At 63.3% G+C, this 56,377-nt stretch carries 54 protein-coding genes (2 of these 54 only partly in view); 22 read left to right on the top strand and 32 right to left on the bottom strand.

The features are described 5' to 3' along the window. From L981_RS01650 to hmpA, 3 genes are all read right to left on the bottom strand, one after another. Window positions 1–1,064 carry the 5' portion of a CmpA/NrtA family ABC transporter substrate-binding protein gene (locus tag L981_RS01650; RefSeq protein ID WP_043611131.1) on the bottom strand. It extends 151 nt beyond the left edge of the window, so 1,064 of the gene's 1,215 nt are visible here — the first part of the coding sequence; its start codon is at window positions 1,062–1,064; the stop codon falls past the left edge of the window. Continuing rightward, the gene (locus L981_RS01645) at window positions 1,061–1,663 is read right to left on the bottom strand and encodes an ANTAR domain-containing response regulator (protein ID WP_043611128.1); all 603 of its coding nucleotides are present in this window, start codon (window positions 1,661–1,663) and stop codon (window positions 1,061–1,063) included. The genes L981_RS01650 and L981_RS01645 overlap by 4 nt, the downstream gene beginning before the upstream one ends. Before the next feature lie 224 nt (window positions 1,664–1,887). Next, window positions 1,888–3,102 carry an NO-inducible flavohemoprotein gene (gene hmpA / locus L981_RS01640; protein WP_043611125.1) on the bottom strand — a complete coding sequence of 405 codons (1,215 nt, stop codon included), beginning with the start codon at window positions 3,100–3,102 and terminating at the stop codon, window positions 1,888–1,890. Window positions 3,103–3,417: 315 nt separating this feature from the next. Between hmpA and L981_RS01635 the strand changes: the two genes are divergently transcribed. After that, a complete protein-coding gene (locus L981_RS01635; RefSeq protein WP_052201528.1) occupies window positions 3,418–3,867 on the top strand; it encodes an Rrf2 family transcriptional regulator in 450 nt (149 codons plus the stop codon). A gap of 49 nt (window positions 3,868–3,916) precedes the next feature. Here the strand turns inward: L981_RS01635 and L981_RS01630 are convergent, their stop codons facing one another. Beyond that, window positions 3,917–4,378: an Lrp/AsnC family transcriptional regulator gene (locus L981_RS01630; protein ID WP_052201531.1), complete on the bottom strand. Its 462-nt coding sequence runs from the start codon at window positions 4,376–4,378 to the stop codon at window positions 3,917–3,919. 152 nt (window positions 4,379–4,530) lie between these two features. Here L981_RS01630 and L981_RS01625 point away from each other — a divergent pair, with 152 nt between their 5' ends. Beyond that, the gene (locus tag L981_RS01625) at window positions 4,531–5,418 is read left to right on the top strand and encodes a DMT family transporter (RefSeq protein ID WP_156133941.1); all 888 of its coding nucleotides are present in this window, start codon (window positions 4,531–4,533) and stop codon (window positions 5,416–5,418) included. Window positions 5,419–5,436: 18 nt separating this feature from the next. On the opposite strand, the gene L981_RS01620 is transcribed toward L981_RS01625, so the two are convergent. Together L981_RS01620 and L981_RS01615 are read right to left on the bottom strand one after the other, a co-directional pair. Then, window positions 5,437–6,588 (bottom strand): efflux RND transporter periplasmic adaptor subunit, encoded by a 1,152-nt coding sequence (locus L981_RS01620; RefSeq protein ID WP_043611121.1) that lies wholly within the window; start codon window positions 6,586–6,588, stop codon window positions 5,437–5,439. A gap of 15 nt (window positions 6,589–6,603) precedes the next feature. Then, window positions 6,604–9,747 (bottom strand): efflux RND transporter permease subunit, encoded by a 3,144-nt coding sequence (locus L981_RS01615; protein ID WP_043611165.1) that lies wholly within the window; start codon window positions 9,745–9,747, stop codon window positions 6,604–6,606. Between the two features lie 458 nt (window positions 9,748–10,205). On the opposite strand from L981_RS01615, the gene L981_RS01610 reads away from it, so the two are divergent. Further along, window positions 10,206–10,808 carry a TetR/AcrR family transcriptional regulator gene (locus L981_RS01610; RefSeq protein WP_043611120.1) on the top strand — a complete coding sequence of 201 codons (603 nt, stop codon included), beginning with the start codon at window positions 10,206–10,208 and terminating at the stop codon, window positions 10,806–10,808. Between the two features lie 11 nt (window positions 10,809–10,819). On the opposite strand, the gene L981_RS01605 is transcribed toward L981_RS01610, so the two are convergent. The 4 genes from L981_RS01605 to L981_RS01590 all read right to left on the bottom strand — a co-directional run bounded on the left by L981_RS01605 (window position 10,820) and on the right by L981_RS01590 (window position 14,452). After that, window positions 10,820–12,142, bottom strand: coding sequence for an MFS transporter (locus tag L981_RS01605; protein WP_043611118.1), 1,323 nt, complete (start codon window positions 12,140–12,142; stop codon window positions 10,820–10,822). Window positions 12,143–12,190: 48 nt separating this feature from the next. Continuing rightward, complete coding sequence (locus L981_RS01600; RefSeq protein ID WP_043611116.1) at window positions 12,191–12,466, bottom strand: metal-sensing transcriptional repressor; 276 nt, start codon at window positions 12,464–12,466, stop codon at window positions 12,191–12,193. A 219-nt stretch (window positions 12,467–12,685) separates the two neighbouring features. Further along, the gene (locus tag L981_RS01595; protein WP_043611115.1) at window positions 12,686–13,684 is read right to left on the bottom strand and encodes an NADP-dependent oxidoreductase; all 999 of its coding nucleotides are present in this window, start codon (window positions 13,682–13,684) and stop codon (window positions 12,686–12,688) included. 132 nt (window positions 13,685–13,816) lie between these two features. Further along, a complete protein-coding gene (locus L981_RS01590; RefSeq protein WP_043611114.1) occupies window positions 13,817–14,452 on the bottom strand; it encodes an NAD(P)H-dependent oxidoreductase in 636 nt (211 codons plus the stop codon). Between the two features lie 100 nt (window positions 14,453–14,552). On the opposite strand from L981_RS01590, the gene L981_RS01585 reads away from it, so the two are divergent. After that, entirely contained in the window at window positions 14,553–15,446 is an 894-nt protein-coding gene (locus L981_RS01585) for a LysR family transcriptional regulator (RefSeq protein ID WP_043611110.1), read from the top strand. Between the two features lie 42 nt (window positions 15,447–15,488). On the opposite strand, the gene L981_RS01580 is transcribed toward L981_RS01585, so the two are convergent. Next, on the bottom strand, window positions 15,489–15,947 hold the full coding sequence (locus tag L981_RS01580; protein WP_043611109.1) for an SRPBCC family protein: 459 nt from the start codon (window positions 15,945–15,947) through the stop codon (window positions 15,489–15,491). 81 nt (window positions 15,948–16,028) lie between these two features. Beyond that, window positions 16,029–17,390 carry a dicarboxylate/amino acid:cation symporter gene (locus L981_RS01575; protein ID WP_043611108.1) on the bottom strand — a complete coding sequence of 454 codons (1,362 nt, stop codon included), beginning with the start codon at window positions 17,388–17,390 and terminating at the stop codon, window positions 16,029–16,031. A gap of 398 nt (window positions 17,391–17,788) precedes the next feature. On the opposite strand from L981_RS01575, the gene L981_RS01570 reads away from it, so the two are divergent. The 5 genes from L981_RS01570 (at window position 17,789) to L981_RS01550 (ending at window position 22,335) form a co-directional block, all read left to right on the top strand. Beyond that, entirely contained in the window at window positions 17,789–19,141 is a 1,353-nt protein-coding gene (locus L981_RS01570) for an LLM class flavin-dependent oxidoreductase (RefSeq protein ID WP_043611107.1), read from the top strand. A gap of 9 nt (window positions 19,142–19,150) precedes the next feature. Beyond that, a complete protein-coding gene (locus tag L981_RS01565) occupies window positions 19,151–20,035 on the top strand; it encodes an ABC transporter permease (protein ID WP_043611106.1) in 885 nt (294 codons plus the stop codon). A 36-nt stretch (window positions 20,036–20,071) separates the two neighbouring features. Further along, window positions 20,072–21,055, top strand: a complete 984-nt coding sequence (locus L981_RS01560; protein ID WP_043611105.1) for an ABC transporter substrate-binding protein — start codon at window positions 20,072–20,074, stop codon at window positions 21,053–21,055. Window positions 21,056–21,064: 9 nt separating this feature from the next. After that, window positions 21,065–21,835 (top strand): ABC transporter ATP-binding protein, encoded by a 771-nt coding sequence (locus tag L981_RS01555; protein WP_043611103.1) that lies wholly within the window; start codon window positions 21,065–21,067, stop codon window positions 21,833–21,835. Window positions 21,836–21,948: 113 nt separating this feature from the next. Beyond that, window positions 21,949–22,335, top strand: coding sequence for a hypothetical protein (locus L981_RS01550; protein WP_043611100.1), 387 nt, complete (start codon window positions 21,949–21,951; stop codon window positions 22,333–22,335). A gap of 98 nt (window positions 22,336–22,433) precedes the next feature. Here the strand turns inward: L981_RS01550 and L981_RS01545 are convergent, their stop codons facing one another. From L981_RS01545 to L981_RS01530, 4 genes are all read right to left on the bottom strand, one after another. After that, window positions 22,434–23,456 (bottom strand): LLM class flavin-dependent oxidoreductase, encoded by a 1,023-nt coding sequence (locus tag L981_RS01545; RefSeq protein WP_043611099.1) that lies wholly within the window; start codon window positions 23,454–23,456, stop codon window positions 22,434–22,436. A gap of 133 nt (window positions 23,457–23,589) precedes the next feature. Further along, window positions 23,590–23,904 (bottom strand): cupredoxin family copper-binding protein, encoded by a 315-nt coding sequence (locus L981_RS01540; protein ID WP_052201527.1) that lies wholly within the window; start codon window positions 23,902–23,904, stop codon window positions 23,590–23,592. A gap of 8 nt (window positions 23,905–23,912) precedes the next feature. Continuing rightward, a complete protein-coding gene (locus tag L981_RS01535; RefSeq protein ID WP_043611098.1) occupies window positions 23,913–24,434 on the bottom strand; it encodes a DUF4142 domain-containing protein in 522 nt (173 codons plus the stop codon). Between the two features lie 88 nt (window positions 24,435–24,522). Next, a complete protein-coding gene (locus L981_RS01530) occupies window positions 24,523–25,221 on the bottom strand; it encodes an RNA polymerase sigma factor (RefSeq protein ID WP_043611096.1) in 699 nt (232 codons plus the stop codon). Between the two features lie 308 nt (window positions 25,222–25,529). Between L981_RS01530 and L981_RS01525 the strand changes: the two genes are divergently transcribed. From L981_RS01525 to L981_RS01515, 3 genes are all read left to right on the top strand, one after another. Further along, window positions 25,530–25,940 (top strand): hypothetical protein, encoded by a 411-nt coding sequence (locus tag L981_RS01525; protein ID WP_043611094.1) that lies wholly within the window; start codon window positions 25,530–25,532, stop codon window positions 25,938–25,940. A gap of 321 nt (window positions 25,941–26,261) precedes the next feature. Further along, entirely contained in the window at window positions 26,262–27,965 is a 1,704-nt protein-coding gene (locus L981_RS01520) for an amidohydrolase (RefSeq protein WP_043611163.1), read from the top strand. A 217-nt stretch (window positions 27,966–28,182) separates the two neighbouring features. Further along, on the top strand, window positions 28,183–29,121 hold the full coding sequence (locus L981_RS01515; RefSeq protein ID WP_043611093.1) for a LysR family transcriptional regulator: 939 nt from the start codon (window positions 28,183–28,185) through the stop codon (window positions 29,119–29,121). A gap of 56 nt (window positions 29,122–29,177) precedes the next feature. Here the strand turns inward: L981_RS01515 and L981_RS01510 are convergent, their stop codons facing one another. From L981_RS01510 to L981_RS01505, 3 genes are read right to left on the bottom strand one after another with little or no spacing between them, the layout of a single operon-like run. Continuing rightward, window positions 29,178–31,010, bottom strand: a complete 1,833-nt coding sequence (locus tag L981_RS01510) for a carbamoyltransferase (protein WP_043611092.1) — start codon at window positions 31,008–31,010, stop codon at window positions 29,178–29,180. A 12-nt stretch (window positions 31,011–31,022) separates the two neighbouring features. Further along, the gene (locus L981_RS34940) at window positions 31,023–31,172 is read right to left on the bottom strand and encodes a DUF5989 family protein (RefSeq protein ID WP_089043047.1); all 150 of its coding nucleotides are present in this window, start codon (window positions 31,170–31,172) and stop codon (window positions 31,023–31,025) included. Between the two features lie 46 nt (window positions 31,173–31,218). After that, window positions 31,219–31,650, bottom strand: coding sequence for an SxtJ family membrane protein (locus tag L981_RS01505; protein WP_043611091.1), 432 nt, complete (start codon window positions 31,648–31,650; stop codon window positions 31,219–31,221). Window positions 31,651–32,131: 481 nt separating this feature from the next. Between L981_RS01505 and L981_RS01500 the strand changes: the two genes are divergently transcribed. The 5 genes from L981_RS01500 (at window position 32,132) to L981_RS01480 (ending at window position 37,802) form a co-directional block, all read left to right on the top strand. Further along, on the top strand, window positions 32,132–33,937 hold the full coding sequence (locus L981_RS01500) for a sensor histidine kinase (protein ID WP_082005850.1): 1,806 nt from the start codon (window positions 32,132–32,134) through the stop codon (window positions 33,935–33,937). Further along, a complete protein-coding gene (locus tag L981_RS01495; protein WP_043611089.1) occupies window positions 33,898–34,581 on the top strand; it encodes a response regulator transcription factor in 684 nt (227 codons plus the stop codon). The genes L981_RS01500 and L981_RS01495 overlap by 40 nt, the downstream gene beginning before the upstream one ends. A 385-nt stretch (window positions 34,582–34,966) precedes the next feature. Next, on the top strand, window positions 34,967–35,380 hold the full coding sequence (locus L981_RS33165; protein ID WP_052201526.1) for a hypothetical protein: 414 nt from the start codon (window positions 34,967–34,969) through the stop codon (window positions 35,378–35,380). Between the two features lie 66 nt (window positions 35,381–35,446). After that, on the top strand, window positions 35,447–36,694 hold the full coding sequence (locus L981_RS01485; RefSeq protein ID WP_043611087.1) for a hypothetical protein: 1,248 nt from the start codon (window positions 35,447–35,449) through the stop codon (window positions 36,692–36,694). 25 nt (window positions 36,695–36,719) lie between these two features. Then, on the top strand, window positions 36,720–37,802 hold the full coding sequence (locus tag L981_RS01480; protein WP_082005849.1) for an SGNH/GDSL hydrolase family protein: 1,083 nt from the start codon (window positions 36,720–36,722) through the stop codon (window positions 37,800–37,802). 43 nt (window positions 37,803–37,845) lie between these two features. Here L981_RS01480 and L981_RS01475 read toward each other — a convergent pair whose 3' ends face one another. From L981_RS01475 to L981_RS33160, 3 genes are all read right to left on the bottom strand, one after another. Further along, a complete protein-coding gene (locus L981_RS01475; RefSeq protein WP_043611084.1) occupies window positions 37,846–40,830 on the bottom strand; it encodes an autotransporter domain-containing protein in 2,985 nt (994 codons plus the stop codon). Window positions 40,831–41,005: 175 nt separating this feature from the next. Next, entirely contained in the window at window positions 41,006–42,400 is a 1,395-nt protein-coding gene (locus tag L981_RS01470; protein ID WP_043611082.1) for an FAD-binding oxidoreductase, read from the bottom strand. Between the two features lie 14 nt (window positions 42,401–42,414). Continuing rightward, window positions 42,415–42,792, bottom strand: a complete 378-nt coding sequence (locus tag L981_RS33160) for a cupin domain-containing protein (protein ID WP_052201525.1) — start codon at window positions 42,790–42,792, stop codon at window positions 42,415–42,417. Window positions 42,793–43,177: 385 nt separating this feature from the next. Here L981_RS33160 and L981_RS01460 point away from each other — a divergent pair, with 385 nt between their 5' ends. Then, on the top strand, window positions 43,178–44,062 hold the full coding sequence (locus L981_RS01460; RefSeq protein ID WP_052201524.1) for a LuxR C-terminal-related transcriptional regulator: 885 nt from the start codon (window positions 43,178–43,180) through the stop codon (window positions 44,060–44,062). A gap of 52 nt (window positions 44,063–44,114) precedes the next feature. On the opposite strand, the gene L981_RS01455 is transcribed toward L981_RS01460, so the two are convergent. The 4 genes from L981_RS01455 to L981_RS01440 are packed head-to-tail and all read right to left on the bottom strand — an operon-like array spanning window position 44,115 to window position 48,038. Continuing rightward, the gene (locus tag L981_RS01455) at window positions 44,115–44,912 is read right to left on the bottom strand and encodes an ABC transporter permease (protein ID WP_043611081.1); all 798 of its coding nucleotides are present in this window, start codon (window positions 44,910–44,912) and stop codon (window positions 44,115–44,117) included. 10 nt (window positions 44,913–44,922) lie between these two features. Continuing rightward, entirely contained in the window at window positions 44,923–45,825 is a 903-nt protein-coding gene (locus L981_RS01450; RefSeq protein WP_052201523.1) for an ABC transporter permease subunit, read from the bottom strand. A 9-nt stretch (window positions 45,826–45,834) separates the two neighbouring features. Beyond that, entirely contained in the window at window positions 45,835–46,902 is a 1,068-nt protein-coding gene (locus L981_RS01445; RefSeq protein ID WP_245281552.1) for an ABC transporter ATP-binding protein, read from the bottom strand. A gap of 29 nt (window positions 46,903–46,931) precedes the next feature. After that, entirely contained in the window at window positions 46,932–48,038 is a 1,107-nt protein-coding gene (locus L981_RS01440) for an extracellular solute-binding protein (RefSeq protein ID WP_043611077.1), read from the bottom strand. 239 nt (window positions 48,039–48,277) lie between these two features. Between L981_RS01440 and speB the strand changes: the two genes are divergently transcribed. Further along, complete coding sequence (gene speB, locus L981_RS01435; protein ID WP_043611074.1) at window positions 48,278–49,231, top strand: agmatinase; 954 nt, start codon at window positions 48,278–48,280, stop codon at window positions 49,229–49,231. A gap of 39 nt (window positions 49,232–49,270) precedes the next feature. Here speB and L981_RS01430 read toward each other — a convergent pair whose 3' ends face one another. The 6 genes from L981_RS01430 to L981_RS01405 form a co-directional block, all read right to left on the bottom strand. After that, complete coding sequence (locus L981_RS01430; RefSeq protein WP_043611072.1) at window positions 49,271–50,830, bottom strand: polyamine aminopropyltransferase; 1,560 nt, start codon at window positions 50,828–50,830, stop codon at window positions 49,271–49,273. Further along, the gene (locus L981_RS01425) at window positions 50,827–51,063 is read right to left on the bottom strand and encodes a hypothetical protein (RefSeq protein ID WP_043611070.1); all 237 of its coding nucleotides are present in this window, start codon (window positions 51,061–51,063) and stop codon (window positions 50,827–50,829) included. The genes L981_RS01430 and L981_RS01425 overlap by 4 nt, the downstream gene beginning before the upstream one ends. Beyond that, entirely contained in the window at window positions 51,060–51,722 is a 663-nt protein-coding gene (locus L981_RS01420; protein ID WP_043611068.1) for a hypothetical protein, read from the bottom strand. The genes L981_RS01425 and L981_RS01420 overlap by 4 nt, the downstream gene beginning before the upstream one ends. 12 nt (window positions 51,723–51,734) lie before the next feature. Continuing rightward, window positions 51,735–52,586, bottom strand: coding sequence for a DUF350 domain-containing protein (locus L981_RS01415; RefSeq protein WP_043611066.1), 852 nt, complete (start codon window positions 52,584–52,586; stop codon window positions 51,735–51,737). 66 nt (window positions 52,587–52,652) lie between these two features. After that, window positions 52,653–53,048 carry an adenosylmethionine decarboxylase gene (speD, locus tag L981_RS01410; RefSeq protein ID WP_052201522.1) on the bottom strand — a complete coding sequence of 132 codons (396 nt, stop codon included), beginning with the start codon at window positions 53,046–53,048 and terminating at the stop codon, window positions 52,653–52,655. 45 nt (window positions 53,049–53,093) lie between these two features. Further along, window positions 53,094–54,071 carry a DUF808 domain-containing protein gene (locus L981_RS01405; RefSeq protein ID WP_043611065.1) on the bottom strand — a complete coding sequence of 326 codons (978 nt, stop codon included), beginning with the start codon at window positions 54,069–54,071 and terminating at the stop codon, window positions 53,094–53,096. A 264-nt stretch (window positions 54,072–54,335) separates the two neighbouring features. Here L981_RS01405 and L981_RS01400 point away from each other — a divergent pair, with 264 nt between their 5' ends. The 3 genes in view from L981_RS01400 to L981_RS01390 are tightly spaced (at most 56 nt apart) and all read left to right on the top strand, a layout consistent with a single transcriptional unit that may run on beyond the window. Further along, window positions 54,336–54,938, top strand: a complete 603-nt coding sequence (locus tag L981_RS01400) for a TetR family transcriptional regulator (protein WP_043611063.1) — start codon at window positions 54,336–54,338, stop codon at window positions 54,936–54,938. A gap of 56 nt (window positions 54,939–54,994) precedes the next feature. Next, complete coding sequence (locus L981_RS01395; RefSeq protein ID WP_043611061.1) at window positions 54,995–56,146, top strand: efflux RND transporter periplasmic adaptor subunit; 1,152 nt, start codon at window positions 54,995–54,997, stop codon at window positions 56,144–56,146. 26 nt (window positions 56,147–56,172) lie between these two features. Continuing rightward, window positions 56,173–56,377: the start of an efflux RND transporter permease subunit gene (locus tag L981_RS01390; protein ID WP_043611059.1), read on the top strand. The gene runs 2,951 nt beyond the window's last position; only the first 205 of its 3,156 coding nucleotides appear in the window; its start codon is at window positions 56,173–56,175; its stop codon lies off the right edge, out of view.

Below are 56,377 nucleotides of genomic sequence, written 5' to 3'. Positions count from 1 at the left end.
GACGGCATGGCGATGCCAAGGTGTTTCAGGGCGGCGCGGTAGATGTCCGGGCGATAGGTTTCCGCGGCGATGCGCTGGCGCTCGGCCATATGCTCGATCTGCCGCCAGCGCACCATCTGGGTGTAGAACCAGAGGGCATGGCTCTTCCAGGGGAAGGTCGCAGCCTTGGCGTTCGGAACGAAGAAGTCCCTGACGGCCCGGACCTTACCACCGCCGACCGGCAGGGTGCCCTTGAGGGCGGGAAGAAGCAGTTCGGCGTCGCGCCCCACATAAGCAGGCCTTGCCAGAAGGGTCGCGAGCGTCTCGTGGTTTTCCGGGCGGGCGCACCAGAGCGAGGCCAGATGAAGCGCCACGAGCAAGGCGGCCATGGCCTCCGGGTTGGCTTGCCCCCACCGGGCGTTGACGCCAAGGACCTTTTCCGGGCTGGACCGCCAGATCGCTGCCTTGACGGTGGCGAGATGCGCGCCGCGGCGAAGCACGCCGAAGGTGTTCCAGGGCTCGCCGGCGCAATAGCCGTCGATCACGCCTTCGGCGAGCGCATCGCCCATATCGGGCGGCGGCAGCACGACGATCTCGATATCACGGTCCGGATCGATGCCGCTCGCCGCCAGCCAGTAGCGCAGTTCGTAATTGTGCCCGGAATAGGGGTGCACGACTGCAAAGCGCAACGGCGCGCCCATCTGCGCATCGATCGTCTTGCGCAGGGCTGCACCGTTCGCGCGCGCATCGAGATCCGTGGTCGCGCCGTTTTCCGCCATCCTTTGCCAGAGCGCCGGAGACACAGTCACCGCATTGCCGCCGAGACCCAGCGCCATCGGCACGATCATTTCAGGCGCCGGCACATTGAGACCGAGATTGCCGGCGATCGGCATCGGCCCGAGAATATGCGCGACATCGACATGGCGAACCGCAAGCCGGTCGCGGATGCTTGCCCAGGAACGTTCGCGCAAAAGGGTTAGGTCGATCCCCTGTTCCTCGGCAAAGCCCATCTCGCGGGCGACGACGAGCAGCGCACTGTCGAGCAGCGGCACGAAACCGGCGGTGATGGCGTGGCGCGTCGTCATTCCTTTCCTCCCGGATCGAGCAGGCTCGCCGCCGTGACGAGGCTTTGGGCGATCTCAACGATCTTGCGGTTCTGGTTCATCGCCGTCCGCCGCAGCAGCGCATAGGCCTCTTCTTCGGAAAGCCCGCGCGAGCGCATCAGCAGCCCCTTGGCGCGATCGATCACCTTGCGGTTTTCCAGTTCGCCGCGTGTCTCCTCGAGTTCGCGGTTGAGGCGGGAGAAGGCGTTGAAGCGGCTGATCGCCATTTTCAGGATGGGGCGCACCCGTTCCTGCTTCAGGCCGTCGACGATGTAGGCAGAGACCCCGGCTTCGACCGCCGCCTCGATGGAGGCCTCGTCGGACTTGTCGACGAACATGGCGATCGGGCGCCTGACCGCGCGCGAAAGCTGGAACATGCTCTCCAGCATGTCGCGGTTCGGGTTTTCGAGATCGATGACGATGACGTCGGGATTGAGATCGGCGATGCGTCGCGCAAGACCATGCATATTGTCGATGACGGTCACCTGGTCATAGCCCGCGTCGCGCAGCCCGTCCTCGATGATGGCGGCGCGGATGCGGTTCTCGTCGATAACCAGGACGTTTAGTCTGTTGTGCTGCATGCCACGACCGCATTCTGACCAAGCTTGACCTGCCGTGTCGGCTCTTTTTGCAATGCAGCATGGCCGGTCCGAAAGCAAGGACGATCTTTCGGATGGCGCTCACGCACAGCCGGGACTGCCAGATCCTCGGCGAAGATCGGCTTTGCCGCGGCGCGAAGGTCGCGCCGCGGCAATGAGGAGATCAAGCACTTCCACGGTCCGTGGAAGTGCAGACAGAGCGCATTTCAGGCTGCAATGAGTTCGTCGGCTGGGCCGAAGAATTCGTAGTGGACCCGCTCGCTGGAAACGCCTTCCCGGGCAAGAGCCGGGACAAGCGCCCGAAGGAACGGTTTGGGGCCACAGAGATAGAATTCGGCATTGGCGATGGGCGTGTGGTTGCGAAGCCATTCCGCCGTTATGAAGCCGTCGAAGTCGTGCGACAGCCCGACAGCATCCCCGTTCGCAGGCGCGCTGTAAAAGCTACTGATCGTGATCTTGCCATGGGCATCGGCGAGTTCGCGAACATGCCGATCCATGGCATGCGTGCCGCTGTTCAGCGCGCCGTGGACGAAGTGCGCCTCGAGGTTTGGATGTTCCTCGGCGATCGTCTCGAGAATGCTGACCATGGGCGTCAGGCCAACGCCACCCGACAGCAACACGACCGGTGCCGCCGGCGCTTCGGGGAGGAAGAAGTCGCCAGCCGGCGGGGTCGCGCTCAAGACGGTGCCGACGGTTGCCTGATCGTGGAGATATCGCGATCCGCCTTGTCCCTGTGCTTCGCGCTTCACGGAGATGCGGTAGAAGCTGTCGTTTGGGCCGCTGGAGATCGAGTAGTTGCGCTTGATCTCCAGGCCATTGTCCAGTTGGAAGCGAAACGTCAGGTATTGCCCGGGTCTGTGGCGCACAACGCGACCGCCGTCCTTGGGTTTCAGGATAAACGAGGTGACGACGTCGCTTTCGCGAATTTTTGAGGCGATGACGAAATCTCTCCAGCCGTTCCATCCGCCCGAGCGCGCCATCAGCTCGTCGCGGATGGTGGCTTCGCGCTCCTTGAGAATGTCGGCGAGGAACCAATAGGCTTCGCCCCATGCGTTCAGGAGCTCAGGGGTCGCCGCAGTTCCGAGCACATCCTCGACGGCGGCGAGAAGAGCCGTGGCAACAAAGGGATAGTGCTCGGGGAGGATGTGGTAGCCGATATGCTTTTGGGCGATCCGTTCGACGACCGGGCCGAGCACGCCGAGATTATCGATATTCTGCGCGTAGGCGAGAATGGCGGCCGCAAGCGCGTTCACCTGTGAACCGCCTTCGCCCTGATTGGCGTGGTTGAACAGCGCGCGGATGTGATCGTCTTGGAAGAGGCGGGCATACATGCTTTTCGTGATGTCCGCTCCATGGGCCGCGAGCGCCGGAGCGCTGGCCTTCACGATCTGGACAGTCTCGGGGGAGAGTGGTTTCGGCATGATCTTTCCTTTCGGTGGGACGTATCAGTGAGGGCAGGTTGGTGATCCTGGAAATGCATCCGGCATTTCGATGGGCCGGTGATCGGGGGCTGTGTCCCAGTCCCTCGCGGCAACGCATCCCGCGCTCGAAATCCTGTCGATGCGGGCTTCGCCGTAGAAGTCTTCGACGATCATTCTGATCTCAGTTCCGACTGCCGTTCGCGCGGTCATCGCAAAACCCTTAAAGATGTATCTAAAATGCATCTATTCGCTCGCGATCAAAGATGCTAATCAAATGCATGTTTTTTGAACGGACTTTTTGACGCAGATCCCGCGATGAGGCTCACGAAATACACCGACTATGCGATGCGCCTGATGATCTATCTGGGCTCACAGCCGGCGGGGCTCAGCTCCATCCGGGGGATATCCGATACCTTCTCGGTCTCGCAGAACCATATGATGAAAGTGGTTCAAGACCTCGCGAATGCGGGGTTTCTGGAGGCCGTGCGCGGCCGCAACGGCGGTATCAGGCTTGCAAGGGCTGCAAACGAAATCAATCTCGGCGCTCTCCTCCGCCACACGGAGGAACTGGCGGATCTGATCGACTGCCGGGGCTGCCGCATCGCACCCGCCTGCAGCCTGCCGTCCGTCCTTTCGGAAGCCACGGCCGCCTTCGTCGCGGTCTTCGACAAGTACACGCTTGCGGATCTCGTCGAAAAACGCTCGACGCTCGGCGCGCTCCTGGGTTTTAGGGCGGCCGTGCCGGGCGAAGACTGCACCCTGTGACGAAGGGGTTTGCGGCTTGCGCGCGCTAGCTCGCTAGTCGCTCAAGGCGTCAGATCGGCAGCAGCGCGTCCGGCTTGACGTCGCCGACCGAGGCGTAGGTGTGCGTCTCCCGGACGCCGGGGAGGGGCAGGATGACCCGTTCGAGAAAATCCTGGAACAGCGACATGTCGGCAATGCGCGCCTTCACCAGATAATCGAAGCCGCCGATCACCATGTGGCATTCCAGAACTTCCGGCGCCTTTGCAACCGCCTCGGAGAAGCGCTCGAAGATATGGGGGGCGGTATGGTCAAGGCGCACCTGGATGAAGACGACGGTGCCCCGGCCGATCTTCTTCGGATCGAGGATCGCGCGCACGGCCTTCACATAACCCTCGCGGAAGAGGCGCTTGACGCGCTGGCTGGCGCCGGTCGGCGACAGGCCCACCCGGCCTGCGAGCTCTAGCGTGGTGCGCCGGCCGTCTTCCTGAAGCAACCTCAGCAGGGTTCGGTCGATGGTGTCGAGACCCGGAATTTCATTCTTCACGCTGAATGATCCTCAGTAGAGTGAATATCACGCAAAGTATCTGCAATCAGCATATTCAGACGCACTGAATGCGGCAATAGCATGCGCATATCGCAGGCGGAGAATGAGGGGTAATCGCCATGGCTGCAAGCGCTGATGATATGACGTTCGATGACAGTGCCAGTCGCCGGCGGCTCGCTATCCTCGCAGGGTTGGCGGTCGTCACCATCACCACCGTTCAGTTTGTCGCCGCAAGGTTCAGTCTGCGCGCGCATCTGACGCCGGCCGACATCGTTAGCCTGCGGTTCTCGGGCGCTGCCTTTGCGTTCCTGCCGGTGCTCCTGGGGATCGGCATACCAAGGCTGAGCCGACTCGGCTGGCGGAAGGCCGCTGTGTTGGCGCTGTTGACGGGGCTGCCTTACCCGCTGATCATCAATCAGGGACTGGCGCTTGCGCCAGCGGCCCATGCGGCCGCGCTCTCTCCAGCCGTAATCGTCTTCTTCTCGTTCCTGTTCTCGCGCGTCGTCTTCAAGGACAAGGTCTCCGGCGTGCGCCTGGCCGGTATCGCCACGGTCATTGCCGGCCTTCTGGTGTTCGTCGTCCAGTCGGGCGTTGGGGACGGGGAAACGCTGCGCGGCGATCTGTTGTTTGCCGTGTCGGGGGTCATGTTCGCGGCCTATGCGGTGCTGGTGCGGCTATGGTCCGTCGATGCGGTCACGGCGACGATCGCTGTCGTCTTTTGCTCCTGCCTGCCATTGCCCTTGCTGTATATCCTGGCGCCGAGCGGATTTGCCACCGCCCCGTTCGCCGAAATCGCCACGCAGTTCGTCATCCAGGGCTTTCTCGCCGGCGCGCTCGCGAGCGTTCTCTACACCTATGTCATTCGTCAATTGGGCCCGCAGCCTGCGTCGCTGTTCATGCCATGCGTCCCGGTGACGACGACCGCGGCGGGCGTCGTCGTTCTCGGTGAAGTCCCGACGCTGCTTCAGGTCCTCGCCATCGCCGTTATCACGTTCGGAATGGTCTTCCCGATCCTGAAAAGGACGTAGCCCGGGCCGATACTTGGCCTACTTCTGCGCCTGTTCGGCCGGCATCGGTTTGACCGGTGCGCCCGGGAAAATCTTCTGCAGGTTTCCGGCGATCACCTGGTCGCCCTCCGAAACCCCTGACGTCAGGCCGATGAGATCGCCGCTCGTCGGCCCGAGAGTGACGAGCCGCTGCTCGACGGTTTCCCCCTTGCCGACGACATAGATGTACTTGCCGAGCTGGCTCGAGCCGAGCGCCGTTTCCGGCACCATCAGCACGTTCGTTTCGTCGCGGATCTTCAGCCGCACACGAACATATTGGCCGGGCAGCAAGGAGAGATCCGTGTTGTCGATGGTCACACGGGCGACGACCGTTCCGGTGTTGCCCTCGACGGTGTTGTTGATGAAGCTGAGCTCGCCGCGATAGCGCGGTTCCTTGTCGCCGGGCAGAAGCACTTCCGCCTCCACCTTGCCCTTTGCCCGTGCTTTCTGGATGTCGGCGAGTTCCGTTTCGCTCGGGTTGAAGGAGACATAGATCGGCGAAAGCTGAACGAGGTTGTTGAGCGGTGTTCCCGCGGTGTTGCTGACGAGCGTTCCTTCCGGCGCCTGGTCGCGGCCGAGACGGCCAGAAAAAGGCGCGCGGATTTCGGTGTAGTCGAAGTTGATCTCGGCGGTGCGCACGGCCGCGCGCGACATGGCAAGTGCGGCCTCGGCCTGATGCACCGCGCTCTGGCGCTGGTCGAAGCTGTCCTTGTCGAGATAGCCCGTCGTGGCGAGTTCGTTGCCGCGGTTGAGGTTGGAACGCAAATAGGCGAGCGATGCCTCGTCCCGCTCGACCTGGGCCTTCGCCTGATCGAGCGCTGCGCCATAGTCGCGCGGGTCGATCCGGTAGAGCAGGTCGCCTTCCTTCACATCCGAACCGTCGGGCACCGCCTGCGATTCGATGTAGCCCGTGATCTTGGCGCGCAGCGTCACGTTGCGGATCGCTTCGGTGCGCGCCGAATAATCGAGATAGATGGGAATGGTTTTCTTGACGACCGAGGCGACCGGAACAGGCATGGCCTGTTGCGGCGGACCCACCGCCGCGCCGGCGTCGCCGCCCTTCAGCTCGAAGCCGCCGTTCTTGTAGTGATAGGCCGCAGCAAGGGCAGCGACCACGACCACTGCGGCAAGGACCAGTCTCGAACCACGCATGTCAGGCTCCAATACCTATTCCGCCGCCTCCGGCTCTTGACGCTGGCCGATCGGTTGCGAGGACGTGCCCTCGCGCCATTTTTCGATGACCGCGTAGAAGACCGGGACGAAAATCAGTGTGAGAATGGTTGCCGCCAGCATGCCGCCGAAGACGGTGGTGCCAATCGACTGGCGGCTGGCAGCCCCCGCGCCTCTGGCATACATCAGCGGCAGCACGCCGAGGATGAAGGCAAAGGCCGTCATCAGGATCGGCCGCAGCCGGAGCCGCGCCGCTTCCGCGGCAGCTGCGACCACGTCGAGCCCTTCCTCGCGCCGCCGTCTTGCGAACTCGACGATTAGGATGGCGTTCTTGGCGGCAAGTCCGACCAGCATCACGAAACCGATCTGCGAATAGACGTCGATCTGCATACCGCGCAGCCACAGCGCCGAGAGCGCACCCAGAAGCGCGAGCGGCACCGAAAGCAGCACCATGAAAGGCATCGACCAGCTTTCATACTGGGCGGCCAGGATCAGGAAGCAGAAGACGAGGGCGAGCGCAAAGACGAGCGCGGCGATCGAGCCTGCCCGGATCTCCTGATAGGTAATGCCGGTCCATTCGAATGTGTAGTCCCTGGGCAGCGTCGTTTTTGCCACCCGCTCCATCGCCGCCACCGCCTGGCTCGAGCTGAAGCCGGGCGCTGCCGCGCCGTTGATCAGCGCTGAGGGGTAGTTGTTGTAGTGGGTGATGGTCTCTGGGCCGACCGTCGGCTTGAACGTCCCGAGCGTATTGAGCGGCACCATTTCGCCTTCCGTGTTGCGGACATACAGGCGCGACAGGTCCGTCGCCGAGGCCCGCGCACCCTGGTCTGCCTGCAGCGTCACGCGGAAGGTGCGGCCGAAGATGTTGAAGTCGTTGACATAGAGCGAGCCGAAATAGATCTGCAGCGTGCTGAAGATATCCGGCAGGCTCAGGCCCAGCAGCTTTGCCTTGTCGCGGTCGAGGTCATAGTCGAACTGCGGGCTCGAGGTGCTGAAGGTGGTGAACAGCTGGTAGGGATTGATTTCCGGCTGCTTGCGCGCCTCTGCGATCAACGCCTGCGTCGCTTCGTTCAGCGCCTCGGCGCTGCGGCCGGCAAGGTCCTCCACCTGGAATTCGAAGCCGCCGGTAGCACCCAGCCCCTGGATCGACGGCGGGTCGAAGGCAAGCACCAGCGCATCCGGGATCTGTAAGAGTTGTGGCATCACCGCTTCGCGCAGCGCCGAGGCGCCCTGTTCGGGCGGCCGCTCGTCCCATGGCTTCAGCACGGCGAACTGCACGGCCGAGTTCGACTGGGCGGCAAAGGACAGGAAGTTGAAGCCGACGACAGAGCCGACGAAATCGACGCCGGCGGTGCCGCGCAGGATCTCTTCCGATCGCCGTGCGACCGCCTCTGTGCGTTCAAGCGAGGCGCCGTCGGGCAGCTGGATGACGACGAAGAAATAGCCCTGGTCCTCGACCGGCAGGAAGGTCGAAGGGATGCGCTGCCATAACGCGTAGGTCGAGGCGATCGCAGCGAGGAACACGGCAAACAGCGCCCAGCGCCAGCGCACGAGCCCGGCGACGCTGCGCGCATAACCGTGCGACAGCGCATGAAAGCCGCTGTTGAACCAGCGGAAGACCGCAAAACGCGGTTCGCCGCGATAGCGCAGGAACGCGGCGCTCAGCGCCGGACTGAGGGTCAGAGAATTGAAGGCGGAGAAGGCGACGGAGATCGCGACCGTCAGCGCGAACTGGTTGTAGAGGCTGCCCGCGACGCCAGGGATGAAGGCGACAGGGATGAAGACGGCAAGCAGCACCGCGGTCGTCGCGATGATCGGGCCCGTCACCTCCTGCATCGCCTTTTTGGTGGCCTCGAGCGGCGGCAACCCGGCCTCGAGCTGGCGTTCGACATTTTCGACGACGACGATCGCGTCGTCGACCACAAGCCCGATGGCGAGCACCATGCCCAGCAGGCTCAGCATGTTGAGCGAGAAGCCGAAGAGATACATCACGACCAGCGTCGCGATGAGCGAAACCGGGATGGCGATCGTCGGGATGATCGTCGTGCGCAGGTTCTGCAGGAAGATGAAGACGACGAAGACGACGAGTGCCAGTGCCTCGAGCAGCGTGAACACCACATCCTTCATCGCTGCCGAAACGAAGCGCGTGGTGTCGTAGAACATGTGGTAGGCGATGCCCGCGGGGAAGCGCTGCGACAGCTCGTCCATCTTCGCCTGCACGCGCGCCTGCAGGTCGAGCGCGTTGGAGCCCGGCGCCTGGAAGACGGCAAGCACGACGCTTTCCTTGCCATTGAAAGTGACCGACGAGGAATAGAGCAGCGCGCCGAGTTCGATGCGCGCCACGTCGCGCAGCCGCGTCGTCGCTCCGGTCGTCTGGTCGGCGCGCAGCACGATGTCGCCGAACTGCGACGGGTCGCTCAAGCGTCCGAGCGCGTTGATCTGCATCTCGAAGGGCGTGCCGGCCGGCGCCGGCGATTGCCCGATCTTGCCGCCGGCGACCTGGATGTTCTGTTCGGCAATGACGTTCTGGACGTCGACGGCGGTGATGCCGAGATTGGCCATGCGGTCGGGATCGAGCCAGACGCGCATCGAATAGCGGCGTTCGCCGAACAGCTGGACGTCGCCGACGCCCGGCAGGCGTTTCAGCGGATCGAGGATCTGCAGATAGGCGTAGTTGCTGACCGCGGCGAAATCGACCGAATTGTCGGGCGAATCCAGGCTGACGAGCACGGTGAAATTGGGGATTTGCTTGGCGATGGTCACGCCCGTCTGATTGACGAGGGCCGGAAGCGAGGAAGCAGCCTGCGAGACACGGTTCTGCACGTCGAGCGCGGCGACGTCGATCGGATAGCCCACTTCGAAGGAAATGATGATGCGCGACGAGCCGTCGTTCGAGCTGGTCGAGGTCATGTAGAGCATGCCCGGCACGCCGTTGATCTGCTGTTCGAGCGGCGTCGTCACGGTGTCGGCGACCACCTGGGCGCTGGCGCCCGGATAGTTTGCGGCAACGACGATCTGCGGTGGCGTGACGTCCGGAAACTGCGAGATCGGCAGCAGGAAATAGCAGATGCCGCCGGCAAGCGTCATGATGATGGCGATCGCCGATGCGAAGATTGGCCGGTGGATGAAGAAGTCGATCATGGGGCCGATCCTTTGGGAGCGCCACCATCGCGGCAGGCAGCGGGGCAGAAACTCGGCATGCATGTGCGCGCCGCGCGGACCTTGCGGTCAGCGACGGTCTCCCCAGCCTTCAGCCCATCCAGCATGCGCATCGTAAGGCTCCAGCACGAGATCATGATGGGCCGGTCCGGCCCTAATCACGACGACCAAATCACGAGCGTTATCGAATTTTAAAAGTCTCTGCGGTGTGCGCTCTGGCTAAAAGACGCCTGACGACCGCGCCCACCGACACTGCGCATAAAAATTTTCTGCTAGTTACCGCCGCCGTTTCCGGAAGAGCTTTTCGCGGCAAGTGGCTGCGCCACGATATGCCGCGCTGGCGAAAATGTTACTGGTCGGTAACATCGTCGCATGTTATCGACCAATGACAGGGCGTCAAGGGGCAAGATTTTCCGCGCCGTTCACGCCGGGCCACTGCGATGACAACGGATTTGTGCAAACCATCCCGTCGTTCGCCGCGCGATCGCATCGTTGAGGCTGCGCGCGATCTCTTCCGCCGCCGCGGTATTCGCGGCACCGGCGTCGATGCGATCGCCGACGCTGCCGACAGCAACAAGATGACGCTCTACCGCCACTTCAGTTCGAAGGACGATCTGATCGTCGAATGCCTGCGCCATGCGGGCATGGAGATGGATGGCTTCTGGCGCGAACTGGAAGACCAGCACCCAGGTGACGGTCTCGGTCAGCTCAGGGCCTGGGTCCGGCGGATCGCCGAACATCTCGGCGAGGACAAGTGCCAATGTGAAATGATGAGTGCCGCCGTGCAGCTGACCGATGAGGGCCACCCCGGACGCGAGGTGATCCGGCTCTTCAAGGATGCGCAGCGCGACCGCGTCGTCGAACTCTGCCGCCGCGCCGGCATCGCCAATGCGGAACTGCTCGGCGACACATTGCTGCTGCTGATCGATGGCGCGCGCGCCGCGCAGCAGAGCAGCGGCGCCGAAGGGCCGAGCGCCCGTTTCGCCGAGATCGCCGATGCGGCGATCCTGACTTTTGCCGGCAACAGCACCGCTTCCAGGTAGCGGTCGTTTGCCTACTGCTGGGCCGGCCAGTCGGGGTGATGGCTGTCGATCACGAAGACATGGGTGTGGCGGTGGCCGCTGCCGACGCGCGTCGCGCCGGCGAGATGGGGATGATCGTCCGCCATCGCGTGATGCACGTGCTCGATTTCGTCCGGGTCGGGCGCCGGCCAGAGCCGGGCGGCCGCAGTGATGGCGCCGATGGCGATGAGGCCAAGCGCGACGAAGGTCACTTCGAGACCGGCGGTAGCGCCGAGCCAACCGGCCAGCGGATAGGTGATCAGCCAGCAGGCATGTGAAAGGGCGAACTGGGCGGCAAAGAGCGCCGGCCGGTCTTCGGGCTGGGCGGAGCGGCGGAGCAGCCGGCCGGACGGCGTCTGGGTCAGCGAGTAACCGAGACCGATGGCGAGCCAAAGCGGCAGCAGCGCAGCGAAACTTGGAACGAGCGGACCGATGAACAGGCCGGCGACGAGGATCGTCGCCCCGGAAAACATCGCGAAGCGGTCGGGTGTCCGGTCGAGCAGGCGTGGCAGCATCAGCGCGGCAATCATCGAGCCGCAGCCAAAGGCGGCAAGCGCGATCGCCGTGTCGGTCTGGGTGAGACCAAAGCCGGCCTGGACCAGCACCACCGTGTTGACGATGACCATCGACCCGGCCGCCGAGACTGCGAGGTTGAGCGCGAGCAGGCCCCTGAGCCGCGGTGTGGCGAGATAAATGCGCAGACCCCGCGTGGTGCGGTCGTAGATGCCGCGCCGTTCCGCCGCCTTCGGGCTTGGCAGCGCGACCGACACCACGAAGGCGGCCGAGGCGAGGAAGCCGAATACCGTGCCGGCGAACAGGTCGTGGAAACTGACGACGGTAAGAAGTGCCGCAGCGAGCATCGGGCTTGCGACGCTTTCGAGATCATAGGCAAGCCGCGAGAGCGACAGGGCGCGGGTGTATTCCTTTTCATCCGGCAGCACGTCGGGAATGGTCGCCTGGAAGGTGGGGGTAAAGGCGGCCGAGGCCGACTGCAGCACGAAGATCAGCACATAGACCTGCCAGATCTCGGTCACGAACGGCAGGAACAGCGCGACGGCGGCGCGCACCAGATCGAGGCTGACGAGCATGGCACGGCGTGGAAGCCGTTCGGCGAAGGCGGCGGCGATCGGCGCCACGCCGACATAGGCGATCATCTTGATCGCAAGCGCCGTCCCGAGCACCGCGCCCGCTTCGGCCCCGGCCAGATCATAGGCGAGAAGCCCGAGCGCGACGGTTGCGAGGCCGGTTCCGATCAGCGCGATCACCTGCGCCAGAAACAGGTGGCGATAGGTGCGGTTTGCGAGGATCTGCAGCATGACGATGGGGCCTCGCTCGGTAGCGGGTTGCGGCAGCGGGTTTGCTGCTCAGAGATATTTCGTGATCGTCTTGAACTCGTCGATGGAGTGGCGCTGCTCGCGTGGGAGCGCGCCGATCGTGTCTTCGAGGCAATGGTCCAGATGATCCTGGATCAGGGTTCGCTTCGCCTGGCTGATCGCCTTTTCGACCGCGTGGAGCTGCTGGGCGATGTCGAGGCAGGGGCGGCCACCTTCGATCATGGCGATGACGCTCTTCAGGTGTCCCTCGGCACGTTTCAGCCGCTTGACGATATCAGGATGGGTGTCGTGTCTGTGCTCGCTCATCCTAATATCCTATCCCCCTGGATAGGATATATCAAGGGCGCGATTTTCGATGGTTCTGCGACGGCGGGCAGTACCTTCGTCTGTCACCTCCACGCGCCCGCACATCCGAGACACGCGTCGCTACGTCCTGCACTTGACGCACCGATGCCCCGCGACAGGGCGGGGCATCGGTTTGGTCTGGGGCGGCGTGATCCGGTTCGCCGATGCGCCCGTTTTCAGCTAGAGGCGCACGAGCATCTTGCCGGTGTTGGCGCCCTTGAAGAGGCCGATGAAGGCGTCAGGCGCATTCTCCAGGCCGTCGACGATGGTCTCGCGCAGCTGGATCTTCCGTTCCTTGATCCAGGCGCTCATCTTGCGATCGAACTCCGGAATGAGATCGACATGATCGGAAACGATCAGCCCTTGAAGGCGGATGCGTTTCTCGATCGCCTGGAAGATGTTGCGCGGACCGGGCGCGCCGCCGGCGTTGTAGCCGGTGATCATGCCGCAAAGCACGAAGCGGGCATGGTCGTTGGCAAGTGCGAGCGCCGCTTCGAGATGGTCTCCGCCGACATTGTCGAAGTAGATGTCGATGCCGTCGGGTGCTGCCGTTGCGAGCGCTTTCGTCAGATCGGATGTTTCGCGATAGTTGATGACGGCATCGACACCGATCTCGTTTCTGAGCCAGTCGGCCTTGTCCGACGAGCCGACCGAGGCGATCACCCGCAGGCCGCTGAGCTTGGCGATCTGGGCGACGATGCTGCCGACGGCACCGCTGGCGGCCGAAACGAAGATCGTCTCGCCTGGCCTGGCATTGGCGATCCGCGTCAGCCCCACATAGGCGGTGAGGCCGGGAAAGCCGAGCGCGCCGAGATAGGCCTGGGCGGGAAGATCCGGATCGAGCTTGCGGGCTGTTGCCGCGTCGATGACCGCGTAGTCCCTCCAGCCGGCGAAATGCACGACGGCGTCGCCGACGGAGAAGGCCGGGTCGGTGGAGTGTTCGACCACGCCGACGGCCGCGCCATCCATGGCCCGGTCAAGCTGGAACGGCGGAATATAGCTTTTCCGCTCGTCCATGCGGCCCCGCATATAGGGATCGACGGATATCCAGGTGTTGCGGACCAGCAGTTGGCCCGGTTTCGCCTCGTCGAGGCGCTGGCTGGCGATCTCGAAATTTTCTGGGCCGGGAAGTCCGGTCGGGCGGGTCTTCAGGTGGATTTCGCGCGTGACGGTAGACATGGCTCTTTCCTTTGTCGTGTTGCGTTCGGTTGAGAGGGGCGCGTGGGTTCGTTCGCGCGCCGCCGGTGGCGGCGTTCGGTTCGGTGGTGATCGATCGAAGATGAGATCTTGGGGGTCGCCGACCCGTCGGCTTCAGGCCGTCGCCGGCATCAGGGGCGGTTGAGGCGAAGGCTTCCGCTGGCCTTCGGCATAGGCGCGGCCGAGATCGTGGGCGGTCGCGAGATTGCGCAGGCGCGCGGCGCGCTCGCTGCTCTCCGCGTCCAGGAACAGGTGCGTCTCGACATTGGCGACGCCGCTGAAGTTGAAGATGCCGTGGGCGACCTGGGCGGCCATCGCACTTTCATAGCCGTGCTTCTGGTAGAGCCGGTGGCTGCCGGCGCCGGTGGCGATCAGGCGAACGTGCTTTGCCGAAAGCGGACCGGCGAAACGATCGTCGCTGCCGAAGGCCCAGCCTTTGGTGAAGACGCGATCGATCCAGCCTTTCGTTACGGCCGGCAGCGACCACCAATAGATCGGAAAGGCCAGGAGCAGGAGGTCGGCGCGTTCGATGCGTTGCTGTTCGCGCCTGACGTCCTCCGGCAGCGGTCCGCGTTCGCGATAAAAAGCCAGGTCCTTGCGGGTCATGCGCGGGTCGAAACCTTCGGCGGCAAGATCGGCCAGTTCGATGGTTGCGGCCTTCGTTTCGCGGATGCCGGCGACATAGCGGTCGGCTAGGGACTTGGCGAAGGACGGGCCTCCCGGATCGGCTGTGACGAGAAGAATGTTCATGTCGGCCTCGTTTGTCTGTGTTCGTTGGACCTATACAAACATCTGTCAGGACGATAAAAAAGTTCGAATATTGGCGCCTATTTATCGAGTGGTTCGATCAATGCTACGCATATCCCTGGATCAGTGGCGGACCTTCATCGCGGTGGTCGACGCCGGCGGCTTCGCCCAGGCGGCACAGGCACTGAACAAGTCGCAATCGACCGTCAGCTATGCGGTGCGCCAGATCGAAGAGAGGCTTGGCGTCGCCGTCTTCGAGATCGAGGGCCGCAAGGCGCTGCTGACCACGGAGGGGCGCATTCTCTACCGGCGCGGCAGGTCACTGGTCGACGAAGCGACGCGGCTGGAGCGGGCGGCTGTAAACCTCGCCAAGGGTCAGGAGCAGATGCTGAGCCTGGCGGTGGAGGGGCTGTTTCCGACCTGGCTGCTGCTGAGCTGCATCGAACGCTTCGGTGAGGAGGCGCCGGAAACCCGCATCGAGCTGCATGAAAGCGTCATGGGTGGAACGGACGAGCTGCTGCTGTCGGGTGCTGTCGAACTGGCGATCTGCGCCGACAACCTGCCGGCAGGCCATACGGGCGAAGTGCTCCTGCGCTACCGCGCGGTTGCCGCCGCCGCCCCCTTCCACCCGCTGCATCAGCTGGGGCGGGAACTCGGCGTCGAGGATCTGAAAGGCCATCGCCATCTGGTGATCCGCGACAGCGGGCTGCAGCGGCAGCGCCCGAGCGTCTGGAACGTGACCGAAAGGCGGCTGACGGTCAGCCACAAGGCAACCTCCATTCGCGCCGCCTGCATGGGCATGGGTTTTGCGTGGTATCCGGAAGACTGGATCCGCGAAGAGCTTGCTGCCGGCCAGTTGAAGCCGCTGCCGCTGAAGGAAGGCTCGGAGCGATGGGGCGCCATGTACCTGGTCTACCCGGATCCGGATGCGGCGGGACCGGGCGCAAAGCGCCTGGGCGAAATCATAAGGCAAGAGGCGCGTGCCTTGGGGCAATAGCCGTCCGCCTCCGCGCCTTTCCGGAATCGGCCCGCCGTTGCTTTAGGCCAGCCTGTCTAAGAGACCTCGGCGTCCACGCTCCATCACCACCCCGTGGTTCCAGCGAAAAACGGGCCTGAGGATAAAGGAAAGACGGACCATCCAGGGCTTCGTGACCGTCACGTTCCAGTCATAGCGAACGCGGCAAGCGCTGCCTTCGCCTTGCAGCGTCCAGCGGCCGATGCCGTCGAGTTCGCCCAAGGCCCGGCCTTCGATCAAGAGGGGCGGTTCGACCTTGGTGGTTTCCATGTCGAAGACCAGTTCGTAGGGCAGCGCCGTCGACCAGCGCATGCGCCTGACGGCGCCGACACCGCGCTCGTCACCCGGTTGCAGCAACGTCACCTGTTTCACCGACGGCCACCAATCGGGCCAGCGCTCCGGCGTGCTCAGTTCACGCCACACGTCTTCGAGCGGGAAGGCGATCGTCCATTCGGTGACGAGGTGAAAATTGGTCGACGACATCGCCGATCCCTCAACAGGCGGAACGCCTGAAGTATAACACGGCATGCGGGCCTTGCGGCCCGCATGCGTCGTTTCATGCCGTCAGGCCGCGCGTGCAGCGACGCCAAGCGGTTCCAAGTCGTCGAGCACCTTGTCGCCGTTGTAGACGGTCTCGTCGAGAATGCCTTCGCGCTTGGCGACGATCGTCGGCACCAGCGCCTGGCCGGCGACGTTGACCGCTGTGCGGCCCATATCGAGGATCGGGTCGATGGCGAGCAGCAGGCCGACGCCTTCGAGCGGCAGGCCGAGCGTCGAAAGCGTCAGCGTCAGCATAACGGTCGCGCCGGTGAGGCCGGCGGTGGCGGCAGAGCCGAGTACCGAGACGAAGACGATCAGCACATATTCCTGGATGCCGAGCGGCAGGCCGAAGAACTGCGCGATGAAGATCGCCGAGATTGCCGGATAGATCGCGGCGCAGCCGTCCATCTTGGTGGTGGCGCCGAGCGGCACGGCGAAGGCGGCATATTCGCGCGGCACGCCGAGGCTCTTTTCGGTCACCGTTTCGGTGACGGGCAGGGTGCCGACCGAGGAGCGCGAAACGAAGGCGAGCTGGATCGCCGGCCAAGCGCCGGCAAAGAAGCGCGATGGCTTCAGGCCGTGGCCGACGAGCAGCGCCGGGTAGACGACGAAGAGCACGATCGCAAGGCCGATATAGACGGCAGCGGTGTACCAGCCGAGCTGCGCCAGCGTTTCCCAGCCGTATTGGGCGACGGCGCGGCCGAGCAGGCCGATCGTGCCGATCGGCGTAAGCCGGATGACCCACCAGAGGACCTTGCGCACGATCGCAAGCAGCGACTGGTTGAAGGCTAGGAACGGCTTGGCGGCGTCGCCCACCTTCAGTGCAGCGGCGCCGACGGCGATCGAAACGACGAGGATCTGCAGCACGTTGAAATTGAGCGAGGTGGTGGCACCCGTGTCAGTGACCTTGGTGCTGGCTTCAAGCCCGAGCATGTTTGCGGGCACGAGGCCCTTGAGGAAATCGAGCCACGAGCCGGAATAGGAGGGCGCCTTGGCAGCTTCCTGCGAAACGGCTGAACCCACGCCCGGCTGAATGATCAGGCCGAGGGCAATCGCGATGACCACGGCGATGAGCGAAGTGATCGCGAACCAGAGCAGCGTCTGCCATACCAGCTTGGCGGCATTCTGCAGCGTCGCCAGATTGGCGATCGACGCGACGATAGCGGTGAAGACGAGCGGCGGCACGAGCGCGCGCAGAAGCTGGACGAAGATCGAGCCGATCGTCTGCAGGGTGACCGTCAGCCAGTTGGCATTGCCGCTGGCATCGACGCCTATGTTGCGGGCGATGAGGCCGAGCAGCAGGCCGATGACCATGGCCGCCAGGACCTGGAAGCCGAAGGAGGCATAGATCGGCTTTGGTGAGGATTGGGTGGTTGCTTGGGACACGTCTTTCACTCTCATTGTATGGCGGCGGCCACATTTTTAGGCAATGGCCGCCGCAAGTGCCCGAAAAATAGTCGAGTATTCTGGTCGAGATAAGAAACCCTTTGGCTCGAAAACTATTCCAAGTGGAATATTTTCCCCGATCAACCGCGCACGCTCGCTCCGGCCGGTTTGCCTCCAGGGACGGCGAAGCGGTCATCGATCTCCAAACCGGGCGAACTGACGAAAAACATTTCAATCTCGCCGCGCCTCGTTGAAATCTCCTTTCTCTATAAAAATAGTGTATAATGTAGCCTGTCTGTCGTGGCCGGAGTTCGCCGCGTGTTGCGGAGCGCCTTGTGCGTTTCGCCCTCGGCAGGGCGATCTCCTCGAGTTTAAAGCGAGAACAGGAGAGGATTGAGATGACACGCAAGATCCGGCTTGGAGCCTTTCTTCCCGGCGGCGGGCAGCATATCGCGGCCTGGCGCCACCCCGACCAGCCCGCCGACGGGGCGACCAGTTTCGAGTTTCACAAGCAGCTGGCGCTGACCGCCGAACGCGGTCTGTTCGATGCCTACTTTCTTGCCGACGGGCTGGCGGTCGGCTTCGGTGGCGCGCGAGAGGGCGGCAATGCCCGCGTCGCCGGCTTCGAGCCGGTCACGCTGTTTTCCGCTTTGGCGCCGCTGACCACCCATCTCGGCTTCATCGCCACTTCCTCGACGACCTATGAGGAGCCCTATACGACGGCGCGCAAGTTCGCCTCGCTCGACCTCATCTCCGGCGGTCGCGCCGGCTGGAACGTGGTGACGACCACAGGCGATCCGACGGCGCAGAATTTCAACCGCGACACGCAGCTTCCGCATGCCGAGCGTTACCGGCGTGCCGCCGAGCATGTCGATGTCGTCAAGAAGCTCTGGGACAGTTTCGAGGACGATACCTTCATCCGCGACAAGCAAACGGGCGTCTTCTTCGATCCGGCGAAGCTGCACGACACGGATCACCGCGGCGAGCATTTCAAGGTCCGCGGCCCGCTCAACATCTCGCGCTCGCCGCAGGGACATCCCGTCATCGTCCAGGCCGGCCAGTCCGAGGATGGCCGTGGCCTTGCCGCCGCCACCGCGGAGGTGATCTTCACGGCGCACCAGCACATCGAAACGGCGCAGGAATTCTATCGGGACATCAAGGCCCGCGCCCGCGGCCTTGGCCGCAACCCGGACCATATCCTGGTCATGCCCGGCGTCTCGCCCTTCGTCGGCCGGACGGAGGCCGAGGCGCGGGAGAAATACGAACGGCTGACCTCGCTCATCGTCGAGGAGGACGGCATCGGTCTGCTCAACGGGCTCACCGGCGGAACGCTCGATCTTCGTGGCTACGACCTCGATGGGCCGTTGCCGCCGGCGCCGCCGACCGAGGGCATGAAGAGCCGCCAGGCGCTGATCCGCCAGATCGCCGACGAAAACAACTTCACCATTCGCCAGCTCTATCAGTGGATCGCGTCGGCGCGCGGCCACTACACGATCGTCGGAACGGCGGGACAAATCGCCGATACCCTGCAGGAATGGTTCGAGAACGAAGCCGCCGATGGCTTCAACATCCTGCCGCCATGGTTCCCGACGGCGCTCGACGACTTCGTCGAGCTGGTGATCCCGGAACTGCAGCGTCGCGGCCTGTTTCGCACCGCCTACGAGGGCAAGACGCTGCGCGAAAACCTCGGCCTGCCCGTACCCGTTAACCGCTGGACTGCCGCCCGGTCGGCCGTTCAAGCAGCGGAGTGAGGTGTTGCCATGTCCTATGAAACCATCAACCCCTCGCTTGCGGCAGGCTTTGCAACGGCGCGCCGCGAGACCCCTGCCAAGAACTCCACTCAGCCGGCCGTGCATTCCCGGCCGAACAGCGTGCCGCGCTGGCGCCGCCTGCTCGGCGCGATCGTCGCCCGCTACGGTCTCGTGGTTGCGTTTCTGGCCTTCTGGCAGCTTGCAAGCACCGTCGGCTGGGTCAACGCGGCAGTCTTTCCGCCGCTCGACGTGATCCTGGCTGCTCTTTGGGACGGCATCGCCGGCGGCGCGCTGCTCGACGATATCGCCATCAGCCTGCAGCGGTCGGGCATTGCCTTTGCCGCTGCCGTCGCCGTCGGTATTCCGCTCGGGCTGTTCATGGGCCAGGTCCGGCTCGTCGAGCAGGCGCTTGACCCCGTCCTGCAGCTTTTCCGCCAGACCTCGGCCCTGGCGCTCTACCCGGTCTTCATCCTGCTGCTCGGTCTCGGCGAAACGTCGAAGGTCTTCGTGATCTTCTGGGCGACGCTGTTTCCGATCCTGTTGTCGACGATCGGCGGGGTCAAGGAGGTCGACAGGAAGCTGATCGAGATGGCCCGCACCTACGGCGCCGGCTCGCTCGCGGTCTTCCGTCGCGTGGTTCTGCCGGCCTCGGTGCCTGCGATCTTCGTCGGCCTCAGGCTCTCGGCGACGACCGCGCTGCTGCTTCTGATCGCTGCCGAAATGATCGGAGCGAACAAGGGCATCGGCTTCCAGGTGATGAACGCGCAATACAACTTCCAGATCCCGCTGATGTTTGCGTCGATCCTGCTGCTTGCCCTGCTCGGTCTCGCCGCCAACGCGCTGCTTGTTCTCATCCAGCGCAATCTCTGCCGCTGGTCTCAGCCGAACGCCTGACCGCCTCTACCAGTTCTCCTTCGAAAGGATATCAAGATGACCTTCCATCCCCGCAATCTCCTTCTCTCGGCAGCCGTCACGCTTGGCCTTGCAGCACCGGCAGCCGCCGCCGACGCCGTCACGCTGCGTTATCTCGCCAGTCAGGGCGGCCTGTCGGCCCATGAACTCGCGCAGGAACTCGGCTATTTCGACGGCACCGGCATCACGGTCGAGAGTGTCGGCTACGCTACCGGCGGTCCGGCATCGCTGATCGCACTGGCATCCGGCGATGTCGAGATCGGCAGCGCAGCGACCTCGGCCGTGCTGAACTCGATCATCAGCGGCAACGACTTCGTTGCCGCCTATCCCTCCAACGGCATCAATGACGAGGTACAGTCGATCTTCTACGTGCTGGAAGACAGCCCGATCAAAAGCATCAAGGACATCGCCGGCAAGAGCATTGCGGTGAACACGCTCGGTGCTCACCTCGACTATACGATCCGCGAGGCGCTGCATTCCGTCGGCCTGCCGACAGATGCCGCCAACCAGGTCGTCGTTCCCGGCCCGCAGCTGGAGCAGGTCCTGCGCTCCGGCCAGGTGGATATCTCCGCCTTCGGCTATTGGCAGACGACCTTCGAGGGTGCAGCCCGCAAGAACGGCGGCCTGCGCGCCATCTTCGACGACACCGACGTGCTCGGCGAGATCGCCGGCGGCTTCGTCGTGCTGCGACGCGACTTCGTGAAGGAGCATCCGGAGGCGGCAAAGACCTTCGTGCTGCAGTCGGCCCGCGCGCTCGACTATGCCCGCGAACATCCGCAGGAAACGAAGGAGATCCTGGCGAAGGCCCTGAAAGCTCGCGGCGAAAATCCTGAGATCGCCCAGTACTTCCGCGGCTATGGGGTGCGGGCCGGTGGCCTGCCGGTCGAGCGTGACCTGCAATTCTGGATCGACGTGCTGGTGCGCGAAGGCAAGCTCAAGCAGGGCCAGCTGGCGCCAAAGGACGTGCTCTTTGCCGTCGACGGCGCCACGGCCAGCAACTGAGGACGTTCCATGAGTGTTGCCCAGAACCTTCGCCGCGGAGAGGTGACGATCCGTCACCTCTCCAAGTCCTACCGCCTGAACGGCGCGCCATTGCCCGTGCTTCGGGATATCAACCTCCATATCCGCTCCGGCGAGACGCTTGCCATCGTCGGCGCCAGCGGCTCGGGCAAGACGACCCTGCTTCGGGTGCTGGCGGGTCTCGAGGATCCGGATGCCGGCGAGGTGCTGATCGACGGCAAGCTGACCAGAGGCGTGGGCACCGACCGTGCGGTGATCTTCCAGGAGCCGCGGCTTTTGCCCTGGCTGACCGTGCTCGACAATGTCGGCTTCGGGTTGGAGACGCGTGGGCTTTCCCGGGGACAGGCGCGGGAGCGGGCGCGGCGCTACGTCCAGCTGGTCGGCCTGCAACAGTTCGAAGGCGCCTTTCCGCGGCAATTGTCGGGCGGCATGGCGCAGCGCGTCGGCATTGCCCGGGCGCTCGCCGTCCAGCCGGAAATCCTGCTGCTCGACGAGCCGCTGGGCGCGCTCGACGCCATGACCAAGATCAGCATGCAGCAGGAGCTGGCGCGGATCTGGCGCGACGAGGACGTGACGACGGTGCTCGTCACCCACGATCTCGAAGAGGCGATCTATCTCGCCGACCGTATCCTCATCCTGCCGCGCGAAAAGGGCGGCGAACCGCGGCTGATCGAGATCGACCTGCCGCGGCCGCGCGACCGCAGCGCCAGCGCCTTCGTGCGCCAGCGCGAGGAACTGCTCGGCATCTTCGGACTGCATTGAGGTCGCTTGCGGAACGGTTGCAGCGGCTAGGCGTTATCTTGGGGAAGCGGCATTCACCGGGGGCGACGCTGCCCGGTGAATGCCGGATGCCAAGCCGAGACAGGAGCAACGCCATGAAGTTTTCGAAGGGAATGTCATTCGCCGCAATCGTCTTCGCCCTTGGCGCGGCAGCACCGGCGATGGCCAACGGTTTCTATACCGGTATCGATCCGCACAATCCGCCGGGCACCCAGAACAGGGTTCTCTACGGGCAACCCTATTATGTCGAGCCCGCGCCCGGCCCGGTCTATGTCGAGCCTGTGCAGCCTCAGGTCTATGTCGATCCGATGCCGACCGGCAGCATCTATGTCGATCCGTATGTCGACCCGGCGCCGGGTTATGTCTATCGCCCGCCGGCACGAACGCTGGGTGATGCGCGCCAGCGCTACACGGGCGAGTATCAGAGCGGCGGAGAGGGCGACTATTACCTCGGCGTCGCGCATCCGCCGCAGGTTCCCTGAAGAAGCAGCTAGGTGAAGGGGCGCGGCCACAGAGTTGCGCCCCTGATTCGGCCCGGTGCGTGAATTCAGATGCCTGGAGTTTGAGGCGTCGCCCGTCGTCAGCGCCAGCCAAGCGCTGGCGCGACGTGCTTCAGGATCGCTTCGATTACATGGGCGTTGTACTCGACGCCAAGCTGGTTCGGGACCGTCAGGAGCAGCGTGTCGGCCTCGGCAATCGCCTCGTCCTTCGCCAGTTGCTCGACCAGCACGTCGGGTGCTGCAGCGTAGCTGCGCCCGAAGATCGCCCGCGTCTTGTCGTCGATGAAGCCGATCTGGTCTTCCTGCTTGTTTCCGCCGCCGAAATACATCCGGTCGCGATCGTCCACCAACGCAAAGATGCTGCGGCTGACCGAGACGCGCGGCGCCCGCGTGTGGCCCGCCGCCTTCCAGGCTTCCCGGTAGGCGCGGATCTGGTCGGCCTGCTGGACGTGGAATGGCAGGCCTGTTTCGTCGTCCTTCAGCGTCGAGCTTTGCAGGTTCATGCCGAGCTTTGCGGCCCAGACGGCCGTGGCGTTGGAGCTTGCGCCCCACCAGATGCGCTCTCTCAAGCCATCCGAATGCGGCTCGAGGCGCAGCAGGCCGGGAGGGTTGGGAAACATCGGTCGCGGATTGGGTTCGGCGAAACCTTCTCCGCGCAGGACGTCGAGCAGCACTTCCGCGTGCCGTCTTGCCATGTCGCTCTCAGTCTCGCTTTCGCCCGGCTGGTAGCCGAAGTGGCGCCAACCATCGATCACTTGCTCCGGCGAGCCGCGGCTGATGCCGAGCTGCAGCCGTCCGCCGGCGATGAGATCGGCGGCACCCGCATCCTCGGCCATATAGAGCGGGTTCTCGTAGCGCATGTCGATGACGGCCGTGCCGATCTCGATCCGGCTGGTCTTTGCGCCGACCGCCGCCAGAAGCGGGAACGGCGAGGCGAGCTGGCGGGCGAAGTGATGGACGCGGAAATAGGCGCCGTCTGCGCCGAGTTCTTCGGCCGCAACGGCGAGATCGATCGATTGCAGCAGGGCGTCGCCGGCCGATCGCGTCTGCGACTGGGGCGAGGGCGTCCAGTGTCCGAAGGAAAGAAAACCGATCTTCTTCATGGCCGTGCCGCCTCCTCGATGGAACCAGCCGCTTCCATGGCACAATTCGGGTTCCGGATACAGACGGCGTCCGGTGACTTCGCCGTGAACGGCAGCGCGCGAGGATGACCACGCGCTGCCGTCCTCAAGTCGTTCATTGCACCTTGAGTCGTGCTTTCATGTTCGGGTGAAAGCGGCAGATGTAATCGAAGGTTCCGGCCTTGGTGACGGTGAGCGTCGCGGTCATTTTCGGTGGTATCACGATGTCGAAATCACCCTTGGCCGTTGCCGTGTGCGCCATGACGTCCCTGTTGTCCCACTCGATCACGTCGCCGACGGCGGCGCTGATTTCGGCGGGTGAAAAGACGAGCTTTTCGATGGTCACCCGGATGGTCTCCGCCCACGCCGATGGCGCAGTCAGCATGAGGGTCAGGCCGCACAGCGCGCCAAGGCTTCGCTTTCGGATCATGGCGCTGCCTACTTCATCATCTCGGCGACATGCTCGGCATGTTGCTGATGACCCTGGAACAGCTTGAGGCCGGTTTCCAACAGGTCCTTGAGCTCGGCATTCTTCGCGGAGGGAATGAGCAGGGTTTCAAGGGCGCCATTGACCTGCTTGTGGTAGGCTACCTCGTTGGTGACATAGGCCTTGTCGAAGTCGGCGCCGCTGAGCTTCGCCAGCTTTTCGCGCTCTTGCGTCGCCGCTTTCGTCAGCGCGCGGCTGGTTTCGTTGTCCTCGGGCGTCACCTTGAGTTTCTTGACGAGATCGAGGGCCTGCTTGTTGACGGCCTCATGGTCGCGCAGCATGTCGTTGGCGAAGCTGATGACTTCCTTGTCCTTGGAGATTTTCAGGGCCTGCTTGGCGGCCTCGATATCGATGACGCCTGCGGTATAGGCGATATGGGCGATCTGGGGGTCGGTGACCTTCGTCCCGGCTGCAAGGGTCGCGCCACTGATGAGGCAGGCGACGGCGAGGGCTGAGGTGAGGCGGGCATACATCGGGAACTCCTCTCCGGCGGCGATCGCCGCCGGTCTTGATGGATCACGCCCATTGGATGCGCGCCGCCTTCAAAGGTTCCCGGAAATGTCAGCCTGAAAGTCCGAGCCGGTTCATGACCGCCTCCGTCAAACGGGCGCAACGGCGTCCGGCAAAGGGGAAGGCATTCAAGAGTACGGGGCCGACCTGGCGGTGGATCTGCTGGCGCAGAAGCTGGCGGGCACGGTGCAGGCGGCTCCTGACCGTCTTCGGGTTGATGCCGAGCAGGGCTGCGGTCTCTTCGACGCTCATCGCCTCGATCACCCGGGCGGTGAACACCAGGCGGAAGGGTTCCGGCAGAGCGTCGGCCGCCTCTTCCACCAGCCGCAGGATCTGCCGCTGCGCAAGGCTGCGTTCCGGATCGTCGGCGTTCACAGCATTGGGAAAGGGTACGATCTCGGCGCCTGCACTGTCCGTCGCAAGCGGAACCTCCCGGCGCGTCGCCGACCGGCGGAGGCGTCCGAGCGCCTCGTTCAGCACGACGCGATGTAGCCAGGTGGCGAGGCTGGCATCGCCACGAAACGTTTCGAGGTGCTCGAACGCGCGCAGATAGGCTTCCTGCACCACATCCTCCGCGATGCTGTCGTTGCGCACGACGGCGCGGGCGATGCGAAAAAGCCGCTGGTTGTGCCTCGTCATGACGATCCGGAAGGCTTCGGGGTCCCTCGCAAGCGCACGCTCGACGAGAGCTTCATCTGTCAAATGGTCCGCTTCCGCCGTGGTGCGTCTTGTCAGCAGTGCATCGTTCATCATCCACCTCCAAACCACCGTTTGATGCGGATCGGGCAACAACGTTCCCGAGAAAGCATACGCCGCGTGAGCGGCAACCGAAATAGGGTGTGACTGGAGCGGTGAAGGCAGATGTTCGAGGCGGCATTTTGCGCATTTCCGCCAGCGGAAGTTGGGTCTCCTGGCGCCGTTCGCGCGGCGGTAATCGCAGGTCCTCTTTTTTTCTCACGACAGGGAACCGGGGTTCCCTCCGGCGAGTTTGAGGAACGGCGACCCCGGTATGGAGGGGCGCGTATCGCGGTCGCATCTTCGCACTAGGAGAGACGACGATGAAGCATCAAACCATCGAACAGTTGCAAGCGCTCGCCGAAATTCGTTCCGATCCCGCGATGACGAGAACGGAACGGCTTCAGCGTTGGGCCGAACTCTTGGAAAGCAATCCCGATCGCCGGCTGGGCACGCTTTCCGGTACTGAACGCGCGACCGCTGCCGCGCGCCAGGCCATGCAGGTCAACGGTTCGCCCATGACCGTCGCCTTCGAGGATACGCAATTGCGCCTCGCGGGGCTCGCAGACGACAGCTACGGTGAAGCAAAACGCTTCTTCGAAATATCGGACCACCAACTGCACGATATCGTCTGCGACTGCAATTTCGGCAGCTCCGTTCGGGCCGCCTATGCCGCCCGGCGGGTTCGCGCGGCCATTGGCCTCTGGCCGCGCCTGAAGGCGCTCTTCAGCTGAGGCTGCGCCGATTGGCCAGCCTCCGGGGAAGCCAGGGCGCCAGCCGGAAGCTTCCCTAAACTCTTGTTTTTATGAGCGGCGCAGGCCCCCGCCTTCGCGCCGGGTGACGATTTTGTGCGTCGCCGGATCGCGAGCCTTATCCGCTGGGGCTTCATTGGCGCGCGTTTTCACCTCAGATCCGCGCCGTTGTAGCGCGGCATCGCTCGAACCTAGCCCGAGGGAGTATATCGTTATCCTCCCCACTTGCAGCATCATCCCTTCAACGCCGGTGCCGCGCGGCTCGCCGGGGGTGGAGGGATGCAGCCGCGGGAGGAGGATTTCATGACATTGGCAGCAGTAACCCGCGCCTTGGGTGCAACGTCCGCTCTGGCGATCCTGGTCGGCACGGCGCAGCCGGTTTGGGCCGCACCCGATCTGATCGTGCTCAACGGTGACGTGCGCACGGTCGACCAGGGCAAGCCGAAGGCGCAGGCCTTCGCGATCGAGAACGGCAAGTTCACCGCAATCGGCAGCAACGACGAGATCAAGGCGCTGGCCGACGCTAAGACCAAGATGATCGACGCCGGCGGCAAGACCGTGACTCCGGGCTTCATCGACGGCCATACACATCTTACGTCCGGCATGGACATGGTGACCGGCGTCGACCTCTCCTACATCCCGGACAAGAAGACTTGGCTCGAAAAGATCAAGGAAGCCGATCAGCGCTTGCCGAAGGGCGTCTGGCTGATGGGCGGCGGCTGGGACTACACGCTCGGCGAGGGCAAGCTGCCGACGAAGGAAGACCTCGACGCCGTGGTGCCGGACCGGGTGGTGGTCCTGCGCGATATCGATTTCCATTCCGTCTGGGTCAATTCCAAGGCGCTGGAAGTGGGCGGCGTTACCGCGAAGTCGGAAGTCGAAGAGGGCGGGCAGGTGCTCTTGAACGACAAGGGCGAGCCGAGCGGCATCCTGCTCGAAAAGGCCGGCGATCTCGTCGAGAAGCATCGTCCGGTGGCGACCGACACGGAACGGCGCGCAGCGCTGCTTGAGACGATGAAGTTTGCCAACAGCCTCGGGATCACCGGCGTCAACGACATGTCGGATCTCGCCGCCGTGCACGACTATGCCGCGATCCTCTCTGAAAAGAAGATGCCGCTTCGCGTCTGGTACGGCTTCTTCGAGGGTGATCCGAAGAAGATCGCCGCCGCGGTCAAGGACCGCGACGAGGTCGACAAGGTAGCCGCCGATTCCGGCGAGCAGGAGGTAAAGGGGCCGATGCTGAAGCTCGGCTACACCAAGTCGGTGATCGACGGGGTGCTCTCGACCCGCACCGCTTACATGCACGAGGACTATTCCGACCAGCACGGCTGGAAGGGCAAGCCTTTCGAGACCAAGGAGCAGCTGGCGGCGGCAATCAAGGCCTCGAACGAAAACGGCTTCCCGACCGCGGTGCACGCGATCGGCGACGGCGGCGTCAGCCTCGTTCTCGACGCCTTTGCCGAAGCTTCGGTGCCGCGGCCGCAGCCTAACCGCATCGAGCATATCGAGGTGGTCGAGACCAAGGACATCCAGCGCTTCAAGGATCTCGGCGTCGTCGCCTCGATGCAGCCGAACCATGCGACCGGCACGATCGGCAAGTACATCACCGAACGCATCGGTACCGATCGCGAGCCGCGGGCCTATGTCTGGCATTCGATGCTCGATGCCGGCGTGCCGCTGGTGTTCGGTTCGGATTGGCCGACATCGCCGCTGAGCCCGCTCACCCAGATCAACGACGCCGTCTTCCGCGAAAGCCCATTTGGCTTGGGTGACGGTCCCTGGCATCCCGAGCAGGCCGTCACCTTCGACCAGGCCTTGCACGGTCTCACCCAGGCGGGTGCCGACATGACGCCCTGGGGGGCTCAGATCGGCTCGATCAGCGTCGGCAAGTGGGCGGATTTCGTCGTGATCGACGGCACCCTCGCAGATCCGCTCGACCGCTCCATCCGCGAACGCAAGGTGGAGGCGACCTATCTCGCCGGAAACGAGGTCTATCGCCGGCCCTGATCGGGAGCGAAAGCGTCGGTCGCCTACCGGTCGCCGTGCGAGGACACGTCGATCGGCAGCCTTTTGTGGCGACGTCCCATCGATCCAGATCACGCACGGCCGGCGCTACCTGCGCCGGCCGATTTTTTGCTGGGTCCATGATGCACTAGCTTAGTGCCTGAAAATTCATAATAATTGCGCTTCACTTTGGAGTTTCGCAAGCTAAGGGCGCGATCGAATGGCATTGGACTCGTTGGATGTGCGGCTGCTGCGGATCTTCGTGACGATCGTGGAGGCGGGTGGTTTTGCCGCCGCCCAGGGAGAGCTCAACCTATCGCTCTCGACGATCTCAAATCATATCTCGGCGCTGGAAAGCCGCCTCGGCCTGATCCTCTGCCAGCGTGGCCGGTCTGGCTTCCGCCTCACCGAGGAAGGGCGTGCCGTCTACGAGGAGGCCAAGCGCCTGTTCGGCACGATCGACCAGTTCGATACTCGCATGAAGGGCCTGCAGCACCGGCTGAACGGCACGCTTTCCGTCGGCCTCATCGACAACACCCTGTCGGACCCGGCCTCCCGCCTGACCCGCGTCTTTGCCCGGATGACGGACGAGGCGCCGGAGGTGGCGCTTTCGATCGTCACCCGGCCGCCGCATGAGTTGCTGCGCGACGTGATAACGGGCGAGCTTCACATCGCGATCGCCAGCTTCCCGCGCACGACGCTGGGGCTCGAATATGTCGATCTCTACGAGGAGACGCAGCGCTTCTATTGCGGGGCCGAGCATCCGCTGTTTTCCCGCGACGACAGCACGATCGAAATCGACGACATCCGGTCCCACAATCTGATCGGCCGCTCCTATTGGAATGCCCGCGACCTCAAGATCTTCTCGATCGCCAACCCGCGCGCGACGGTCAGCGACATGGAGGCGGAAGCGCGGCTGATCCTTTCCGGGCGCTATCTCGGCTATCTGCCCGATCACTTTGCCAACCGCTATGTTAGCAAAGGGCTGCTGCGGCCGATCCGCCCGGATCTCTTCAGCTACAGGGCGCCGTTCCAGGCGGCTTTCGACAAGGCCCGCGCGAAGTCGGGACTGGTGCCGTTTTTCGTCAAGCTGCTGACGAGCGAGTTCGGCGTCGCGCCCTCCGGCCGGAGCGCCTCGCGCCTGCGTGCCGGACGCTAGAACGCCGGGTCGCTGCTGCGGCCCGGCGCGCTGAAGGAACACACTGCCCGGCCGTTCTAGTCGAGCTCGAAGTTCTCTTTGTAGTCCTGCTTCAGGTGCGCGGGCTGGTCCTCTTTCTTCAGCATGCAATTGCCAACGACGAGGCGCTCGATCTCCGTTCCCATGAAGCAGCGATAGGCGTCTTCCGGATTGCAGACGATCGGTTCGCCACGCACGTTGAAGCTGGTGTTGACGAGCACCGGGCAGCCGGTGCGCGCCTTGAAGCGGGTCAACAGCTCCCAGTAACGCGGGTTGGTCTCGCGGTGCACCGTCTGGATGCGGGCGGAGTAGTCGACATGGGTCACCGCCGGTATTTCCGAGCGCGGCACGTTGAGCAGATCGATGCCGAACAGGTTTTCCTGCGGATGATTGGCGTGCAGGCGGCGGCTTTCCAGGACGTCGCCGACAAGGAGCATGTAGGGGCTGTCGGTGTCGATGTCGAACCAGTCCGACACGTCTTCGCGTCGGATCGACGGAGCGAAGGGGCGGAAGCTCTCGCGGTACTTGACCTTGAGATTGAGCATCTTCTGCATCGTCGGCGAACGGGCGTCGCCGAGGATCGACCGACCGCCAAGCGCCCGTGGGCCGAATTCCATCCGCCCCTGCATCCAGCCGACCGCCTTTTCCTCGGTCAGTGCCGAGACGGTGGAGGAGGTGATCTCCTCGTCCGAAAGGACCTCGAAGTTCGCCCCGGCATTGGCAAGTCGCTGCTCGACTTCGCCTTGCGCGAAGGCTGGCCCGAGATAGCCGCCCGACATGGCATCGCCGTCCTTCACGACGCGCGTGCTTCCGAGGTATTCGTGCCAGACCGAGAGAGCCGCCCCGAGCGCGCCGCCCGCATCGCCGGCGGCAGGCTGGATCCAGATGTCGTCGAAGATCCCGGCCTTCAGCAGCTTGCCGTTCGCCACGCAGTTGAGCGCGACGCCGCCGGCAAGGCAGAGGTTCTTTTCGCCTGTCTGGCGCCGGGCATAGCGGGCGAGCCGCATGACCGCCTCTTCCGTCACGACCTGAACGGAAGCCGCCAGGTCCATCTCACGCTGGGTCAGCGGCGATTCCGGCTTGCGGGGTTCGCCTCCGAAGAGGTCGTTGAAGGCCGGCGAGGTCATCCTCAGGCCCGTGCAATAGCCGAAATAGTGCTGATCCAGACGGAACGAGCCGTCGTCCTTGAGATCGATCAGGTTGTCGAGGATCGTCTGCGCGAAACGCGGCCGCCCGTAGGGCGCAAGCCCCATCACCTTGTACTCGCCCGAATTGACCTTGAAGCCCGTATAATACGTGAAGGCCGAATAGAGCAGGCCGAGGGAGTGCGGGAAATGCAGCTCCTTCAGGAAGTCGAGGCGATTGTCATGGCCATGGGCAAGCGACGTGGTGCACCACTCGCCGACGCCGTCCATGGTGAGGACCGCAGCGGAGGCGAAGGGCGAAGGAAAGAAGGCGCTCGCCGCATGGGACTGGTGGTGCTCGGTGAAAAGCAGCGAGCCTTCCCACTCCTTCGTGCCGACAAGCTTGCCGAGATCCTTGCGCAGCATCTTCTTCTGGAAGAGCTTTTCCTTGATCCAGACCGGCATCGCCACGCGAAACGAGCTGAAGCCGTGCGGCACTGTCGCAAGATAGGTCTCGACAAGCCGCTCGAACTTCAGGAACGGCTTCTCGTAAAAGACGACATGGTCGATGTCGTTCATGGTGCAGCCTGCTTCCGACAAGCAGTACTCTATTGACCGCGCCGGAAAGTCGGGGTCGTGTTTCCGGCGCGTGAAGCGCTCTTCCTGTGCGGCGGCTACGATGCGCCCGTCTTCGACGAGCGCGGCCGCGCTATCGTGGTAAAAGGCCGAGATACCGAGGATACGCACGATGGTGCCGCCCTAGAACAGCGTATAGATGAAGGGGGCGACGGCCGTTCCCTGCGTCAGTACCACCAGGGTTCCGAAGATGGTCGTCATGACCAGGATCGGCAGCAACCAGTACTTCTTCCGGTTGCCCATGTAAGACAGGAGTTCCCTAGCAAGGTCCATTTTCGTGTCCTCTGTCCGATACAATAAGGGATAGGTTCTTCAAAATTCAGAACTGGTTCTTCATCGTTGCCTGGGCTGCTTCGGCTTGCGGCTTGTCGATCCAGTAGGTCTTGGCGTTCTTGTCGAACTGTTCGGTCAACGCGTCATTGCCGCGCAGCCTGAGATAAAAGCCGATCGGCACGAAGGTCGTGACGTAAATCAGGAACATCACGACCGGATTGACGATCTTGAACAGTACAAGGCCGAGCCGCATCCAGAGATGGTTGGCGCGTGTCAGGGTGGAAGGCGCGATCAGGGCCAGGACGACCAGAACCACGCCGATCAGGGCGAGCACAGCCGTAACGGTCGTAATCTCGGAAGCCCGCCACCATTTTACGAGCGCAATCAGGGTAAGGATGCCACCGACGGTATAGCCGAAACTTCTGTTCGACGGTCCTTCCGGGGGCCTCTCGTGCAGTGGTCCGTGAGAAATGCTCATTGCTATCCACCTCAAAGCGGTTAGCTAAAAAACGCACAATTTTCATTGTGCCGACGAATGAAAAACTTTTTAGTCATTTATATTGGGAGAATATGAGCGGCAAATACTGGGGTAGGTCAATATGCCAATGGATATAGAGTCTCATATCCGGCTTTCGATTCTTGGCGCGATCTTCTGATACTCGGGTTGATGCCCGCTGGTCGGCCCTGTTCCAGGGCATGCCTGCAGCAGTGCAAGGTTCGTGTGGTTCGGGTGCGCGTGCGTAACCTTGGCTATACTGGTGGCAAATGCATTTGAGCGCTGGAAGAGACGAGCGTATGCTGGCGACACTTGAATATGCAGATTGCAGCGGCTGCCAGGGCCGTGCCGTCCTTGTCGTCGAAGATGGGGACGGTGTGGGTCGGTGGCCGCGATTTGATTTATTCTCGCTCGTCACGCGCAGGGTTGTTTTCCAAGGGGCGGCGCAGAGCGGAGACTTGGCATGAGGCTAGAGCCGTCAAACCGTTTCAGCGCCCGCCGCGTGAGCCCGGCGACGGCCGCGCCGCCGCATACCGGCGCGCCGATGGATCTGGACCAGGCCTCCGGCCGTAAGGTCTGGACGAACACTTTCCGGGCCCGCTCCGACAAGGTGATCGCCGTCGGGCGCATCCTGCTGGCGCTCGGCAGCGTCTGGATCGCATGGCTCGATTCCGTCCACGTGCCGCTGCCGCCGGAGCCGATCTACTTCCTGCTGATCGGCTATCTCTTTTATGCGGTCGCCGCCGCCTTCCTCGTCTGGCGCACGGAGATTTCGCGGGTGCGGGGCACGCTGGTGCGTCACATCATCGATGTCGCCGCCTTTGCAATCTTCATGTCGATGACCGACGGTCCGGCGAGCCCGTTCTTCATGCTGATGCCGTTCACCTTGCTGTCCGCGACGCTGCACTGGCGCTGGCGCGGGGCGCTCTACACCGGTCTCGTCTGCCTGGCGGCGCTGCTCTATCTCGGCTACTTCGATGCCGGCGATATGCTCGATCCGGATGCCGATACGACGACGAACGCCTCTCGCATTCTCTTCATCTTCGTTGCGGCCACGCTGCTCGTCTGGCTGGGCGCCCACCAGGAGGCGGTCCGGGCCGAGCTGCTTCGGCTGGTACAGCGAACACCGAGCCAGCCGCGTGGCCGCGAGTGGCCGGCGCGCGCGGCGCTCGATTATGCCGCCCATGTCATGCTGGTGCCGCGGGCTCTCCTGTTGTGGACCGATGCGGAGGAGCCCTGGACCTATGCCGCCCTGTGGAGCGAAGGCGAGCTTGAGGTCATGCAGATGCCGCCCGATGCCTTCGGCACCTGGACGGATGAAAAATTGCTGCAAAGCAGCCTGCTGATCACCGAGGCCGCCCGTGGCCGGCTTCTCGTGCACGTGGGCGAGGGGCGGTTTCATCAATGGTCGGCTCCAGACCCGCCGATCTCGCCGGCGCTTGTGGAGGCTTTCAACATCAACGCCGCGGTCTCGACCTATTTTCAGGTCGACGACCTGCAGGCGCGTCTCTTCGTTCTGGAGCCGCCTGCGCTCACGCTCGACGACGTGGCGATCGCCGAAATCATCGCCGACAGGATCAAGGCGCTGTTCGAACAGGCGATCCTGGTCAGGCGCCTGAGCGACGAGGCGGCCGTCGACGAGCGCATCCGCATCGGCCGCGACCTGCACGACGGCGTGCTTCAGGCACTTGCGGGCACTGCACTGCAGCTTCAGTCGCTGCGCAAGCTCAAGGATGCGGGGCCGGAGGTGATTGCCGAACGCCTCGAGGCCATCCAGGCGATGCTGCTCGAAGAACAGCGGGAGCTTCGCGGCTTTATTCGCGCGCTCGAGCCGGGCGGCAATCTCCAGGCTACCGGCGAAATGCAGCTCGAGCGACAACTGGAAGCGGTTGCCGCGCGGCTGCGGCAGCAATGGCAGATCGATGTCTCGATCGCCTTCGACCCGGCGTCCGGCATCGACCTGCCGCTGGCGCTAACCTACGAGCTTGCGCGCATGACCTCCGAGGCGACAGCCAACGCGGTCAGGCACGGCGGCGCGCAGAAGGTCAGGATCATGGTCAGGATCGACAACGGATCGATCGTGCTGACGATCGACGACGACGGGGTCGGCTTTGGTTATGGTGAGCGCCTCGACCATGCCGAGCTGGAACGGGAAAAAATTGGACCGCGGAGCCTGCGCGAACGGGCGGCAGCGCGTGGCGGAAAGCTTGCGATCGAAAGGATAGCGGAATGGACTCGAGTGGTCGTCATGCTGCCAATGCCGCAATAGCGTTGCGCGCGGTCGTCGTCGACGATCATCTGATCGTGCTCGACGGGCTGCGCCGGCTGATCGAAACCGTGCCCGGCTGGGAGGTGGTGGCGACCTGCGAGCGTGCAACCGATGCGCTGCAGGTCCTGTCCGAGCGGGGCGCCGATATCGTCGTCGCCGACCTTCGCATGCCGCATATGGACGGACTCGAGTTCATACGCCAGGTGCGCAGCACTCACGGACAGCAGATCGCGATCGTCATCCTGACGGCTGATATCGGCGACGACCAGGTTGCCGAAGCGATCCGGCTCGGGGTGAACGGCATCGTCCTCAAGGAACAGGCTCCGGACACGCTGATCGACTGCATGAATGTCGTGGCCAGCGGCAAGACCTATTTCCAGGACCAGGCGCTGAAGTCCGCGATCGAGCGGATACGCGCGCAGGAAGCCGTTGAGACCAGGGGCGTCGACCTGTTGACGCAGCGCGAGATCGAGGTCTCGCGGCTGGCGGCCTCGGGGATCCGAAGCAAGGAGATCGGCGCCCGGCTCGGCATATCGCCGGGCACGGTCAAGCTGCATCTCCACAGCATCTACAGCAAGCTCGGCATCTCGACACGCGTCGAGCTGGCCAATCTGGCGAACCGGCTCCCGAAAAGCCCTTCGTGACGGCGCCGGCCGCGCTTGCGGGCCGCCTGCCTTTGCGCTGACCCTCCTCCTTCAAAAACGATCGAACCACGGCGACGACACATCGCGATCGGCGTTTTTTGCCGCAAGCGAACTGTAAGAAACAGGGCCGGAGTATATCCATCTGGATATATTCAGAACGAAAATCCTGGGATAGAGTTCGGAATTGTAAGGCGTCTCCGGCAGCGAAGTGAAACCTCCGAAGCTAATGTCGCTATATAACGAATAGATTCATGTTCTCGTATTCTGAAAATATTGACGGTGTTCTTCTCTGTTCCGGAGAGCCACTATGCATGTTCAAAGTGTTATTGAAATAGCTGAAACAGACGGTCGGCTTCCGGTCGAGATAATCATAAAGGGTTATCGTTTGAGCCAGAAGCGGCTTACCGTCTTCGTTTTAAACGAGGTGACGCCGGCCGCGGTCAACCGGATCCTGGATCCCGTGGTACCGACGTTGCCTCTTTTCATTCCCGGCGTGCTTTACGTCAAGATTTCGGATGATGTTCGCGTGCGGGAAGCGGTCGAGACGGCGGATGTCGTCTATGCCGCGACCAGCCTGTTTCGCGACCAGTTGACGGGGTACGGGACTTTGCCCGGATTGCTTCGACCGATCGAGCTGCTGCGGCCGGATGCATCCAAGCGCATCCGGCTCGCAAAATCGGGCGAACACGCAAGCTCCGGCGAACCGAAGCGTCCCTCCGTCGCAAAGACGGCGAGGCGTACGACCACCTATCTCGCCAGCCTGGCAAGGTCCTATTGGCGCGAGGCCGGAAGCGCCTGAAGCGGGCGATGCGGCAACCATCCGAAATGTTTCAACACAGATCGCACAATCAAGGTGTCAGCTGACATGTCCCGAAAAGCCGAACGTCAGGATGCGCTCAACAACAACAATCCGACGGCGACGCCTGCGGATTTCATCGATCAGAACAAGCCCTCATCGGGCGGCACCCTGAAGCGCATGCGCCGTTCGCGCAATTTCGGCGGCATCATGGATGGGCTGATCATTCTCGTTTCGGGCCTTGTCGCCATCCTGCTGTGCGAGATGCTGCTGCGTATGGTGCCGAGCCTGCAGCTTCCGGTCGGCGAGGGCGAATATGTCTATTGCGGCGTGCCACGGGCGCGACATCAGTCGCATGCGCTCTATGGCTATACCGAAATACCGGGCAACAGCTATTTCGAGCGCTTCAGCCCGCTCGACCCCTGGAACCGCGTCCAGATCAACAGCGACGGTTTCCGCGACAATGCGACGGGAACGGGGTCTCCGGTGTTCGTGCTTGGGGATTCCATGGTGCGCGGCTCGCTCGTCAAGGAAAGCGAAACCTTCAGCTCGCTGCTGAACGCATGGCACCCGCAGCTGCTTCTCAAGAACTACGGCACCGGCGGCTACGGCCAGCCGAACGAGATCCGGGTGTACGAGGACAAGGGCCACAGCATCCCTCATAAACTCGTCGTCGTCGGCCTCTCGCTCAGCACCGACCTCGAGGACAATGCCGAGCGCGCGGTGCTGACGCCGTCGTCCGTCGACATCACCGTCGAGCCGGCCGGCAGCGGAACGAAGAAGCCCAGCCTCGCTTTGCAGGCGCATCTGTACCTGTGGCAGAACAGCAAGCTCTACAACTGGTTCTATTCAACGCTGCTCAGACCCTATGTCGGCGACCGGGCGTCTCGCCGCGACATCGGCCAAGCGATCGAGCTGACGCGGCGCCTGTTCGTCCGGCTTGCCGACGACGCCCGCGCCAACGGCGCCGAGCTGCTCGTCGTCATCCTGCCGGGTTGGGCGGAACTGGCTGGCCGCGACGACGGCCTGCAGCCGGAAAAACAACGTGAAATGATCAAGGCGTTCGCCGCTGCGACGCCCGGCGTGTACGTGGTCGATCCGACCGAAAAGCTCTCTGCCAACGATCCGATGAAAACCTACGGCATCGGCGACAAGCACCTTTCTCCGCTCGGACATTTCCTTGTCGCGGAAGCGATCGACCAGTGGCTGGTCAATGATTGGAGCGGCGGCAAGGGCCTGACGGTCGGCGAGCACCCCTTCGTAAAAACCGCTCCTGTGGAGCCTGATTGCCTGAAGTTTTCTCAGGTCGGACAGTAATCGGCGGACCTGAAAGGAAGATCCGATGAATTCCAATGCAACACGTGTCGTTCAAATGGAACAAAACAGCGTCCGGAAGTCCTCCATTCTCAAACGTGCCCTGCTTGCTGTTCTCGCGACGGCTTTCAGCTTGGCGCTCTGCGGTCTCATGATCGAAGGCATGGCGCGCACCGTCTTTGACAACGGCATGGATTTCGACCTCGAGATGTGGAAATACGCCCGCGACCTGAAACGGGTCAGCGCCGAGCCGGCGATCGGCCACGAGCACATTCCCAATTCGAGCGGCGTGTTCATGGGTGTGCCGGTCAGCATCAACTCCGTCGGTCTGCGCAACCGCGAAATCGGCCCGGTGACCGCCGGGACGACACGCGTGATGATGCTCGGGGATTCGCTGACCTTCGGTTGGGGCGTCAAAGAGGAAGACACGCCGTCCAGGCTGCTGGAAACGGTCCTCAACGGCGGCAGCCAGGGGGCGCCGAAATACGAGGTGATCAACACCGGTGTCGGCAACTACAACACCCAGATGGAAGTTGCCTACTTCATGACCAAGGGCATCGAGCTCAAGCCGGATGTGGTCGTGCTCAACTATTTCATCAACGATGCCGAGCCGACGCCGCGTCGTCACCAGGTCGGCTGGGGCGAATATTCGCAGGCCTATGTCGTGCTCGCCTCGGCGGTCGACAAGATCTCGCGCATCTTCCTCGGCCGGGCGGACTGGAAGGCCTATTACCGGGGCCTCTATGAAGCCGACCAGCCCGGCTGGACCGAAGGGCAGGATGCGATGCGGCGGCTGATCAGCTTCTGCCGCGAGCACGGCATCAAGCTCGTGATCGTCAACTATCCCGAACTGCACGAAGTCAAGCAGTATCCGTTCCCGGAAGTCACCGGCGCGGTCGAAAAGATCGCCGAAAGCGAGAAGGTTCCCTTCCTCGATCTTCGCCCGTCGGTCGAGGATCTCGTTCCCGAAACGCTGTGGGTGTCGCCGTCGGATGCACACCCGAACCGGATCGCCAACGAGCGCTTCGCCGCTGCGATCGCCGGAACGCTGGAACGCTCCTACCCGGACCTCTTTGCTGGAGCCGGGTCGGTCGCCAAGGTCCAGCCGTGAAGCGGCCGCGATCGGTCGTTGCCGGCCTTGGTAGACATGCGATTTAGAAATCGACGATCAGGTTTGCGCGGCCGGCGCTCGACCGCGCGCCGTCGCCGAATTCGCCGAGATAGGTGATTGCCAACCGGGCTGATTGGGAGAGCCGGGCGGAAATGCCCGCTTCCACCACCAGCGCATCGCGCGCGATGGGAACGCCCGCGATGGTAAACGGGCTGCCACCGGCAAAGGCGAGGCGTGCGGACGGTGAAAGGTCGCCTTCCGCATGGCGCCATCCGAGCATGCCGGAGGCGGAAACTGGCATCTGGTCTACCGGCAGAACCGCCCACCAGCGCAGGCCGATGGTCGTGAGCATGGCGTCGTCCGTGGCGCCCTCTGCCGATAGCGCTGCCGAACCACCGTTTTCCTGGAACGCATCCGTATCCAGATAGACATAGGCCAGGTTTGCGAACGGCTGCAGCCTGATGTCGTCCGCACTCAGCGTGAAGGAAAGGTCGGCGAAAACCTGTGCAACGGTGTTGTCGTAGTCGGCGGTCAGGTGATCGGCGAACGAGCCGAAGGCGAGGTCGCGCTTGGACGAGACTTCGTTGTGGCTATAGATCGCGCCGCCTGCAAGGTTCAGCGCCCCGATGTTCCCATATCCGTAGAGGCCGGCATGGTAGGCGTCGACGCGCGCCTGTGGTTGAACGGTGAGATGGCTATAGCCGAGGATCCCGCCGAGGCGCCAATCGTCGGAAACCGCCATATCGGCGCCGACGAGAACACCTGCCGTACGGCTATCGATAGCGGCGGCGTTGCCGTCACCGGACAAATGGCCCGTGCCTGCAAAACCCGACGTCCAGAAGATGGCGTCCTCGGTTTCCTGAAGGGTCGAGACGGCGGAGCTCGCGCGCTCCAGAATGGCGTCCCGCGGAAAGCGGCTGTCCCACATCAGCGCGCTCTTGACCGAGGCGTGGACCTCTCCGCTCAGCTGGGAAAAGGCGCTTGCGGCCGTTGCATCGTCCAGCGAGAGCACGGCCAGCGTGAGCGGGTTCGTGACGCCCAACGCTTCGACGGCGCTTGCCGTTGCGCGCCCGTTGGCGGTTTCTGCAAGGTCGGCGAAGGCAACGTCGTTGCGGTCGAGCGTCAGATCGATGCCGGTGGCGCCATAGGTCAGCGTCGGCGACAGGAAGGCAAGATTACTGGTCACCGCGTCGAATCGGCCGCTGACCGTGCCGGCGGAAACGATGGTGTAACTCGTCGACGGGTCATAGACGCCGCTGCCTGCGAGGACCGCGAGCCTGCCGCCCTCAAGCGAAAGCGCGCCTGAAACGGCCAGGCGGTCGGATTGCCCCGCCGCATCCACATCCACCTGATAGATCGAGCCCGAACGGAACGTCAGGTCGCCGTTGACGGTGGCAACCGCGATGCCCGGGCCTGGCGAGACCACGCCGCCGGCATTGACCGTGAGGCCGCCGACGATGCCGCTGCCGGACAAGAGACCGCCGTCGAAGATTTGGACCGTCCCGGCGATGGTGCCCTGATTGACGAGCGTGCCACCGGTGATGCTTGCCGCGCCGCTGATGGTGCCGGTGTTTTGGAACAGGCCGCCGCTGTTTGCGAGCGAGGCAATGGTTCCGTCATTCGACCCGGTGCCGGCGTTGGAGACGACCCCGGCTGTCGCGCCGCTGTTGTTGGTGAACGTGCCGTTGGCGCCGATCTCGACGTCTGCGAGCGCTGCATTGTTGACGACGCTGCCGCCGGCAACGGTTGTCTTTCCGGTCACCGTGCCGTTGCCGTTGTTGGTGAAGGATCCGCCATCGTTGCGCACGGACGCGATGGTGCCCGCATTCGACAGGGTGCCGGCGTTGGTAACGTTGCCGGCGACGGCGCCGCTATTGTTGACGAAGGCGGCGGCGGCCGCGACGTCGGCGTCGGTGACGACGAAATTGTTCGTCACCGTGCCGCCTGCAACCGTGGTCTTCCCGGTGATGGTGCCGCCGGCATTGTTGGCGAAGTTTCCGGCCGTGTTGGTCAGTCCGGCGATCGTGCCGGCATTCGACGCGGACCCGCTGTTGGTGACGGCTCCGGCGTTCGCCCCCGAGGTATTTGTGAAGGTGCCGTTCGCACCGACGGTCACCGTACCGAGTGTCGCATTGTTGGTAACGGCGCCGCCAGAGACCGTCGTCTCGCCGGTTACTTTGCCGCCGAAATTGTTGGTGAAGCTTCCGGCGTCGTTGCGCACCGACGCGATGGTGCCGGCGTTCGAGACCGTGCCGGCGTTGGTAATCGCGCCCGCCGTTGCGCCATTGTTGTTGACGAAGGCTGCGGCGGCCGCAACATCCGCATCGGTGACGACGAAGTTGTTGGTGACGGTTCCGCCCGACACCGTCGTTTTCCCGGTGATGCTGCCGCCGGTGTTGTTGGTGAAATTCCCTTGGGTGTTGGTGAGCGAGCCCATGGTTCCGGCGTTGGAGGCGGTACCGGCATTCACCGTCGCCCCGGCGACGGCGCCGGTGTTGTTCACGAAAGTACCCCCGGCCGAGACGTTGACGTCACCGACCTGGCCGTTGTTGGAGAGCGACGTGGCGCTGCCGACGCTGGCGCTGTCCAGGGTTCCGTTCACCGACACGTTGCCGTTGTTCAGCGTCAGTCGTCCGTTGAGGTCCCCGTCGATCGACAGGCTGCCGCCGTTCAGTTCGACATCGGAGGTGAGTGCGCCGCCTGCGTTGATGCTGACGCTTCCCGAATTGATCGTGCTGCCGTTCTTGACGGTCAGCGCGCCGGTATTGGAGATGGTGACATTGCCGCCGTCGACGCCGAGCTGGCGGATCGTGCGGCTGTCGTTGACCTGCGGAGAACCGGTGTTGACCTCCGCTGCGTCGTTTGCACCGGGCAGCGCCGGCGCCCAGTTCGCACCGTTGCCGAATTCATTGTCGGCTCCCCCGGTCCAAACGGACTGGGCAAGCGCAGGCATCGAGAGGGCAAGGGAAGCTAGTGCCGTGAAAAGGCCGAGGCGTTTGGAAAGAACCGCGAGCGGTGTTTGTCGCATGGGTGCCGCCGGTGCTACGAACGCTCGCGAATCAGCCAGCGGAATGGGTAGCTTTGGCTATCTAATCATGGTTAACGATTTACTACCACCTTTGCGCCCGGGCCGGATGCGACGCCGCCGCGGAGCCGAAGGTTTCGGCTCCGCTTGCCCGCCGAAAGCGCCGGAAAACACATGCTCAACTGAGCGGGAAGCCCATGGCCGAGACCATTTTCAGCCACGGCCTGCGCCAGCCGCCGGACTTGTCGGCGGTGTCGAGCGCATACATGGTGATCTGTGCGCCGAGCCAGCGGAACGGCTCGGGCGGGATCGTATTAGGAAGGCTGGTGGCGAAATCCAGCCGGCTCTCCGGGGTCTTCGAGCCGTCGAGAATGTCGAGCGCGATGCGTGCGCCGAAACGCGAGGCCGAAACGCCGAAGCCGGAATAGCCGCCGGCGTAGACGACCTTTTCGTCATGGTAGCGCTGGAAATGCACGGCCATGCGGGTGCTGAGATCGATCGGACCGCTCCAGGCATGGGTGAAGCGCAGGCCTTCGAGCTGCGGGAAGGTATCGAAGAACGCTGCAGCCAGCGGCTCATAGGTATCGAGTTCCCGGTCGACCGATGGAAACGGATCGCCGGCAAAGGCATAGGCGAGGCGCCCGCCGAAGATGATGCGGTTGTCTTTGGTGAGCCGCATGTAGTTCATCTGGGTGCGCGTGTCGTAGACGCCCTGGCGATGGCTCCAGCCGACGGATGCCATCTGGTCTGCCGACAGGGGATCCGTCGCAAGCACCCGGTCGCGCACGGCGACGACCCTGTTTTTGATCTTCCTGTGGCCCGAGGCAAAGGCATTGGTGGCGAGCAGCACTTTCGGCGCGGTTACGCTGCCCGAAGGCGTGTGCGCCTTCATCCGGTCCCCGAGGTCTTCGAGACCGGTCAGTTCGGTGTTTTCGAACATCCGGACACCGAGCGTGAGCGCGACCCGCTTCAGCCCGAAGGCGAGCAGGGCAGGGTGGACCGTGCCGCAGATATGCTTCGACCAGACGCCGGCCTTGTAGCGCGGTGAATTGATTTCGGCGCGGACGGCGCTCTGATCGAGGAAGGCCGCCTGATGACCGTATTTGAGGTGAAGTTCGTGCTCCTCGTGCAGCGCCTCGATATGAGCATCGTCGACCGCGACGGTCAACTCCCCGCCCCACTCGGCATGACAGTCGATCGCATGCTCCTCAAGCGTCGCAAGGAAGCCGTGCATGTTCTCCTGGCCGAGCTTCTCGAGCGCCGCGATGTCCTTCGGGAAAATGCGCACGGCGTTCGAAAGCCCGTGCATGACGGAGGTAGAAACCACGCCGCCCGGCCGGCCCGAAGCGCCGTTGGCGACCGAGCCTTTCTCGATCAGCACAACCTCGATCTCGGGCTGGCGCTGCTTTGCCTGGATGGCGCCCCACAATCCGGTAAAACCGCCGCCGACGACGAGCAGGTCGGCTTTCAGATGTCGCGACAGGCGCTCTCGCGGCTCAGGCGCATCTGGCCGGTCGAGCCAGAAGGGCGTCATCGTCACATCTGCAAGAGCTTTGCTTCTCACCTTGGTCATGGGGACGCCTCACATCACTTCGCTGCAGGGGCGGTGTAGAGGACGTAGACCTTGCGCATCGTTTCGATCACCTCGAAACGAACCTCGACGCCGGCCGGCAGGATGTAGCTTTCGCCGGCTGAAAAGGTCTCGACCGATCCGTCCGGGTTGGTGATCGCAACCTTGCCCGAGAGGATGACGCTGTATTCGTTGCCATCGGGATAGGAGAGCATTTCTGCGTAGGGCGTCGACTGCCATGTGCCGATGACGACGGCCTTGTCGGGGCTTTCGAAATGCACGTCGCCGAGTTCGTCCGCAAAGCCCGAGAGGATCGCCTCCGGCGGCACGACGCTGCATTTTTCGAGCGCGTTGAGGCCGACACCATCGCGCCCGAGTTTGATGACCTTCGACATGTTCACTCCAGTTCAGAAAGACGAGCGCCAAGTCGATCGGCCACGCGCCAGGGTTTCGTTGCTTCATTCTTCTGCGGAACGACCAGATGGCCGAGAGCAATATGCCGTCTCGGCAGTCCCGTGCCGCCTTGCTGGCCGCGGATCTACTGTGCGGCTTGCATCATTTTTCTAGGCGCCGGGATCGCAGCTCGGAATACGCCAAAGGGCTAGGTTCGGGCCTCGGCACGCTGTCTGTCCCGCGCCGCAAGGCCCCGCACCGCCGGGTGTCCGCCACTTAGGACGTTGTTTTGGTTCGCTAAAAGATAGTTTTGGAAATCCCGTAGTGAAAATCCGTTACTTGCGACCGACCGAACCTTCACCTAGTCTGTGCTTAGAGGAGAACAACATGAACGATAATACGATCATCAAAGTCTGCGCGCCGACGCAGCGGGTGTCTGGCGTGGGCGATCTGGCGCTGTCGCTGATGGAGGGGGTGGGCCGCTCGGATTTCCAGGACCGGCTGACACATTCGCTCAAGCGGCACATCGCGATCGATGCCGGCCTGATGCTCCTCTATCGACGCGACGCCGCCCCGAAGATCCTTTACAACGACTGGCGCACGGACAGGGGGCTGTCGGATATCCGTGCCTATCTGCAGGGGCCGTACCGGATGGACCCGTTCTACCGGCTGGCGCTCGACAACGGCGATGACGGGCTTTACCGCCTGCGGCAGATCGATCCGTCCTTCGACCGGTCGCAGTATTATCGCGACTACTACCGGCATTCGGGCCTGCACGACGAATTCAACGTCTTCATCGGTATCGATGCCGACACGAAGATCGCAATCTCTCTGGCGCGGCGCCATGCGCATGCGGCTTTCAGTGGCGAAGACCAGGATTTCCTGCAGAGTGCCGCCCCGCTCATCAGCATGGCCGTGCTTCGGCACTATCGCGATCTGAGGCCCGAAAGTCTGGGCGACGACGGCTCGCCGCTGCAAAGCGCGCTGGCGCAGGCGGTCAGGAACTTTGGTCGCAGCCTGCTGACCGACCGCGAGTGCCAGGTGGCGCAGATGATCCTTCGCGGCTACTCGGTCAAGGGGGCCGCCGAAAAGCTCGGCATCTCGCCGGCAACCGTCAAGCTGCATCGCCGCAACCTCTACGCCAAGCTCGACATCACGTCGCAGACGGCGCTGTTCTCGCTGTTCATCGACGCCGTGTCTTCGGCGAGCAACGCGTTTGAGGATCCGCTGGCCACCTATCTTTCGCCGGGTGTCGCGCTGAGGCCGCACTGACCCGCGCTTTGCGTCGGCAATTCCGGAGAAGACCCTCTTCCCCGGAGATACCTCAAGTAGCGGCGCTTACCCGTTGTTCGGAGCGCCGCGAGACGAGTTGGGCTGCCACCAATCCCAGCACGACTATGCCGAGGATGATCGTCGAGATCGCGTTGATCTCCGGCGTCACGCCGAACTTGATCTGCGAATAGATCTTCATCGGCAGGGTCGAGGCGCCCGGCCCGGTGGTGAAGCTCGAGATCACCAGGTCGTCCAGCGACAGGGTGAAGGACAAAAGCCAGGCGGAGACGAGCGCCGGGATCATGTTCGGTAAGGCGACGCTGACGAAGGCTTTCGCCGGTGGGCAACCGAGGTCACGGGCGGCCTCTTCGAGCGACGGGTCGAGTTCGACCAGCCGCGATTGCAAGACGACGGTCGCAAAGCAGAGCGTGAAGGTCGTATGCGCCAGCGTGATCGTCAGCGGCCCGCGGTCGATCCCGAGCGTCACGAACATCAGAAGCATCGAGACGGCCATCACCACCTCGGGCATCACCATCGGCGCAAGCAGCATGCCGTTGAGGAGTGCCCGCCCACGGAAGCGACGCAGCCGCACCATGACGACGGCGGCAAGCGTGCCGAGAAGGGTGGCGGCGGTGGCAGAGATCGCGGCGACCAGGAAGCTGACCTTTGCGCCCTCGATGATCGAGGGATTGTTGAGAACGGTCGCATACCATTGGGTGGAGAAACCGCCCCAGACCGTTACGAGCTTCGAACCGTTGAAGCTGTAGACGACAAGAACGACGATCGGCAGATACAGGAAGGCGAGGCCGAACAGGATCGACAGCCGATTGAACCAGCTTGGTTTGGTCATCGCTTGCTCCTCAGCCTTGTTCGCGCGATTGGCGCGATTGGAAATAGACGATCGGCACGACCAGAAGGGCGAGCAGCACGATCGTCACGGCAGCCGCCATCGGCCAGTCGCGGTTGTTGAAGAATTCCAGCCAGATGGCGCGGCCGATCATCTGCGTGTCGGCCCCGCCGAGCAAATCCGGGATCACGAATTCGCCGACGACGGGGATGAAGACCAAGGCGCAGCCGGCGAGCACGCCGGGCAGGCTCAAGGGGAAGGTGACCCGCCAGAAGGCGGAAATGCGTGAGCAGCCGAGATCGCGCGCCGCCTCGATCAGGGTGCGGTCGGCGCTGCTCAAGGTCGAATAGATCGGCAGCACCATGAAGGGCAGGTAGGTGTAGACGATGCCGATATAGATCGCCGTCTCGGTGTTGAGGATGCGCAGCGGCTCGCTGATGAGGCCGATCTTCAACAACAGCATGTTCAACAGGCCGTCGTTCCTGAGGATGCTCATCCAGGAATAGACGCGGATCAGCATCGAGCTCCAGAACGGCACGATCACCAGGAAAACCAGCAGCGATCTGGAGGAGGGCGAGCAGGAGGCGATGCCATAGGCGAGCGGATAAGCGATGAACAGCATGGCGGCAGTCGAAATCGCCGCGATCTTCAGGCTCGTTAGATAGGCGAGCAGATAGGTGTCGTCGGTGAGAACGTAGAGGAAGTTCTCGAAGTTGAGCCTGAGATTGAGGATCGATCCGTCCCAGGCGGTCAGCGGCTCGAAGGGCGGCATGCCGAGCCGCACGGTCGAGAGGCTGATGCCGGCGACCAGTGCGAAGGGTGCCAGGAACAACACGAGAAGCCAGGCATAGGGAATGGCGATCAGCAGGCGTTTGCCCCAGTTCGCTTTTGCGGGCGATGCCGAAACGGAAGTCATGGTGCTCTCCTATTCGGCCAGCAGCCGGCTTGCCTGCGGCGGCCAGCTTGCAAACACCTGATCGCCGACCGCGAGATCGCTCTCAGTGCCAAGGTTGACCCGACGCGCGTCGAGTGTCGCGCCTGACTTCAGCCGCACGCGATAGTGCCGCTCGACGCCCGTGTAGGTGAGCTGCTCCACGGTGCCTTCAAGGCCGCTGCCCGAAGTCGCAAGTTCCACCCGTTCGGGTCGGACCGAAACCCAGAACGGCCGGTCGAGCGCCACCCGGTCGGTGAAGGCGGCGCGGACGCCGCCGCCGGCCTCATCGCTGTCGATCCGCAGTTCATCGCCGCTCCGCTCCGTGCGTCCACCGGCAAAGACATTGGTTTCGCCAAGGAACTTCGCGACGTAGCGCGACCGCGGCGCCTCATAGACTTCAGAAGGTGAACCGACCTGTAGCACCTGTCCCTGCTTCATGATGGCGATGCGGGTGGAGACGGTCATCGCCTCGTGCTGGTCGTGGGTGACGATGATGAAGGTGAGACCGAGCTCGCGCTGCAGGCGGACGAGTTCGAGCTGGGTTTCCGTGCGCAGGTTCTTGTCGAGCGCGCCCAAGGGTTCGTCGAGCAGCAGCACCTTCGGCCGCTTGACCAGCGCGCGGGCGAGCGCCACGCGCTGCCGCTGGCCGCCGGAAAGCTGCGCCGGCTTGCGATCGAGAAGTGCGGTCAGTTGCAGCTTTTCCGCCACCTCGTCGATCCGCTTCCGGATCTCGCTCTTGTCGAGCCCGTCCTGTTGCAATCCGAATGCGATGTTCTTGCCGACGGTCAGATGCGGAAACAGCGCATAGGACTGGAACATCATGTTGGTTGGGCGCTTGTGCGCCGGCACGTCGGTGACATCGGCCCCTTCCAGCCTGATCGCGCCGGAGGTCGGCGTCTCGAAGCCGGCGATCATCCTGAGGAGCGTCGATTTTCCGCAGCCCGAGGGCCCGAGGAGGGAGAAGAATTCGCCCTTCTCGATGCCCAAGTTGATGTTGTTGACGGCCGTGACGACGCCATAGGACTTCGCCAGGTTCTCGATCGAAATATAGGATGGCACGGGATCTGGTCCTGCTGTTGACGGTTCGCCTATTGGCCGGCCCGGAATGCGGACCAGACGCGGGTGCGCTCGCGCGTCTGGCGCGGTGGCAGCGACTTGTCGACGAAGAGCTTGGAGCGGACTTCGGCAGGCGGATAGATGTTCGGGTTGTCGCGGATGCCGGCGTCGACCTCTGCCGTCGCCGCCGCATTGGCGTTGGCGTAGAAGACATGGTTGCTGATCGCGGCGACCGTTTTCGGCTCAAGAATGTAGTCGATGAAGGCGAGCGCCTGTTGCGGATCCGGCGCGTCGGCCGGGATCGCCATCGTGTCGAAGGAGATGATCGTGCCTTCCTTCGGGATCGAATAGTCGACCGCAACGCCGGTCTCCGCCTCTTCGGCCCGGGCAGCGGCAATGCCGGCGTCGCCACTCCACATCAGCGCCAGGCACAGTTGGCCCGATGCCATGTCGGCGACGAGCTGGCCGCTCTGCATATGGCGGATGTAGGGACGAAGCTTGAGCAAGAGCTCCTTCGCCTTGTCGAGGTCATCCGGTTTGGTCGAATAGGGATCGAGGCCGAGATAGTTGAGCGCGATCGGGATGACCTCGTTCGGGGCGTCGACGATGCCGATGCCGCAGTCCTGGAATTTTGCCGCGACCTCGGGCTTGAAGAACATGTCGAGGCTGTTGGTGGGCGCATCGGGCAGGCGCTCGGCGACGAGCTTGGCGTTATAGGCGACCCCCGTCGTCAGCCACATATAGGGCACGAGGTATTTGTTCTCGGGGTCGTGCTCGGCGACAAGCTTGAGGAGGTCCTTGTCGAGATTGCCGTAGTTCTTGAGCGCCGTGACGTCGATCGGCTTCAGCGCGCCGGACTGGATGAGACGCTCGCCGACCGTGGCGCTCGGGAAGGCGACGTCGAAGCCGCTGCCGCCAGCAAGCAGCCGGGTCTCGAGCACTTCGAGGGAATCGTAAAAGTCGACCCGCGTTTCGACGCCGGTCTTCGCCTGGAAGTTCGAAACGGTGTCTTCGGCGAAGTAGTCGGAGAAATTGTAGATGAACAGCTTGTCCTGCGCGTGGGCCGCCGTTGAGGCCGCAAGGGCGACGAGCGACGCCGCAAACATGGAGCGCAGGGCGGTGCGGGTTAAGTTTTGCATGGTTCCTCCCAAGGACACGGTATTTTTGTTTTCGCCAAAGTGATTGGCGGGTCCTTGGAGGACAACACTCCCTTTGGCTAGGTGCGGGAGAGGTGGCGGCGGCGTAAACGGCAATCGACGCCTGCCTTCGCTGCATCGGGCATGTTTGTTTGACCGCGATCGAAGTAACGTTCGATCGAAGGGCATTTCTCCGGTGCCAATGGCTGCTAGGGTTCCGGCGACAGAAAGGGAGAACTTCCATGGACGAAAAATTCAACCAGCCGCTCGGCGGCAACGACATGCCCCGGTTCGGTGGCCCCGGCACGATGATGCGCCTCCCGACGGCGACGTCAGCTGAAGGCCTCGATGCGTGCTTCGTCGGCATCCCCATGGATATCGGCGCGTCCAACCGCTCCGGCACCCGCTACGGACCACGCCAGATCCGCGCGGAATCCGTGATGATCCGCCCCTACAACATGGCGACGGGTGCAGCACCCTTCGAGAGCCTGCAGGTTGCCGATATCGGTGACATCGCCATCAACACCTTCAACCTGCCGGCCAACATGGAGATCATCACCCGCGGCATCGGCGAGATCCTGAAGCACGATTGCATTCCGCTGACGCTCGGCGGCGATCACACGATCAGCTACCCGATCCTGAAGGCGGTCGCCGAAAAGCACGGGCCTGTCGCCCTCATCCATGTCGACGCACATGCGGACATCAACGACACGATGTTCGGCGAAAAGATCGCGCATGGAACGCCGTTCCGCCGCGCCTATGAGGACGGCTGCCTCAATCCCAATCTCGTCTTCCAGATCGGCCTGCGCGGCACCGGCTATGCGTCGGATGATTTCGACTGGTCGCGCGACAAGGGCTTCACGGTCGTCCCGGCCGAGGAATGCTGGCACAAGTCGCTGGTGCCGCTGATCGAAGGTATCCGCGCGAAGATCGGCAACCACAAGACCTACCTGACCTTCGACATCGACAGCCTTGATCCGGCCTATGCGCCGGGCACCGGCACGCCGGAGATCGGCGGCCTGACCATTATCCAGGCGATCGAGATCATCCGCGGCTGCCGCGGCCTCAACCTCGTCGGCGCCGATCTCGTCGAGGTCAGCCCGCCCTTCGACACGACGGGCACGACCGCGATCACCGCGGCGAACCTGCTTTACGAAATGCTCTGCGTGCTGCCGGGCGTGAAGTACAAGCGCTAGCGCCCGTCGCTGGTGGCGATAGCGCTGCTTTCGGCAGCGCTATCGATAGTTCCGCCAGCCTGCGAGGTAATAGTCGAGCAAGGCGGGGCGATCGAGCGTGTTGACCTCGACCCCGTCTGCGATCACGTCCTTCTCGAACAGGAAGTGTTTGGCGAAGTTTGCTTCGTCGAGATAGCGCGTTTCCACCTTGAGTGCCGGTCGCGCCGGATCGAGAGCGGTGTCACTCGCCAGCACGAACCCCCAATCGCCGAACGAGGGAACGTTGGCGTGGTAGGGGTAGAGATTGGCGAAGCCTGCAGCCTCCACAGTTTTGGCAATGCTCGCAAAGGCCCTTGGTGCGAAATAGGGGCTCGTCGCCTGGGTCACGAGCAGCCCACTGGGGACGAGATTGTTGCGGACCAATCGGTAGAATTGTTTGCTGTAGAGCCTGGCGAGCCCGCTGTTGTTGGGGTCCGGCAGGTCGGCGATGATGAAATCGAAGGGCGCGCGATTTTCCTGCAGGAAGCCGAAGGCGTCGCCGAGAACGACCCTGACCTTGTCCGATGCGAGCGCGTCGCCGTTGAGCGCCAGAACATGCGGGTTGCTCCGGGCGAGGTCGATCATCTCCGGGTCGAGATCGACCAGCACGACTTCGCGGACATCGGGATATTTCAAAAGCTCTCTCGCGGCGAGGCCGTCGCCGGCGCCGAGCAGAAGCACACGGCCGGCTGGCCGGGTCGACAGCGAGAGCGGAATGTGGACGAGCGCCTCGTGGTAGCGATATTCGTCGATCGATGAAAACTGAAGATTGCCGTCGAGATAGAGCCGCACGTCGTCCCGATCCTTGGTCAGGACGATGCGCTGGTAGCGCGATTGGTCGCTATGGACGATGCGATCTTCGTAGAGGCTCTGGTCCCAGCGTTCGAGGAAGTAGTGCGAGAGTGCGATTAGCGCGGCGAGCAGCACCGTCAGGACAAGCGTCAGCCGCATGAGCGGGCGCGACCTCTCGCCGATCTCGTCACCAAAGACCCGGAGCACCGCAAAGCCGATGGACATGTTGGCGAAGCCGAAGAGCAGCGACGATTGGTAGACCCCGAAGAACGGCAGCAGGAAGAAGGGGAAGGAGATGGTGGCGATCAGCGCGCCGAAATAATCAAACGAGAGGATGTTGGCGATGTTCACCTTGAGCTGGTTGTAGCGCTCCATCAGCCGGGTGAGGAACGGGATCTCCAGACCGATCAGCACGCCGATGGTGACGGTGAAGATCAGGTAGAAATGGATGAAGAAGCTCGTCCAGGCATAGGCAAAGTAGAGAACCGGAATGCTCACGCCGCCAAGGAAGGCGAGTGCCAGTTCGATCTGGACGAAGCGGACCAGCAGATCCCGCTCGATATACTTCGACAGATAGGTCCCGACCCCCATCGAAGCCATGTAGATGCCGATGGTCAGCGAGAAGAACTTCACGCTGTCGCCGAGGAAATAGGAGGCCGTGGTGGCGATCAACAATTCGTAGATGATCGAGCACAGCCCGGAGATGAAGGCGCAGAAGACGAGCGTGAGCGAGCGCCTGGAGCTGCCTGTCGATCGTTCATCGGGCGCATTGTCCGGGATCTCGGTCACTTACCGCTTTCCGGACCGCCGCCCAGCCGGTTGGTCCCGTCGAGGCTGCCGGCGCGATTGCTTGGCTCGTGGTAGGTTTCAGGGCCGCCCCAGTACCAGCGCGATGAGCCGGAACTAGAACCGCCGTGGCCGGAATAGCCATAGCCGTCGAGCGCGAAATAGAAGAGGGCGATGTAGATCGTGCCCAGGATCGTCGCCGTGACATATACCACGCGTCTGGTCTCGTTCGTCATGAGCGGAACCTCTTTGCCAGCCGAATAATCGTCCGGTTGACGATTTCGTTGACCAGGAGACCGATCGAGAGCGTGAGGACGCCGAAGATCAGGTGTGGGATGCTGCTGCCATAGCTTCGGCTGATAGCCACCCTGATGACGTTCGCGCGGACGGGGCCCTGTGCCTTGACGTTCAGGTAGTATGCGCCCGGCTGCGGAATTGTGAGCTTCATTTCATAGATTTCGTCGGCCTCTTCCCAAGGGCCATCGCTGTCGGCTCCGATTTCATGCCAAAGCTCCTGGCCGAAGGACAGCATGTAGTCCTTTTCGGCATCGAGCAGTTCCACTTCGACGAAAGACCACCTGTTCACCTGGACATCGGCCGTCACTTGAACCCGGAAGACCTGGTTGGCGCGCGTGACCATGAAGGGGCCGATCAGCTCATAATTCTGCGTCGGCACGCGTTCGCCCGCTTCGTCCGCTTCGACCGCCGCCGGCGAACTCGCCGCCATCCTCGCCGGGCCGGTGAAGATCTTTTGCGATTCCCAGCTGAAGACCCAGGCGGTGAACAGGCTCAATAGGCCGAAGCATATGTAAACCGATGCGATCCGGCCGTAATCGAGCCCGGCCGCGATGGTCGGCCCGCTGCCGGTGGTTTGCTTGCGATACGCATCTGCCACGCTTGCGCCCGCCTACAACAGAAATGCGAGAACGGTGGCGAACGCGATGGCGCTGGACGCCTCGAGGATCCCGGCGCCGATGTTGCCATCGTCGCGGATTTCCCGCGCCAGCGACTGGCCAGGGATGATCGACCGGTCGATCGCCACGCGGATGACCGGCAGGAAGATGAAGGCGATCAGGTTCGCGGTCGCGAATTGCAGCAGGTCACTCTTCCAGTCGCTGAAGTTGCCGGCCGAAGCGTTCATCACGATGATCGCGAGCGCGATCGCGTGGCCGCAAAAGGCGATGCCTGCTGCGGAATTCTTGCGCAGCAGTTCGTCGTGGATGTCGTAGGGCGAAAGCTTCTCGTAGACAAAGGCGAAGACGAACAGGGAAACCTGCCCGAGCACGAAGAAAACGACGGCGGACACAACGCCGCCGCCTTCGCCCGATATCGCGCCCGCCGCAATCAGGCCGGTGGCAAAGTAGACGCCGAAATGGACCGCTCCGACGCCCGTGTTCTTCTCGTGGACGAGCTGTTCGGTGTCGCTGAACTTTCGCAGGATCGCCGCATCGACGATCCAGCCGCTGAGGTTCAGCATGACAAGGCCGAGCAATGCATAGCCGCCGACGGAAAGCAGGTCCTGCGTCAGACCGTTTGAGGGGCCGACGAGTGCAGCGCAATAGATGACGGCTGTCGCGAGATAGTAGCCGCTGGTCGCGATCGCGATCGCCTGGTTGTCCTTCGAAGCCAGCTCGTGATCGATGTCATAGGGCCTGAGCATGCCCTTCAGCCATTTCGAAAGCAGGAACAGAACGAGATAGAGAAGGGCGAATGCCGGCGCCCGCGCGACATCGTCGAAAACGAAATTCCTGAAGTCCATGGAAGGCCCGTTAGATCGTAGGCTGTGAAAATGCCGGGAGAGGCTTATGCGGCTTCGCGTCGTCGTTCAAGATGCGATGCAACTCTCGGCTGAAAGAAGTGGCTCGGAACCTCTGGCGACCGCGGTGATCTTGATATCCGTCGGGTTGAAACGTCGCTTGAGCGGCGCGATGGCATCCCTTGGATCGCAGCCGCCGCACACGAAAACGTCGAGCGCGGCGTATCCGGTCTCCGGCCAGGTGTGGATGCTGATATGCGATTCCGCGAGCAAGGCGACGCCCGTCACGCCGCCCTCGCCGCCGAACTCGTGCAAGCGCACGTCGAGCAGGGTCGCGCCGCAGGCATCGGCAGCCTCCCGCAGGGCCTGGTCGATGCCGATGGCGTCATCGAGCCCGGTCGCCCCCCAGAAATCGAGCAGCAGGTGCGTTCCTGCGGGGCGGTAGCCGCTGTTGTCTTTAGCCATGCGTTGGGCCCTTCAGGCGGGGAGAGCGCTATCAAGCCGATGATTTCAGCCGCGCTGATCCCGCACTGGTCGCAGCCGGCTCCAGATCGGCGCGACGACGTTGCCCATGACGACGATGGTCGCGGCGCCGACGACGATGGCGAGCAGGGCCTGCTGCGCCGAGGTTGCGAGCCAGCCGACGAGGCCGGGAGCGACCTGAAGCGCCAGGGCGACGTGCTCGGAGATGTCGTGGATCAAATGTTCCGGACCGGCCTGGCCCATCTGCGCCATTCCGTGCACGAGGATGCTGCCGCCGACCCAGAGCATGGCGGCCGTGCCGATGGCGGCGAGCAGCTTGAGGAAGACCGGCATGCCGAGCACGAGCCCGCGGCCGAGCGGACGCAGGAGCGAGACGGGGTTCTTGGCAAGCGCGACGCCGGCGTCGTCGGCCTTCACGATCAGGGCGACCGCTCCGTAGACGGCAAGCGTGATGAGGATGCCGACGCCGGCCAGAACCGCGCCCTGCATGTAGATGCTGGCGTCGGCAACGGTCGAGAGCGTCAGCGCCATGATCTCGGCGGAGAGAATGAAGTCGGTGCGGATGGCGCCGGCAACCTTCTCGTTTTCAAGTGCTGCCGGATCGCTGGTTGCGCCGAGCACGGTTTCCTCATGCGCATGGGCGGCATGGGGGAAGAGCGCGCCATAAAGCTTCTCGGCGCCCTCGTAGCAGAGATAGATGCCACCGACCATGAGCAGCGGCGTGATCGCCCAGGGGGCGAAGTAGCCGAGCAGAAGGGCACCGGGCAGAAGGAAGAGCAGCTTGTTCTTGAGCGAGCCGTAGGCGATCCGCGCGATGATCGGCAGCTCCCGCTCCGGTGTCAGGCCGACGACATAGCGTGGCGTCACCGCCGCATCGTCGATCACCACGCCCGCGGCCTTGGTGCTGGCCTTCACCGTCTGGGCGGCGACGTCGTCGAGCGAGGCGGCAGCCATCTTGGCGATCGCGGTGATATCGTCGAGGAGGGCGATGAGACCTGTGGCCATTGATGGCTGAACCCTTTGAGAGAAATCCGAAAAAGCGGCGGTTAAGTCGCCAGTAACCACCATAGCGTGTCGAGTCAACGGCAGCCGGGGTTGCATCAATCGCGGTCTCGCATCGCGGAGGCTTCCGGCGGTCCGGCGGCCGCCATTCTGGTCTTCAAACGTGATCGCGTTGCCCGGCCTGTGCCATTGACGCACACCTCGTTTCGATTTACGACTGACGAAATACAAAATTCGTCAGTCGTAAATCGAAAGGCCAGCGATCCGGTGAGCAACGATATCGTCGTCGACCAGACACGGCAGGACAACATCACGCGCATCCTCGATGCGGCGGAGGGCCTGTTCCGGCATTTCGGCTACAGCAAGACCAACGTGGCCGACATCGCCCGCGAGCTCGGCATGTCGCCGGCAAACATCTACCGCTTCTTTGCGTCGAAGGCCGAGATCCACCAGGCGCTTTGCGCGCGGATGCTCGCCGCCAGCTACCAGCAGGCGCAGGAAATCTGCCAATTGCCGCTCACCGCCAGCGAGCGCCTGCGCCGCTACGTCCATGCCCAGCACCGCATGACGGTGGAACTCATGCTCGACGATACCAAGGTGCACGAGATGGTGATCGTTGCCATCGAGCGTGAATGGCACGTCATCGACAAGCATATCGACCGGATCGACGCGCTGCTCGCCGACGTCATCCGCGAAGGGATTGCCGCGGGCGAGTTCCGCGACCAGGACGCCGATGCCGCGTCCCGCTGTTTCGGGGCTGCGACTGTCACGCTCTGTCACCCGCAAATGGTCGCCCAGTGTCTGAGCAAATCGAACCGTGCAAGCCCCGAAGAGCTGGTCGAGTTCGCGATTAACGCATTGAAAGTTTAGCAGAAATATTTACGGCGCGGCTTCTGCCTGCGCCAGCCTGTTTTGGGAGTGCGAACATGTTTAAGCCCTTAGAATTTCGCCGCCGTATTTCATTCTTTGCCACTGCTGCACTCCTTACGACGCTCACGGCGACCCTTGCCGGCTGCTCGCAGGAAAAGACCGAAGCCACTGCGGTCGTGCGCCCGGTCAAGGTCGTCGAGATCGCCGAGGCCGACACGGCCCGCCAGCTCAGCTATTCCGGCTCCGTGCGGGCGCGGACCGAAATGAACCTCGGCTTCCGCGTCAGCGGCAAGATCGTCGAGCGGGTCGTCAATGTCGGCGACCGGGTCAAGGTCGGCGATCTGCTCGCCCGTATCGACGCTACCGACTACGAGCTCGCCGTGCGCAGTGCCTCGGCCAATCTGGAAGCGGCCGAGCGCCAGGTCGAGACGGTCAAGCTGGTGCGCGACCGCGCCGAGCAGCTGCTCGCCCGGAAGTTTGCCTCGCAGGCCCAGTTCGATCAGTCGGTGCTGAGCTACAACCAGGCCGTGGCGACGCGCGACGCCGCGAAGTCGGCGCTGTCGCAGGCGGAAAACCAGGTGACCTATACGAACCTTGTCTCCGACCGGCCGGGCATCGTCACCACGATCAATGCCGATGTCGGCCAGGTCGTCGGCTCGGGCACGCCTGTCGCCACCGTCGCCGTCGAGGGCGAAAAGGAAGTGCAGGTCGCCGTGCCCGAGACGGAGATCGCCAACTTCAAGACCGGTCTTCCGGTGAAGGTCGGGCTCTGGTCCGACACCGACCTGTCGCTGGATGGCACGGTGCGCGAGGTGGCGGGTAGCGCCGACCAGCAGTCGCGGACCTTTTCCGTGCGGGTGAGCCTGCCGAACGATCCGCGGGTGCTGCTCGGCATGACCGCCACCGTCGAGGCTTCGGCCGGCAGCGGCAAGCCTTATGTCTCGGTTCCCTTGAGCGCGCTTGCCCAGAAGGACGGCTACACCATCGTCTGGGTTGTAGATCGCGGTACGGAAACCGTCCGTAGCCGCCCCGTCACGCTTTCCGACTTCACCACCGACGGCGTGCGCGTCACCGACGGCCTTGCGGTCGGCGACCTTGTCGTTGCCGCCGGGACGCAGTTCATGGCCGACGATCTCAAGGTGACGATCTCGAACGCGACAATGCAGCACTCCGCTTCGGCCCAGGCCGAAGTCCCACTCCTGCGCTGACACCCGAAAACCGCGGAACCGAGCCGATGACCACCTCCTCTTCCGACGAAAAGCGGCCCTTCAACCTTTCCCGCTGGGCGATCGCGCATCCAAGCATGGCGCGTTTCCTGTTCGGCCTCATCATCCTTGCCGGCGTCTTCGGCCTGATGCGCATGGGGCAGAAGGAAGACCCGGACTTCACCTTCCGCGTCATGGTCGTGCAGGCCTTCTGGCCGGGCGCCTCGATCGAGG

The organism is Ensifer sp. ZNC0028 (genome assembly GCF_000799055.1).
Taxonomy (GTDB): domain Bacteria; phylum Pseudomonadota; class Alphaproteobacteria; order Rhizobiales; family Rhizobiaceae; genus Ensifer.
Note: the sequence above shows the minus strand (reverse complement) of the source record. Positions and strands in the feature narration are given on the sequence as shown.

Bases quoted from the DNA above. Each gene is read 5' to 3' on its own strand.
- L981_RS01645 (WP_043611128.1), bottom strand. From the start codon at position 1,663: ATGCAGCACAACAGACTAAACGTCCTGGTTATCGACGAGAACCGCATC.
- hmpA (WP_043611125.1), bottom strand. From the start codon at position 3,102: ATGCCGAAACCACTCTCCCCCGAGACTGTCCAGATCGTGAAGGCCAGC.
- L981_RS01635 (WP_052201528.1), top strand. From the start codon at position 3,418: ATGAGGCTCACGAAATACACCGACTATGCGATGCGCCTGATGATCTAT.
- L981_RS01625 (WP_156133941.1), top strand. From the start codon at position 4,531: ATGACGTTCGATGACAGTGCCAGTCGCCGGCGGCTCGCTATCCTCGCA.
- L981_RS01620 (WP_043611121.1), bottom strand. From the start codon at position 6,588: ATGCGTGGTTCGAGACTGGTCCTTGCCGCAGTGGTCGTGGTCGCTGCC.
- L981_RS01615 (WP_043611165.1), bottom strand. From the start codon at position 9,747: ATGATCGACTTCTTCATCCACCGGCCAATCTTCGCATCGGCGATCGCC.
- L981_RS01610 (WP_043611120.1), top strand. From the start codon at position 10,206: ATGACAACGGATTTGTGCAAACCATCCCGTCGTTCGCCGCGCGATCGC.
- L981_RS01605 (WP_043611118.1), bottom strand. From the start codon at position 12,142: ATGCTGCAGATCCTCGCAAACCGCACCTATCGCCACCTGTTTCTGGCG.
- L981_RS01600 (WP_043611116.1), bottom strand. From the start codon at position 12,466: ATGAGCGAGCACAGACACGACACCCATCCTGATATCGTCAAGCGGCTG.
- L981_RS01595 (WP_043611115.1), bottom strand. From the start codon at position 13,684: ATGTCTACCGTCACGCGCGAAATCCACCTGAAGACCCGCCCGACCGGA.
- L981_RS01590 (WP_043611114.1), bottom strand. From the start codon at position 14,452: ATGAACATTCTTCTCGTCACAGCCGATCCGGGAGGCCCGTCCTTCGCC.
- L981_RS01585 (WP_043611110.1), top strand. From the start codon at position 14,553: ATGCTACGCATATCCCTGGATCAGTGGCGGACCTTCATCGCGGTGGTC.
- L981_RS01580 (WP_043611109.1), bottom strand. From the start codon at position 15,947: ATGTCGTCGACCAATTTTCACCTCGTCACCGAATGGACGATCGCCTTC.
- L981_RS01570 (WP_043611107.1), top strand. From the start codon at position 17,789: ATGACACGCAAGATCCGGCTTGGAGCCTTTCTTCCCGGCGGCGGGCAG.
- L981_RS01565 (WP_043611106.1), top strand. From the start codon at position 19,151: ATGTCCTATGAAACCATCAACCCCTCGCTTGCGGCAGGCTTTGCAACG.
- L981_RS01560 (WP_043611105.1), top strand. From the start codon at position 20,072: ATGACCTTCCATCCCCGCAATCTCCTTCTCTCGGCAGCCGTCACGCTT.
- L981_RS01555 (WP_043611103.1), top strand. From the start codon at position 21,065: ATGAGTGTTGCCCAGAACCTTCGCCGCGGAGAGGTGACGATCCGTCAC.
- L981_RS01550 (WP_043611100.1), top strand. From the start codon at position 21,949: ATGAAGTTTTCGAAGGGAATGTCATTCGCCGCAATCGTCTTCGCCCTT.
- L981_RS01545 (WP_043611099.1), bottom strand. From the start codon at position 23,456: ATGAAGAAGATCGGTTTTCTTTCCTTCGGACACTGGACGCCCTCGCCC.
- L981_RS01540 (WP_052201527.1), bottom strand. From the start codon at position 23,904: ATGATCCGAAAGCGAAGCCTTGGCGCGCTGTGCGGCCTGACCCTCATG.
- L981_RS01535 (WP_043611098.1), bottom strand. From the start codon at position 24,434: ATGTATGCCCGCCTCACCTCAGCCCTCGCCGTCGCCTGCCTCATCAGT.
- L981_RS01530 (WP_043611096.1), bottom strand. From the start codon at position 25,221: ATGAACGATGCACTGCTGACAAGACGCACCACGGCGGAAGCGGACCAT.
- L981_RS01525 (WP_043611094.1), top strand. From the start codon at position 25,530: ATGAAGCATCAAACCATCGAACAGTTGCAAGCGCTCGCCGAAATTCGT.
- L981_RS01520 (WP_043611163.1), top strand. From the start codon at position 26,262: ATGACATTGGCAGCAGTAACCCGCGCCTTGGGTGCAACGTCCGCTCTG.
- L981_RS01515 (WP_043611093.1), top strand. From the start codon at position 28,183: ATGGCATTGGACTCGTTGGATGTGCGGCTGCTGCGGATCTTCGTGACG.
- L981_RS34940 (WP_089043047.1), bottom strand. From the start codon at position 31,172: ATGGACCTTGCTAGGGAACTCCTGTCTTACATGGGCAACCGGAAGAAG.
- L981_RS01505 (WP_043611091.1), bottom strand. From the start codon at position 31,650: ATGAGCATTTCTCACGGACCACTGCACGAGAGGCCCCCGGAAGGACCG.
- L981_RS01500 (WP_082005850.1), top strand. From the start codon at position 32,132: ATGAGGCTAGAGCCGTCAAACCGTTTCAGCGCCCGCCGCGTGAGCCCG.
- L981_RS01495 (WP_043611089.1), top strand. From the start codon at position 33,898: ATGGACTCGAGTGGTCGTCATGCTGCCAATGCCGCAATAGCGTTGCGC.
- L981_RS01485 (WP_043611087.1), top strand. From the start codon at position 35,447: ATGTCCCGAAAAGCCGAACGTCAGGATGCGCTCAACAACAACAATCCG.
- L981_RS01480 (WP_082005849.1), top strand. From the start codon at position 36,720: ATGAATTCCAATGCAACACGTGTCGTTCAAATGGAACAAAACAGCGTC.
- L981_RS01475 (WP_043611084.1), bottom strand. From the start codon at position 40,830: ATGCGACAAACACCGCTCGCGGTTCTTTCCAAACGCCTCGGCCTTTTC.
- L981_RS01470 (WP_043611082.1), bottom strand. From the start codon at position 42,400: ATGACCAAGGTGAGAAGCAAAGCTCTTGCAGATGTGACGATGACGCCC.
- L981_RS33160 (WP_052201525.1), bottom strand. From the start codon at position 42,792: ATGTCGAAGGTCATCAAACTCGGGCGCGATGGTGTCGGCCTCAACGCG.
- L981_RS01460 (WP_052201524.1), top strand. From the start codon at position 43,178: ATGAACGATAATACGATCATCAAAGTCTGCGCGCCGACGCAGCGGGTG.
- L981_RS01455 (WP_043611081.1), bottom strand. From the start codon at position 44,912: ATGACCAAACCAAGCTGGTTCAATCGGCTGTCGATCCTGTTCGGCCTC.
- L981_RS01450 (WP_052201523.1), bottom strand. From the start codon at position 45,825: ATGACTTCCGTTTCGGCATCGCCCGCAAAAGCGAACTGGGGCAAACGC.
- L981_RS01440 (WP_043611077.1), bottom strand. From the start codon at position 48,038: ATGCAAAACTTAACCCGCACCGCCCTGCGCTCCATGTTTGCGGCGTCG.
- speB (WP_043611074.1), top strand. From the start codon at position 48,278: ATGGACGAAAAATTCAACCAGCCGCTCGGCGGCAACGACATGCCCCGG.
- L981_RS01425 (WP_043611070.1), bottom strand. From the start codon at position 51,063: ATGACGAACGAGACCAGACGCGTGGTATATGTCACGGCGACGATCCTG.
- L981_RS01415 (WP_043611066.1), bottom strand. From the start codon at position 52,586: ATGGACTTCAGGAATTTCGTTTTCGACGATGTCGCGCGGGCGCCGGCA.
- speD (WP_052201522.1), bottom strand. From the start codon at position 53,048: ATGGCTAAAGACAACAGCGGCTACCGCCCCGCAGGAACGCACCTGCTG.
- L981_RS01405 (WP_043611065.1), bottom strand. From the start codon at position 54,071: ATGGCCACAGGTCTCATCGCCCTCCTCGACGATATCACCGCGATCGCC.
- L981_RS01395 (WP_043611061.1), top strand. From the start codon at position 54,995: ATGTTTAAGCCCTTAGAATTTCGCCGCCGTATTTCATTCTTTGCCACT.